This is a genomic window from uncultured Erythrobacter sp. (assembly GCF_947492365.1).
GTDB lineage: Bacteria > Pseudomonadota > Alphaproteobacteria > Sphingomonadales > Sphingomonadaceae > Erythrobacter.
Genome location: NZ_CANLMB010000001.1, coordinates 55,782 through 113,452, shown reverse-complemented (window position 1 = coordinate 113,452; position 57,671 = coordinate 55,782). Strand labels below are relative to the sequence as shown.

Below are 57,671 nucleotides of genomic sequence, written 5' to 3'. Positions count from 1 at the left end.
GTAGACGCTCTCGTCACTGTTCTGCGCTGCGGCCGCCGCGCTGAAAGTTAGCGACACCGAGGTCGCAATAATGATTGATGTGGCTCGTATCATCGCGCGATCATGCGACGGATGTCACCGATGCGCAAGCTTGCCCTGCCGACAAATCCCACCGCCAAAGTGCGCTGCCAACCAAAAAGGGCCCCGATCCTGCGATCGGGGCCCTCCTGATTTCCGTGTTCGTCAGTGATCAGAGACCGCCCGGTCCGCAATCATTGGCGAGGAAGTCGAGCACCTTGGTGTAAAGCTGCTGCTGGTGGTTGAACATGAGCGTGTTACCAAAGTGATCAGCGTCGACCATGGTCAGGAATTCGCCGGTCTTGCCAGCGTCTTCAAACGCCTTCTTGTAGTCGGTGAAGTGGTAGTAGAGCACGCGGCGATCGACATTGCCGTGCGCCATCAACAGCGGAATGTTGACCTTGTCGACTTCCTCAATCGGGTTGATGCCGATTGATCCGCGACGTTCCGACCAATCGATGATCGCCTTGGGCGCACTGGAACCGGCACGACCTCCGCCGAGGCGGAAACTCTTCGCCGGATCAGCCACCGCAGCGACCGCAACCGAACATTGGTAGAGCTGCTCTTCACGGCTCAGCGCCACAAGCGCAGCATAGCCGCCATAGGACCAACCGAAGAAAGCGACCCGGTCGGGGTCAACCAGACCCTGTTCGATCAGGTATTTGACGCCGTCATCCTTGTCGTCCTGCATCGCAAGCCCGTGCTCGCCATAGCCGGCGTCGAAGTGACGCTTACCCCAACCGGTCGAGATACGGTTTTGCGGGTAGAACACCATGTATCCGGCGCTCGCAAACATCTGACCCATTTCCGAATAGCCCTGAACCGCGTTAACGTGCGGTCCGCCATTGTGCTGGACGACCAGCGGGAACGGCCCCTCGCCCTGCGGAATGGTGATGTAGCCAGGCATCGGCAACCCATCGCGCGCCGTGTAACGGATGTACTGGACGTCAGCGAGCGCTGCCTGGTCGATCAGCGGATTGCGGCTGCCGAGTTTGGCGAGCTGGCCGTTCTGAACCAGCCAGAACGAGCCCGGATCGCGCGGTCCACTATTGGTCACCACCATCGAGCGCCCGTCATAGGAACGGCTCGAAATGCTCAGCTGGTGCGCATAAGGGATCTGCTGTCCGAGCGCTTCGTAAAGCGCCTGTTCTTCTTCGTCGAACCAGTGACGTTCGTATTTCGCGCCCGGATAGACCGCGAATGCGAGGGTGTCATTGCCGGGAATCGAGTGTGTACCAATGCCGAGAACATCCGAATCTTCGCTGGCAAACAGTTCACGAACATATTCGCCGGTCGAGAAGTTATATTCCCAAAGCGAACCCTTGTCCGCGCCATTACGGGCATCGATAAAATAGCCGATATTCGGGTCAGTGGCGTGAAGGCCAGCAAAGCCCCAGACACCGCCAACGAAACGATAGAGGTTTTCGTGATCGTCCTCGTCGTAGACTTCCCCGAACTGGGTCCAAGACCCTTCACCCGGCAGGCGGTAATATGTCTTTACCTTGTTGTCTGAATCGCGTCCTTCAGCATAGCGGGGGTTGCCCTCATTATCGAAAGAGATGCGCGCATATTTTCTCGAGCCGCGCAAAACGAGGCTCTTGGAACCGCTGCGCAGGTCAAGCTTGTAGTAACTGCGCGGACGGAAACGCTGGAACGGATCTACTCCGAGCGTACCATTAGGCTCTGCGGCCGCGACAAGAATCTTGTCCGGATCATTCGGAAGCCGGTTTATGATGTCGAGGTTTTCGTCGACCTTGCTGAACTTGTTGCGTTCCAGGTTGTAGAAATAGGTCGCGTAATTGCGCGTATCGTCTTCCTGGCTGCGCACGCGGCTGCGTTTCTGTTCCCAGGCGCCGCCGACGATGATGTTGTCGCTGACCCAGCTTGCAGAGGTAATCTCCATCGGATCAGCCGCGAGCGTGCGATAGGGCGTGGTCAAATCGCTGGTCTTATAGATCTGCAGCAGATTATCGCCTTCGCGGCTGGGATTGATCACAACAAGGAGGTGCTGGCCGTCAGGCGAAATTTGCACCTGGCTCACCACATCGCGCAGTGACCAGACATCGATCGGCACAGCCGATGTCGCCTGTGTTTCAGAGGGTGCTGAGACTGTAAGCCCCAGCGCTGCGACGCCGGCCATGGCTGCCATCATTGGCTTCTTCAAAAACTTCATGGCTAATATTCTTCCCGTTGGTGTTTCCAGTGGTCCCCCACACGCGTCTGCGTCACCTCCAAATCGGCAGACCCGCAATGGTGCACAGATAGACGAAAAAGCGGCCCCTCGGCAAGTGCCGGGGGGCCGCAATTTCTCACTCTATTGAGCAGTCGTTCGACCTAGAAGCGGTAAAGCAGCTGGCCGAAGAACTCGCGTCCGTCGAGGTTGTAGCCGTTACCGATCGCGACGTTCGAAATACCGAACACTTCGTTGGTGTCGATCAGCGGCGGTTCGTTGTTAAAGATATTGGTCACACCCACGATGACACGCAGATCGCCATTATCCCAGCGCACCGATGCAGTGTGCTCGAACCATTCATCGGCAAAGCCAACGTCACGGCAGGTCACGCCGTCACCGGTAACATTCGCAGAACCCGCACCGAGGCAGGTATCGCCGAAGAAGCCAGTGCCGAGGTTACCAAAGGCATCGTCAAGCGGGTCGATACCATCGGCCTGCTGTTCGACATCGCCAATATAACGAGTCTGCCAGGTGAAGCGGAAGTCCTTGTAATCGACCGCCAGCGTTGCACGACCAGTCCAGCTCGGGAAGCCGAACTCACCAGCATCATCGTCAAACTGGACCGAACCGTCATCATTGGTGAACAGGCTCGAACGTTCGATGAGGTGGTTGGCCCGCAGGTTCAGCGACACATCCAAGACTTCGCCGCCGATCGTCACGTCCTTACCAAAGGTCGCGTTGAGATCGATACCACGGACCGATTCTTGGTCGAGGTTCAGGAAGCCCTGGAAGATGTTGTTGATCAGCAGGCGGTTGGTGCCTTCGGTCGAGATACGATCACAGAACTGGCTGCGAACATCCTCTTCACGCGTGAAGCAGTCATTGATGATGAACTGCGCACTCGGCTCGATGATCGATTGCTTCAACTTGATGTCATAATAGTTGAAGTTGAGCGACATATCGAAACCGCTCGGGAAGTTTTCTTCGAAAGCAAACCCGGTCGTGATCGAACGCGAAGTTTCAGGATCGAGGTTCGATCCGCTGGCGATAACACCACCCGAAGCGATTTCCACACTCGGGCTCTGGAACGTGTTCAGGCCTTGATCGTCGATACCGACACGGGTCGGGTCGCGACCTTCACGCGTGCAGTTGTCGAGAACGAACTGGTCACGATCATCAGTCGCCGCGTTGTAGGCACCGTTGACAAACGCGTCATCGGGAACCGCACACGGGTCAAACAGCGTGAGGAAGCCCGTCTGGTTGTCGAGGAACAGCTCGCGCAGGTTCGGCGCACGGAACGATGTGCCGTAGCTGAACTTGAACAGCAGCGACGAAACCGGACGCCAACCACCCTTGATCGAGAAGGTACCATTGGTGCCGTAGAACTCGTCATCGGTGATACGACCCGAAACGTTGACCGTCAGCTCTTCAACAAGAGGCTCACCAGCCATGAGCGGGATGTCAAGCTCACCAAACGCTTCACGAACAGTGCGCGAACCGCTTGCGCCGCTATCCGCGAAGAACGCGAAGAACAGGCCGTTCGAGGCAATGTCGTTCGGAACCGAGTTGATTTCGTCTTTGCGCCACTCAGCACCCAAAACGACGCCAACCGGGCCAGCCGGAAGTTCGAACAGGTCACCGGTGACAAAGCCAGAAAGGATGATCTGCTCGTAGCTGGTGTCGAACGAACGAGTGTCGAACAGGTAGTCACGCTCCGCCTGCGAAGCGAAGTTACCGATTGCACCGGTCAGAACACTTGGCGCGAACAGGTTAACAGGAACACAGCCGTCGCTAAGACCCGGCGCAGCCAGGTCAGGGTTAGCAAGGCCGGCCGTATTACATTCACCGATGAACTGCGTGTCGCCAAAGGCACCGAACACGTCGAGGTTCGGATCGTAGTCATCAGCGATGCCGTCACCATTGTTGTCGATAACGCCGTCACCGTCGTAATCAGCCGTCGGATCTAGACCGAGTGCGAGCGCAAGACGATCTTCACGAACACCAAAGCGCGTCGACGAACCTTCAGAGCGCGAATAAACACCCGAGAAATCGAAGGTCCAGCTCGAACCGATAAAGGGCAGGTCACCGCGCACACCGAACACGCCGCGATACTGCTCTTGCGTAACGTCGACGTTGTTCCGATCACCCTCAATAGCGAAGATCGGCGAAATCGGCAGTGCAAAACCGGTCGAAAGCGGCGCAGGAGGGTTCGGCGATGTCGCGGCCTGCAGCGCGTTATCCGCAGCACGGCAGTCAACACCAGTTCCCGTTACAAAGTTACACGGGTTGAACTGGTTCAAGTCGGGAACCGACGGGAAAATCTGCGGGATGCCGGTATTCGGAAGACGGATTTCAGCACGGCTGTAATTCGCTTCGAAATAGGGCGTGATGTTCGCATCACCGGGCAAGGTGTACTCACCATAGGCGAAAACGTTGATCAGCTCTTGCTCAGAGATAAAGGTCTGATCGAGATTTGCCGCATTGGTGTTGACGTTCTGGAAGTCAACGTCGCGGACACCATCACCATCCGTATCGAGGTCGATACCGCTGGCATTGGTCGATTCACCAAAGCCCAGACCCGGAATGTTGGCGATGTTGCCATTGGCCGGGAAGTAGACCGAACCGACACGCGTGAACGGAATGAAGACACGGCCGGAAATGCCTGAGATCTTACATTCGCTTTCAGACAGCGTCACACCAGGCGTACGATCGCGCACAACAGCGTTGTCGCGCAGGCCGGTGGTCAGGATGTTACCGTCCTGGTCGATTTCGTAATGCGTGTTACAACCCGACAGGAAGTCACGGTCGCGCAGACGCACTTCGTCACGGTACGCATATTCCGCACCGATGCCGAAGAAGCCGCGGTCGAGGTTCAGGCCCCATGCCGCGCTGACAACATAATCGTCGCCGCCGCCCTGTTCGTTGAGGTTGCCGTTGGCCTGGATTTCAAGACCGTCAAAGTCCTTGCGCAGGATAAGGTTACCCACACCGGCAACAGCGTCCGAACCGTAAACCGAGGACGCACCGTCGAGCAGCAGGTCGTAGCGATCAACGAGAGTCGACGGGATCAGGTTGAGCGACGGGTTAACCGGCGCACCTTCCACACCCGACGGAGCCAGACGGCGACCGTTGAGGAGGAGCAGCGTACGGTCAGCACCAAGGCCGCGCAGGTTCAGCGTCTGCGAACCCGGGCCATTGTCGAGAACGAAGCCCTGGAAGGTCGCGTCGATCTGCGTACCGGCAGCGCTTTCCGAGCGCTGAAGAATTTGCGAGGGGTCAAACGCACCCACAGCCTGCTGGTTCTCGGTCGAGAGAACCTGAAGCGGCGAAATCGAGCTGTAGGTGTCGCGGACGATACGCGAACCGGTAACGGTGATGCCGCCCTGTGCCGATTGCTGCTGGCCCGAAGCGCCGGTCGTAACATCGACCTGCTCTTCTTCCTCTTCTTCTTCAGCCTGATCGTCGGCACCTTCATCCTGTGCGTTGACCGGGCCAGCCATCACGAATGCGATGGCCGATGCGGAGAAGGCAAGTGCCTTCATCGAATTGCTTTGAAACTTCTTCATGATCACTCCAGTTGTGACAACCAGAGCTTTGGTCGCTCCCGATCCACCCTCTGCTCCTTTGCGTCTAGGGACGCGCGGGGCAGAGAATCCCCTATCGAGGGCGCGACAAAGCCCCTGCGGTGTGCGCTGTCTGCAATAGGACAGGGGCCAATGTAAATGAGAGGTTCAGGTTGCGCGGGGGTTTCACCCCAGTTTCTGCCTATGTGTTGCGAGAATCCCACAAGGTTGCATCTGAAACCAAAGATACTTTTCCGAATATGTCGGATAGCCGCTTCTACGCGCAAGATTCTAAAACGAGGCGAGCCCGGTGTTAAAACTCACACGATTGTCATTTGCAGCTCGCCATCGCCTTCGTCGATCTTGAGAGTCGCGCCGTCGCTGACCTTGCCCTCGATCAGCATCTCGGCGAGCGGGTCTTGCAGGTAACGCTGAACCGCCCGCTTCAAGGGCCGTGCGCCGTAGACCGGATCATATCCGACCCGCCCGAGCCACCGCAAAGCGGCGTCCGTCAGGTCGAGAGTGATCTTGCGGTCATCGAGCAGTTTCTGCACGCGCTTGACCTGGATCTCCACGATCGGCGCCATGTGCTCCATCGCCAGACGGTGGAACAGGATGATCTCGTCCAGCCGGTTGAGGAATTCGGGGCGGAAATGCCCGCGCACGACGTCCATCACCTTGTCTTCGACTTCGGCAACCTTCTGGTCATCACCGAGATTCGCCAGATGCTGGCTGCCCAGATTGGACGTGAGGATGATGAGCGTGTTCGAGAAATCGACCTTGCGCCCCTGCCCGTCGGTCAGGTGCCCGTCATCGAGCACTTGCAACAGCACGTTGAAGACGTCGGTGTGCGCCTTCTCGACCTCGTCGAACAGCACCACCTGATAGGGGCGGCGGCGGACGGCTTCGGTCAGCACGCCGCCTTCATCATAGCCGACATAGCCCGGAGGCGCGCCGATCAGGCGGGCGACCGAGTGCTTCTCCATGAATTCGCTCATGTCAATCCGCACCATCGCCTGATCATCGTCGAACAGGAACCCGGCAAGCGCCTTGGTCAGCTCGGTCTTGCCGACGCCGGTCGGGCCGAGGAACAGGAAAGAGCCAAGCGGGCGGTTGGGGTCTTGCAGGCCAGCACGCGCGCGGCGCACCGCCTTTGACACCGCGACAATCGCCTGTTCCTGCCCGATCACACGCTTGCCGAGGATCGCTTCCATTTCGAGCAGCTTCTCGCGCTCGCCTTCCATCATCTTGTCGACGGGGATACCGGTCCAGCGCGATACGACGCCGGCAATGTCTTCCTCGGTCACTTCCTCGCGCAGCAGCGCGTTTTCGGTGAGACCTTCGGCAGCGGCGAGCTTCCTCTCAAGCTCCGGGATTGTACCGTAGGAAAGCTCGCCTGCGCGCGCGAGATTGCCCTCGCGCTGCGCCTGTTCGAGTTCGAGCCGCGCGTGGTCGAGCTCTTCCTTGATCTTGCCTTCTGCCTCGATCTTGTCGCGCTCGTTCTGCCAGCGGGTCGTGAGTTCCGACGATTCCTGCTCCAGCTCTGCCAGTTCCTTGCGCAGGTTTTCCAGCCGGTCTTTCGAGGCATTGTCGTTCTCTTTGGTGAGCGCCGATTCCTCGATCTTGAGCTGGATAATCCGCCGGTCGAGCGCTTCGATTTCTTCAGGCTTGGACTCCACCTCCATGCGGATGCGGCTTGCCGCCTCGTCCATCAGGTCGATGGCTTTGTCGGGCAGGAAGCGGTTCTGGATGTAGCGGTCGGAGAGCTTTGCAGCGGCGACAATCGAGCTGTCGGTGATCCGCACGCCGTGATGCAGCTCATACTTGTCCTTGATCCCGCGCAGGATGCTGATCGTGTCTTCGACCGTAGGCTCGTCGATATAGACCATCTGGAAACGCCGCTGGAGCGCGGGGTCTTTCTCGACATATTTCTGATATTCATCGAGCGTCGTCGCACCGATGCAATGCAGTTCGCCGCGGCTCAGCGCGGGCTTCAGCAAGTTAGAGGCATCCATCGAGCCTTCGCTCGCGCCCGCCCCGATCAGCGTGTGCATCTCGTCGATGAAAAGGATGATCTGGCCATCGGCGTTCTTCACTTCGTCGAGCACCGATTTGAGCCGCTCTTCGAACTCACCGCGATACTTCGCGCCCGCAATCAGCGCGCCCATATCGAGCGACATGAGCGTGCGGCCTTTGAGGCTGTCGGGCACGTCACCATTGGCGATGCGCAGCGCGAGACCTTCGGCAATCGCGGTCTTACCAGTGCCGGGTTCGCCGATCAGCGCGGGGTTGTTCTTGGTCCGGCGGGCGAGGATCTGGACCGTGCGCCGGATTTCCTCATCGCGTCCGATAACCGGATCAAGTTTGCCGTCGCGCGCCGCCTGAGTGAGGTCGCGGGCAAACTTCTCCATCGCGTCGTAATTCGCTTCGGCATTGGCGCTGTCGGCCTTCTTGCCGCCGCGCAGGTCTTCAATCGCCGAATTGAGCGCCTGCGCCGTAACGCTGGCCGCCTTCATCGCCTCTGCGGTGGATTCGGGAGCAATCGCCAATGCAGTGAGCAAACGCTCGACCGTGACATAGGCATCACCCGCCTTGTCCGCGAGCTGCTCCGCGCTGTCGAGCACGCGCACCGTGTCATTGTCGAGGCCCGGCGTGTCCTGCGCGCCGCCGCCGGTCACAGCCGGAATCTTCGAAAGCCCCAGATCGACCTTGCTCACCGCCAGCGAAGCCTCACCGCCCGCGCGCTGGATCAGCCCGGCAGCCATGCCCTCTTCATCCTCCAGCAGCGCCTTCAAAAGGTGCAGCGGAGTGATGCGCTGATGGTTCATACGGATCGCGACTGTCTGCGCGCTCTGCAAAAAGCCCTTGGCACGGTCGGTGAACTTGTCGAGATTCATCGGTGTATCATCCTCCTAGGACACCGATGTAATGCGCATCGCGCAACACTCAAGTCATGCTGATTTTTTTTGCAGCGATCACATGCCACCTATTTGCGCTTCTTGGGTGGCTTTTTCTTCAGGCGAAGTGATGCACCTCGTGGTGACGCTTCGCGGGGTGAGTCTTGACGTCTGAACTTTTGAAGAGGAGATTTACCCCGACCTTCTGGGCCGCCTGTGCCATCATCGGAATGGCGTTCTTCTGCCAGCAGACCAACTCTTTCAACCGAATGCCTCCTGGTTGGCGACCGTTCACGCTTTTTCGGTTTTTTCGAGGCTTTCAGCTGCGCTGGTGAGGATCTAGGAGCACGTCGGGGGCTGAAACCAGATTCGCTAGCCTCCTCTTCTTCGAGTTCACTGTATCCGTCTTGACGGCCCGCCCTTGGCTTCTTGATGAGCTTCCCCTTCTTGTTCTTAGGTTCTTCCGGCTGTGACTCTAAATCAAAATCGTGCCCGTCCCGAGCTTGCGGCGGCGCTGAAGGCGAGGATTGTTGAGCTGGTCTCTTCAAAGACAATTCTTGATCGATCGGTTGTGGTGAGGAAGAGCCACCTGCATCCGGAGACTGCTGCGCTTCGCCAGCGCCCAATCCCAGCATGATATTGCGGCCGTGCCGAGCAGACCGAGACGCTCGCCGTATAAAGGTCTTGGCTTCTTCGATATTCGACGGATCATATCCAAGCTCTGCAGCTTGCTTCATCAAACTATCATGCTGTGCGGCAGCAGTTTTCTTGTATTCCTCTCCCTCTACCGTTTTGCGATGGAACTGTGACTGTATTGATCCGCCATCGCTCCGAATATACAGCACTTTTTCGAGCAATTTTTCGTATATATCACCGCCATCTGCAGCGATTTCGCTAAGGGCAGCTCGCAAAGCGACCGGATTGATCGCAGAGCGGAAAAACTCGGATGTACTGGCTATCATCGCAAATTTGCGGACAAGCTTATTTTCGTTACCTTTGGCATCACCACCGTCGAGCACGGCCAAAAGATGCTGAGCCAATTGCTTGTCGTTCCGCTGGGTAGCTACCTTCATACGAGCCAACATGTCTTTGTATTTGTGAACGGGCGGACCACCGTAAAGCATGTTGCCGGGCCCTGTGACGGTGTAGGGCTCAGGGCCATCTTTGTGCTTGAATGGCTTGACCTTCGTCACTGCAATGCGCGGCCCATTCAGCTCGAATTGCTCTTCATCTGATGCTTCAGCGTTAAAGAGGGCCTGCCGCCTTACTTTCTCGGCTTGCTCCAGCGCAAGCGCAGGGGCCGGATCAATGCGCCCTGACCTCCGTCGTTCCACCTTAGATGTTAGTGGCGGTTCTGGTGGACGAGCCGCAGCCATGTCAGCACTCACTGCTCTTAGCGCTCGATCAAACAGCTTTTTATATGATCCTGGGTTCTTGTCGAACGGGTAATGCCCTTTGGACCATTCCATGATCTTATCGACCGCGGCCTCGCGCAACTTGGGGTGATTGCCCCACATTGTTCCCGTGGTCTTGTTTGCTTGCAGTTCCTTCTGCAGTTCATCGCGTGTTGATTTGAACCGGTTACGACCAAGCTTGAAGCCACTCTGGACCGCCAGCGAGGCCGAGCTTGACGCGGCTTCCAGGTCCAGCCCCCCTTTCTCCTCGACGTCCTCCTCTTCCTCGGCATCTTCGTCCTCGTCGAAGGCAGCGGCGAATGATCGTCTTCTGCTCAATGCACTTGCAGGAAACGAGTGGATCGGCGGCATTGACCGCGCAGCTGCCTCTTCTTCATCTTCGCTGCTGCTCGAGGATCCGCTCGAGCGCAATACTGATGACGAAATGCTCATACTCGAGGATGAGCGCGAGAATTCGCTGCCCAACGACTTGTCATATCTCGAAGCCATACCACCCCCGCAATCCGACCGGACACCCGCAACGATGCGGCAGCTGAGAGGTTAACACCAACAGGTATCGCCAACCTGCTCGATGACCACCTTGTCCGGAATTGGCACAGCACGCCTCCCCTTCCCCTTGCCCCGCACAACGGTTAGGTCGGTCAAAAGCACTTGGAGAGAGATTGCATGGCTTGGTTGAAACGCAGCGCTCTTGCGTTGGTAGTGGTGCTCGTTCTTGCCTTTGTGGCGCTGGCCAGTTGGGAGCCATACTTCGCGCATCAGAGCGAGGCTCCAGAATACCGTGAATTCTCGGCCGAGATTGTGCGCGATGAATTTGGTGTGCCGATGATCTATGGCGAGACTGACGCCGATGTCGCTTACGGTGTCGCCATCGCCCATGCCGAGGACGATTTCTCCACGCTGCAAGATGTCGCGGCGATGTCGCGCGGGCGCTATGGCGCGATTGCCGGTCAGGATGGCGCGACCTTTGACTATGTCTATCACCTGCTCGATGCGCGCGGCACGGCGATGCGCAAGTATTACGACCTGCCCGAAGACACGCGCGCCCTGTTCGAAGCCTATGCAACAGGCCTCAACCAGTTTGCCGATGAGCATCCCGGCGAGGTCAAGCTGGCCAATCTCTTCCCGCTCAACGGAGAGGATATCGCTGCCGGCTTCGTGCTACGCCAGCCGTTCTTTTACGGCCTCGGCAATGTGATCGGGCCGCTGGTTGCAGGCGATGAGCTGCGGCGCGAATTTGGCCCTGACATTCCGGGTTTCCCGCGTGACGGCTCTGCTCCGGACGCATCGGCTCCGGTCGATGAGGCGGAACCGGGCGGAACCGCTATTCATGGCCTCGTCCTGCCATGGGGCGAAGAAGCCGACCATCTTGGCTCCAATGCCTGGGCGGTGTCACCTGAGCGTTCAGGTGGGCCGACTACGCTGATTTCCAATTCGCACCAGCCCTTGCGCGGAGGGGTCGCTTGGTACGAACTGTCAGTGCATTCAGGCGAAGGCTGGCATTTTACCGGGGCGAACTTTCCCGGATCGCCCTTCCCCTTCCTCGGCCATAATGAGAATCTCGGCTGGACCAACACGGTCAACCGGCCCGACATGGCCGATATCTACCAGCTCGAAATGAATGACGATGGGACGCAATACCGGCTCGACGGCGAATGGGTCGATCTGGAGAGCACGACGGTCACTTTGCCGGTCAAGATGGGCCCCATCACGCTGCCGGTGCGCCGCACGGTGCTTCGCAGCGTCCACGGACCGGTGATCGAGAACGACAACGGCTTTTTCGCGGTCCGCTATGGCGGGATGGATTCGGTCGATCAACTCGACGCCTATTACCGCATCAACAAGGCGCAAAATCTGGAGGAGTGGCAGGCGCAGATGGCCCGCATGGCGATCCCCTCGACCAATTTCATTTATGCCGATCGTGAGGGCAATATCGCCTATGTCTATAACGCCGCGATCCCTGACCGGCCCGAACTGGACGAGGTGCAGGCCAATTGGCGCGGCGTGCTCGACGGGTCGCGCAGTGACCTGATCTGGGAGGGGACGGTTGACTATGCCGAGATCCCCAAGCTGATCAATCCGGCCAGCGGCTGGCTCTATAATTCCAATAACGAGCCCTACACTGCGGCAGGCGAAGGCAGCGATCTCAGCCCCGACGATTTCTCGCCGGTGCTTGGGATCGAGCGCAAGCAGACCAACCGATCATGGCGCGCATACCGGCTGCTTAGCGAGGTCGAGGGGCCTCTCGACCTCGCGGCGCTGGAGCGGATCAAATATGACACCGCCTATGAACGGCGCGGCTATGTCGCGGATATGTATGACCAGCTCGAAGCGCTCGATCCCGGCGACGATGCCGATCTTGCCGAAGCGCGCGATCTGATGCTGACATGGGATTTCACCGCCGACAATGAAGGCGCGGCGGACAGCCTCGCCCTGTTGATGATCCGCGACTTTATGAGCGCGGAGTATAACAACAAGAATGAAGGCGAGCTGCCCGATGTGGCGGAGTATCTGCTCGATAAACGTGCGCATCTGATGGAGCATTTCGGGCGCATCGACCCGCCGATGAGCGAGCTGCTGCGTCTGCGTCAGGGCGATGTCGATCTGCCGCTCGATGGCGGGTCGGACACTTTGCGCGCTTCGACCACCTGGGTTGTCGACGATGATGGCCGGTTAAGTCTGGTTCATGGCGACAGCTTTATCCAGTGGGTCGAATGGCCGAGAGATGGCGGCAGGGTGTTCTCACGTTCGATCCAGCCTTTCGGCGCTGCGACAACGCGGCCCGACAGCGAGCATTACACCGACCAGATGCAGCTGTTTGTCGACCATGAATTGAAACCGGTGCGTTTCTGGGAAGAGGACGTTCGCGCCGCTGCCCAAAGCACGCGCACGGTTACAAATGCGCGATAAACACACTATATCACGAGCTTAGAACAAAATTACCCTCAGGAGAGAGTCCCATGAAGCTACGTTTTGCAACTGCCAGCGTGACTGCGCTCGCCATTGCGACCGCCGCACCGTTCACGCCAGCCTTTGCCGATGCGCATATGGAAGCCGGCGCGACCGCCGAAGCGACCGACCTCGAAGCGCTCGTCGCGCAGGTCGCCATCCCCTATGAAGAATTTCAGCTCGAAAACGGCCTGACCGTAATCGTGCACGAAGACCGCAAGGCCCCCATCGTCGGCGTCGCTGTGTGGTACAATGTCGGCTCCAAGGACGAGCCAGAGGGCCAGACCGGCTTTGCCCACCTGTTCGAGCACCTGATGTTCAACGGGTCAGAAAACGCGCCCGCTGACTATTTCCAGTACCTCGCCGAAATGGGCGCGACCGACTACAACGGCACCACCAATTTCGACCGCACCAACTACTTCCAGACCGTGCCCCGCCCCGCGCTCGAACGCGCGCTGTGGCTCGAAAGCGACCGTATGGGCTATCTGCTCGGCGCGGTGACGCAGGAAAAGCTCGATAATCAGCGCGGCGTTGTCCAGAACGAAAAGCGGCAGGGCGACAACCAGCCTGGCGGTCTCGTCTTCTACGAAATCCTCGACCAGCTCTTCCCCGACGGCCACCCCTATGCGCATTCGGTGATCGGCTCGATGGCTGACCTTGATGCAGCCTCGATGGACACTGTGCAGACATGGTTCCGCGACCGTTACGGACCGAACAACGCGACGCTCGTGCTCGCCGGTGATATCAGCGCCGAAGAGGCCCGCCCGCTGGTAGAGCGCTGGTTCGGCCCGATCGCGCGCGGTCCGGTCAACACGCAGGCCGCCGCTGACATCCCCACGCTCGATGCTCCCGTGCGCACCGTGATGCGCGATCAAGTCGCAGCGACCTCGATCAACCTTTACTGGCCTGCGCCCGGCATCATGAGCGAGGATCTGGTCGCGCTCAATGTCGGAACAGCCGTGCTGGGCGGACTGCTCTCCAGCCGCCTCGACGAAGTGCTGGTGCGCGATGAACAGCTCGCCGTCAGCGTCAATGCCGGCAATTTCGACTTTCAGCGCGTCGGCGTCATCAATGTTGGCGCGACGCTGAAAGACGGGGTCGAAGCCGAAGTGCTCGAAGCGCGTCTCAACGAGTTGATCGCCGAATTTGTCGCCGAAGGGCCCAGCGAAGACGAAGTGCGCCGCGCGGCGACTTCCAACCTTGCAGGCACGATCCGCGGGCTTGAACAGGTCGGCGGATTTGGCGGCAAGGCCGTAGCTCTCGCACGCGGCGAAGTGCTGGCAGGCGATCCCGGCTTTGCGGTCGATCAGCTTGCTTTGCTCGCCTCGATCACACCCGAAGACGTGACCGCAGCGATGCAGCGCTGGATGACCCGTCCGGCCTTCACACTGGTCCTCGAACCGGGTGAGCGCGATGCCGAATATGAAGAGGCAGCCAGCGTCGCGGCAGAGGAAGAAGCCGCAGACGACAACGCCTCTGAGCGTGACCGCACCGCGGAAGAAATCACCGTTTCGGTCGAGCGCCCTGCCCCTCCGATTGACAGCGTTGCGCAGCTCGACTTCCCTGAGTTCCAGCGCACCACGCTCGCCAATGGCATGCAGCTGACATATGCTCAGCGCGATGCGGTTCCGGCGACTTACATTACCATGTCGTTCGACGCAGGCACCGCAGCCGATCCGGTCGATATGCGCGGGCTGGAAACGCTAACGCTCGGCCTGTTCGATGAAGGCACCGCCAACCTAACCTCGCAAGAGATCGCTGAAGCGCGCGAGCGTCTGGGCGTCAATATCTCGCTCGGCGGCGGCGATGATCGTTCGACCTTCACGCTTTCGGCGCTGTCGGCCAACTTGGCACCCTCGCTCGACCTGTTCCGTCAGGTCATCCGCGAGCCGGCCTTCAACGAAGACGATCTGGAACGCGTCAAAGCGCAGACCATCACCGGCATTCGCCAGCAGATGCGCTCACCCAGCGGGATCGCCCAGCGCGCTATCGGCGCTGAGCTGTTCGGCAATGATGCGCCCTATGGCGGCACCGAAACGATCGAGAGCGTCAGCGCGATCACCCGCGACGACCTGGTCGCCTTCAAGGACACCTGGATCCGTCCGGACAATGGCGAGGTCTTCGTGATCTCTTCGCTGTCGATGGACGAGGTGGTGAGCCAGCTCAACGGCGCGTTCGGCGACTGGACTGCTCCTGATATGGCGGTGGGCGAGAAGGACTTCTCCAACCTCGCCAGCGAGACGACTGACGGCGGGCGCATCGTCCTCATCAACCGTCCGAACTCGCCGCAGAGCTTCATCCTCGGGGCGCAGATCACCCCGCTGGATGCCAGCGATCCGGCTTATGTCGACTTCACCAACGCCAACAATTCGCTGGGCGGCAACTTCCTCGCGCGGCTCAATATGAACCTGCGCGAGACCAAGGGTTGGTCCTACGGCGTCCGCGGCGGAACGCAGGCGCGTCAGAACACAGTCGTCTATGCGATCTCGGGCGGTGTTCAGGCCGACCGAACGGGCGACTCGGTGTCGGAGTTGCTCCGCGAAGTGACCGAATTCCTGACCACCAACGGCGTCACCGAAGAAGAGCTGACGCGCAACGTTGCGAGCGAGATCGGCGAACTGCCGGGCCGGTTTGAAACGTCGGGCGCAGTGCTCGGCGCAATGCAGTCCATCGCGCTCTACAACCGTCCGGATGACTATTACGAAGGTCTGGTCGGCCAATACAGCGCACAGACCGCTGATAGCCTCGATGCAGCGGCGCGCGCAGCACTTGATGCTGACGACTTTGTCTGGGTCGTTGTCGGCGATGCAGAGGTCGTGATGGAGCAGCTCGAAACGCTCGGAATGCCGATCGAGGTTCGCGAGCTTGAAAGCACCGAATAATTGACCGAAAAACTCGCCGCAGCGCTGACGCTACGGCTTGCTTGAGATTGGGGCGGGAGCGGCAAATGCGCGGCTCCCGCCCCTCTCGCATCGGGGGCAATAGTGGTTGAACACCCCCGTGCGACGTGCAAGAACGCTGCCCAAGCGCGGGGCCGAAGGATCGGCAATGCGCACAAATTTAGAGATCAAAGGAGATCACATATGTCTGTTGCAGGAGCTTATACCACCACCGTCAAAAGCCCGATGGGCGACCAGAGCGGCACCTTCACGGTTGTCGACAATGGCGACGGCACTTTCTCGGGCAACATGGCCGGCGGCATGGGCTCGATGGATGTCGAAGAAGGCAAGATCGACGGCAACCAGCTGACCTGGAAGATGAACATGACCGTGCCGATGCCGATGACGCTCGAATGCGAAGCGACCATCGAAGGCGACACGCTGGCTGGCAACGTCAATGCAGGCGCTTTCGGCGCAATGCCGCTGACGGGCACTCGCGCCTAAGCGCGCAGCCACTGCGAAATTCAGGGCCGCCGGGAGCAATCCCGGCGGCCTTTTTCGTGCGCGCGTGATTTCTAGGCTGGAAACGGGATTGCCAGAGAACGAATAATATGTAATTAGGTAATTACATGATTACCGATTCGAACATGGACCAGATCTTTCACGCGCTCGCTCACGCTACGCGGCGGACGATTCTCGATCACTTGCGTGACGCGCCGGGTCTGACGGTTGGTAAACTGGCGAGCCATTTCGATGTCAGCCGGATCGCGATCATGGCGCATCTTGACGTGCTGGAGCGGGCCGGATTGCTGGTCAGTGAAAAGGCCGGGCGGACGCGCAAGCTCTATCTCAATCTCGTGCCGATCCAGATGGTCTATGATCGCTGGACCGACGAATATAGCAGCCACTTCGCTTCTCGCCTGACGTCAATCAAATACGCCGCAGAGCAAGCGGCAAAGCAGGAGGGAAAGAAGAAATGACGGACACCGGTCCAACGGCTGACAAGGCCGTCTACAAGGTCTTTATCGAAGCGCCGATCGAGGCGGTCTGGCGTGGACTGGTCAAGACCGATGAAGTCCTGCCCTTCTTCTTCGGCTCGGTGTGCAAGACCACTGGCGAGCTGACCGTGGGCGCGCCGATTGCGATGGAGACCACCAACGGCAAGTATCGCAGCGTCGTGGGCAAGGTGATCGAGTTTGACCCGCCAAACCGCTATTCGCACACCTTCAAATTCACCGGCTATGACGATCCGCCCTGCACCGTCACTTATGAGCTGGAAGCGGTCGCTGGCGGGACCGAGTTCTCTCTGGTCACCACCAATGTTCCGGCTGGCACCAAGACAGAAAAGGGCATGGCGCAGGGCGGCAAGATGATTGTCGACACGCTCAAGTCGGTGGTGGAAACAGGCAAGCCGGCCTTGGGAACACGGATGCTGCTTGGCGTCATGGGGCTGATGCAGCCCTTCACGCCCAAAGCCTGCCGCTCGGACAATTGGTCATTCGACCGCATCGAAAAGCTATAAGCGAAGGGAACCGGACAATGGCTTCACCCGAAGAACAACTCGCCAGCATGATGGCGAACCTGCCGGAAAAGACCGGCAAGACCCTCGATCAATGGCTCGATCTGGTCCGCAAGAGCGGCCTCGAAAAGCACGGCGAGATCATGAAGCTGCTCAAGGGCGAGCACGGCGTCACTCACGGCTTTGCCAATCTGATCGCGGCCAAGGCGCGCGAAACCGGCGAAGAGATTGATCTCGTCGCGGCGCAATATGCCGGACCAAAGGCTGGCCTGATGCCGCTTTACGAAGAGATCGTCCGCTATGCGGCAGCGCTGGGCAGCGACATCGAAGTCGCGCCCAAGAAAGCGAGCGTGAGTCTGAGGCGCAAGAAGCAGTTTGCGCTCATCACGCCTGCGACAAAGACGCGGATCGACCTAGGACTGGCGCTCAAGGGCGACGAGCCGGCGGGGCGTCTGGAAGCCTATAGCGCGATGTGCAGCCACCGCGTGCGGCTGGAATCGTCAGATGACTTCGACGCCGAAGTCAAAGCCTGGATCGACGAAGCCTATTCGCGCGCTGGCTAGGATCAGCCCAACCGGTCCTTCAGGATCTGGTTCACCACCGCCGGGTTCGCCTTGCCCTGCATCGCCTTCATCGTCTGACCGACGAAGAAGCCGAACAGCTTGTCCTTGCCGCCCTTGTACTGCTCCACCTTGTCCTCGTTATTGGCGAGGATGTCGTCGATAGCCGCTTCGATGGCGCCGGTGTCGGAGACTTGCTTGAGGCCTTCACTGTCAGCGATTTCGTCGGGTTCGCGGCCGGTTTTGAGGACGATCTCGTAGATCTCTTTGGCCTGTCCGCCGCTGATTTCGCCCTTGTCCTGCATCGCAAGGATAGCAGCCTGCCGCTCGGCAGTGGCGTGAGCCAGATCGGCTTCGTCGCCGACCGACTTGATGACACCCGGAGCCACCGATAGCGCCCAGTTGGCGACCTGTGTCGCGACCTTGGTTTCAGGCTTGCCGATAGCGCTCGCCGCGGCGCCCAGCAGCGTTTCAAAGCGCGCGAAAGTTTCCACTTCGGCGGTCAGTTCGCGGGCATTGTAGGGGGTGAGGCCCAGCTCGGTTTCATAGCGCGTGCGCTTGGCATCGGGCAGTTCGGGCAGGCTCGCGCGGCATTCGGCGAGGAAGTCATCCTCCAGCACCAGCGGCAGCAGGTCGGGATCGGGGAAGTAGCGGTAATCATGCGCGTCTTCCTTTGACCGCATCGTGCGCGTCGTGCCGGTCGCAACATCGAACAGGCGCGTTTCCTGATCGACGCTGCCGCCGCTTTCGAGCACGTCGACCTGACGGTTCGCTTCGTATTCGATGACCTGCATGACAAAGCGCACCGAGTTCACATTCTTGGTCTCGGTCCGCGTGCCCAGCTCATCGCCGACCTTGCGCACCGAGACATTGACGTCCGCGCGCATCGAGCCTTCTTCCATATTGCCGTCGCACGATCCGACATAGCGCAGGATCGAGCGCAGCTTGCGCACATAGGCACCGGCCTCGGCGGGCGAGCGCATGTCGGGGCGCGAGACGATTTCCATCAGCGCAACGCCGCTGCGATTGAGGTCGACATAGGACATGGTCGGGTGCTGATCGTGCATCAGCTTGCCCGCATCCTGCTCGACATGAATCCGCTCGATCCCGATCACCTTGTCTTCGGGAATGCCGTGCTTCTCATCCGCCTCGATCAGCAGCGATCCCTCGCCCACCAGCGGGTGGTAGAGCTGGCTGATCTGATAGCCCTGCGGCAGATCGGCGTAGAAGTAGTTCTTGCGGTCAAAGCGCGACCAGGCATTTATCTCAGCCTCGATCGCCATGCCGGTGCGCACCGCTTGCCGGATGCATTCGCGGTTGGGCACAGGCAGCATGCCCGGCATCGCGGCATCGACGAGGCTGACCTGCGAGTTCGGCTCCGCGCCAAATTCGGTGTTGGCGCCCGAGAACAGCTTGGACTTCGACGTCACCTGCGCGTGAACTTCAAGCCCGATCACGACCTCCCAGTCGCCGGTCTGTCCCTGAATGCGGTATGTGCTCATTGTCTTCACCTTCGTGATCTCCTGCGAAAGCAGGAGTCCAATTCATCATTGCGCCGCTGGGCTCCTGCTTTCGTAGGAGCGCATATGGGCATTAATCCTTGTCGTCCTTCAGCACCTTGCCATCCGGCCCGAACCGCGCCTCACCATGATCGACATTCTTGCGCACCCAATTGGCGAACATGAAGGTCAATGGGATGGCGAGAACAATCCCGATCCCGGCGATGGTGAGGGCGGTTTGGTCAGTCACAAGCACACCTGCGACCTGTCCAGTTCACCGCCCGTGCCCATTTCGCTGTCATATTCGACTAGCGATCCATCGGTGTCGATGCGTTGGGTGACACGGTAACGCAAGGTCCCAAGACCCCTTGGTACCGAGACCTCGAATACATCACCCTCGCGCTCGACCCTTGCATCTTCATCAAGCTCGGTCGCGAGACATTGTGCAACCGTTTGCGCAGGCTTGTCGCTAGTCGCACTAAAGGTGGCCGCAAGCGGACCTGCGTTGAATGTCCCAAGGTTGGAATCGGCACAGCCGGTAAGCGTTGCCGCCGCAATCAAAAGCGCAGGCAAAACGTTTCTCACCACCACTTCTCCGGCTGCGCCGTAAATCCGGCACGCTCCTGAATCGCCAGACCGGCGTCGAGCACGCTCTGCTCGTCAAACGGCTTGCCGACCAGTTGCAGGCCGAGCGGGAGGCCGTCGGGGTTAAGGCCCGCGGGGACGCTCATGGCCGGAAGGCCAGCCAGCGAGGCGGGCACTGCGAAGACGTCGTTCAGATACATCGTCAGCGGGTCTTCGTTGAGGCTGCCCAGCGGGAAGCTCGCGGTCGGCGTCGTCGGCGCGAGGATCAGGTCGCATGTCCCGAACGCCTGCTCAAAGTCGCGGCTCACCAGCGCGCGAACCTTTTGCGCCTGGTTGTAATAGGCGTCGTAGAAGCCAGCTGAGAGCACATAGGTGCCGATCAGGATGCGGCGCTTGACCTCGTCACCGAAACCGGCGGCGCGTGTCTCGGCATACATGTCCTGCAAGCCCGCTCCATCTGGCAAGTCGCGCAGGCCGTACCGCACGCCGTCATAGCGCGCGAGGTTGGACGAAGCTTCGGCAGGCGCGATGATATAGTAAGCGGGCAGCGCGTATTTGGTGTGGGGCAGCGAGATGTCGACCACTTCCGCACCCGCATCGCGCAGCCATTCCTTGCCCTGCTCCCACGAAGCGAGGATCGCATCGTCGGTGCCGTCCATGCGGTATTCCTTGGGAATGCCGACCTTTTTGCCTTTGAGGTCGCTCGACAAAGCGGCGTCCCAATCGGGTACGTCCATCTTCAGGCTGGTCGCGTCCTTGGCGTCGAAACCCGCCATCGCGCCAAGCATGATCGCGCAATCCTCCACCGAGCGCGCCATCGGGCCTGCCTGATCGAGCGAGCTTGCGAAGGCGACTACGCCCCAGCGCGAGCAACGCCCGTATGTGGGCTTGATACCGCAAATGCCGGTGAAGGCAGCGGGCTGACGGATCGAGCCGCCGGTGTCGGTGCCGGTCGCAGCGGGCGCAATGCGTGCGGCCACGGCGCTGGACGAGCCACCCGAGGAACCCCCGGGCGACATTGCCGCATTGGTGCCTTCCTTGCGCCAAGGCGAAGAGACATTGCCGAAGAAAGAGGTCTCGTTCGACGAACCCATCGCGAACTGGTCGAGATTGAGCTTACCCAGCATGCCCGCACCCGCATTCCAGAGGTTCTGGCTGACGGTGCTTTCATATTCGGGCTTGAAGCCTTCGAGGATGTGGCTCGCGGCGGTGGTCTGCACGCCCTTGGTGGCGAACAGGTCCTTCATGCCGATCGGCACGCCGCCCATCGCTCCCAGTGCCTCGCCCTTAGCGCGCTTTGCGTCAGTCGCATCGGCTGCGGCGAGCGCGTGGTCGGGAGTGGTGACAATGAAGGCGTTGAGTTCAGCCGCCGAAGCGACGGCCGCGTTGAAGCTCTCCGCCACTTCGCGCGCGGTGAAGTCTCCGCCGGCCACGCCGTCGCGGATGGCTTTGACGCCAAAAGAAGTGAAATCGGTCATTATTCGATCACCTTGGGCACGCCGAAAAAGCCATGTTCGGCAGCGGGTGCATTGGCGAGCACTGCGTCGCGCTTTCCGCCGCCGGTTTGCGGATCGGCATCGACCACGTCATCGCGCAGGCGAAGCGTGTTGGGGATCACCGCCGACATCGGCTCGACCCCGCTCACATCGACCTCGCCCAGCTGCTCGACCCAATCGAGGATCCCGTTCAGCTCGGGCACAAGGCTTTCGAGTTCTGCATCGCCCATTTTGATGCGGGCGAGCCCGGCAATCTTGGCGACTGTTTCTTTGTTGACTGACATAGGCGCGCGTTAGCGCCCGCCGCGGCGCCCTTCAAGCGCGAGTTGCGTGTGAAAGGCCTCTAATTGAAGGGCTCACCCGCCGGTTCGCCATCGATGTAGAGCTGCTGGCCTTCAAAGGGGCGCAATTCGACCTCGCCTTCATAGGCAGGGCGTTCGATTCCGCCTGAATTCTGGCCTTCCAGCTGTCCGCGATTGATCCGCTGCGGGACGGCCTTTGCGCTGCCAGGTTCGACATTGAGCAGGATGAAGCGGGCACCCCATTCATTGTCGCTTAGCAGGGCAATCAACTGACCCTCATCATCCTCTCGCAGCAACACCGCGCGACAGGCTTCGCGGCAAAGGCGGATTTCATCGCGCAAATAAGCGCGGATCGCCTCAGCGGTCGGCTCGTCAAAGCCGCTAAGGTCAGCCTGTTCGGCAATCTCGCGCCGCTCTGCAATGCGCAGGCCATAGGGGCGGTGTTCGAGCATCGCGGCTTCGGAAGCCAGCCGCGCGATTTCTGCATCCTCGCTTGCCTCCAGCTCAGCGAGAGCCTCGCGACCGGCATCGCCGAAATCAAACTTGAGCGCGGCATAGTCAAAGTCTTCGACGCTCACCGCACCCGATTCAAGCCGCGCAAGCTGGTTGCTCGCCGAAATACTGCCGAAATTGAAGATCGGCAAAGCGAGAATGAGCGCAATCGCGCAGGTCAGCACCGCCAGATGCAGGTTCGACTGGCGCAAATATCCGCGCCAGCCTTCCTTGCGCCCGCGAATGGCAGAGGCGAAATAGGCGACGCCGTAAGCCACAGCAACCGCAATCGCGACCAACGCCCACAGCCGCTCCGGGCTAAGCCCGTGCTGGCCGATCCGCGTGCCCATCGACAGGGCCGCCATCGCTGCCAGCGGTAGAATGCCCAGCGCGAGCACGAAGCCAGCGATCCTGAGCACCCGCGAGTTGCTCGCGGTTTCATCATCGTCGCGCACCACAGCATTGGTGAGCACGAAACAGCCCACCGCAATTGCCAGCAGCAGCGGCGTTGCGCTTTGGGTGGCCTCCCACAGCACATCAAGCCCCGACAAAATCACCGCGAGCAGGAACAGCACCAGCGCAATCGCCAGCGGAACCGCGAGGATCGACAGGACAAGCAGCACCACATTCTGCAAAGTGCCGATGATCTTGAGTTGGTTGCGCAAGACGCCCAATGCCGCACCAAAGGCAGCACCCGAAAAGACCCAGCCGAACCATTCCTGATCGATCAGGTCATGGAGCAGGTCGATCTGTATCGCGCGGAACAGTTCTGACAGGAGGTATATCAGTGCCCAGCTGAGCCCGACAAAGGCAAACGCGCCTGCACCGGTGATGGCGTCGGTCCAGACATGGAAATGGGTGTCTTTGTAGCTGGTGCTCCAGCGCAGCCGGTGGAAGTCCGCCTGGAACAGAGGCAGCGCCAATGTGACTGCAAGCATGCCGGAAAAGACCCAGAAGCCCTCATCAGCATAGTGATCGCCCGCGCTCGTCGCGCGCCAGGCAATGCCCGCCATGACGAGCGCGACAAGACCTGCAAACAACGCGGAAGACTTCCAGCGTTCGGGTGACAGGGTGAAAGCCGCTGCGCCCGATCCGAACACCAGCGCCGCAGTCAACGCCATGCGCCACGGCACATCTTCGCCGCCATCACTGGCAAAGTGGATCAGCAATCCGGCAAGCGCCAGCATCGCGGCAAGCGCCCATGGGCGCAGGTTCCACCCGTTCAGACTGCTATCAAGACCGGCATCATCCGCTGGCAAGGCTGCATTATCGCTCATCGACCTCTCCCGAATTCAAGAGACGAGTCTAGCGCGAAGCGAGCGCAGCCAAAAGGGGACAGGTTTTCCAAGAAGCGGAAATGCCCGGCACAGAACCGGACAAAACCGCATTCGGGCGCTTTTGCCGGGTGCAGGAGCTACTCGGCTACTGGCGGACCTTCACCCTCAGGAGCGCCCAAACCGCCCTGCATCGCTTGTTGCAGGATCATCAGATTGCGGTCGAAGGTTTCGCGGCTCATGAAATCGACCACTTCGATTTCAAAGATGAGATCGGCGTTGGGCGGGATAGGAGCGCCGGGAGGCGGCTCTGCGCCATAGGCTAGCTCGGACGGGATATAGAGTTCGTAAGTGCCGCCCTTCTGCATCAGTTGCAGGCCCTGATAAAAACCGTCGATAGTGGCATCGGGTTCAATCGGGAACGGGCTGCCTTCGGGGAAGACTCCTTCAATCGGGAGCGGGATGTCCTGCGATTCGTCAAACACTTCACGATTGGAAGCGAGCATGCCTTTGTATTTCACAAAGACCATGTCGCCTTCCTGCGGGTTCGGGCCGGTTCCTTCGACCAGCGTATCGACGCTCAATCCCTTGGGCACTGCCGCCCAGGCAAGGCCGCCGCCGAGCAGAATCGCGACAAGTACGCCCAGCCAGATTTTGACGAGCGAGCCCTTGGCGACGGGCTGGATCGGAACGCGGGTAATTTCGGTCATGGATTATCCCTGATGCATTTGCGCCCATCCCATAAGCAAAAGGGCGCGGAAACTCTTCCGCGCCCTGATGGCTTATCATTTGTGCTGATTCAAGCACTCTCGAAGAGAGAAGCACCCGAATTCGGCGCCCCGGCCTACTTGATGCCGTCGCGTTCCATACGCTTACGCTCAAGCTTGCGAGCACGGCGAACGGCAGCAGCCTTTTCACGGGCGCGCTTTTCGCTGGGCTTTTCGTAGTGGCGACGCAGCTTCATTTCGCGATAAACACCTTCGCGCTGCAGCTTCTTCTTGAGCGCGCGGAGGGCCTGATCGACATTGTTATCGCGAACCATGATTTGCATAAACGGCTACTACCTTGTCTTTCTAATACAGCACGTTAGCCCGCAAGAACAACGCGGGAAGACGCGTAAATTTGACGCTGGAACCGGCGCGAATCCCGCAGGAATCACGCTCGAACTGGGGCGCTCTTAACCCCGCCCGGCAAAAATGGCAAGATCGCAATGGGTTGAAGATGCGCTGCTCGACGCAATTTCAGCCATGCACGCAAAGCTAGGCAGAAGCCGCCGCCATGTCTAAAGGCCCTTTGCAATGACTTCATTAGCTCTCTCCCCCCTTGTCGGATCGCTCTATGTCGCGCTTGGCGGCGCGGTCGGTGCGGTTGCACGCTACCAGCTTGGCCGCGCGGTGACGCATATTGCGGGACCAAACACCGGCTTTCCCTGGGCGACGCTCAGCGCGAACATCATCGGCAGCCTCGCGATGGGCCTGCTGGCCGGGTGGCTTGCGCGCCACACATCGGGCGGCGAAAGCTCGGAGGCCTTGCGGCTTCTGATCGGCGTCGGGTTGCTGGGGGGCTTCACCACATTCAGCGCCTTCAGCCTTGAGATGATGCTGCTGATCGAGCGCGGATCGAGTGCCCTCGCCTTTTCCTATGCGCTGGTGTCCGTCGTGGCAGGCCTCGCCGCGCTCTATATCGGGCTTGTCGCGATGCGGGGTGCAGCATGAGTTCCGAATCTTCCAATCCAGAACCATCCAAAGAAGTCCGCCAGTTCACCGTCACTGAAGACGATGACGGCATCCGGCTCGACCGTTGGTTCAAGCGCAATCTGCCGGTGATCGGCTTTGCCACGATCTCGCGCTGGGCGCGCACGGGTCAGGTGCGTGTCGATGGCGGGCGGGTGAAGCCCGAAGATCGCCTCGCCGCAGGTCAGGTCCTCCGCGTGCCGCCGGGCGGTGAAGCCCCGCACAAGGCACCCAAGCAGCGCCGGGAGTTGACGGCGGAGGAAATCTCCGAAGCGCGCGACATGGTGATCCGTGAAACGCCCAGCGCAATCGTGCTGAACAAGCCGCCGGGTCTGGCGACGCAGGGCGGCAGCAAGACCACCAAACACGTCGACGGCCTGCTCGATGCATTCGTTGAAGGCGAAGACACACCCCGCCCGCGCCTTGTCCACCGGCTCGACAAGGACACCTCCGGCGTCCTGCTGATCGCTCGCACTCCGGGCAGCGCAGCGGCATATTCGAGGCGCTTCGCAGGGCGCAGCGCGCGCAAGGTCTATTGGGCGCTGGTCGTCGGCGTTCCCGAAGTGCGCGAAGGCACAATCGACGCTCCCCTCGCCAAACAGCCGGGCACCGGCGGCGAGAAGATGCATGTCGATGAAGAAGGCGGAGCGCTGGCCAAGACCCGCTACCGCGTCGTCGAACGCGCCGGCAGCCGCGCCTCGTGGGTCGAGTTGGAGCCGCTGACCGGACGCACCCACCAGCTGCGCGTCCATATGGCGGCGATCGGCCACCCGATCGTCGGAGACGGCAAATATGGCGGGCAGGACGCTTTCCTGACCGGCGCGATCAGCCGCAAGATGCACCTTCATGCGCGGCGCCTGATTATCTCCACGCCCGATTCCAAAGGGACCGGCGGCAAGCTCGACGTGACGGCTGAACTGCCCGAACACTTTGCCGCTACGATGGAGGCCATGGGCTTTGACCTCAGCCTGAGCGATGCCTCGCCGGTGCGCGACGAAGCGCCCGAGCGCACGCCTGCGGAGAAGAAACAGGCCGCGCGCCGCCACGCCAAGCAATACCGCAAGGACCGCCGAGGCGAACGCAAATCGCGCGCAACTTCGAAAGTGTCGGCCCAGAAGAAAGCGAAGAAAGCGGCGAAGGCCAAGAGCAAGCCCAAGGGCACCCGCAAGTGAGCGGCAAACTCGCGGTCTTCGATTGCGACGGGACGCTGGTCGATGGGCAGGCCGATATTTGCGACACGATGGAGCACGCCTTCACCCGCGCAAGGCTCGACCCGCCCAGCCGCCACGAAGTGCGCCGAATTGTGGGGCTGAGCCTGCCGGTGGCAATCCGCCAGCTCGCACCTGATCTCGAAGATGAGCGGGTCGGCCATGTGGTCGAATTCTACAGGAGCTTCTACTTCGAGCGCCGCCAGCAGGGCCTGCTGCATGAGCCTATGTTCGACGGAATCGCCGAACTTCTACGCGACCTGCACGAGCGCGGCTGGCAATTGGCGGTCGCAACGGGCAAATCGGATCGCGGGCTCAATGCCTGCCTCGACGGGCACGGCCTGAAAGACCTGTTCGTCTCGCTCCAGACCGCCGACCGCCACCCGTCCAAGCCGCATCCGGCCATGCTGGAAGCCGCTTTGTTCGAGGCAGGTGTGCAGCCGGTCGATGCGGTGATGATCGGTGATACCTCGTTTGATATGGTCATGGCCGAAGCCGCGCGCGTGCGCCCGCTCGGGGTCGCGTGGGGCTATCACGACGCGCAGGAACTGACCGAAAGCGGCGCGGCGATGGTTGCCGAAGATGTTGCCGGACTGCGCGCTGAACTGGAGCGATTGTGATGAGCCAGCTACCGAAAGACAATGAGGCCGATGCGACCCGCGCGGCGTGGCGGTACCAGATCATGAGCGGTATCCGCCTCGCCGCGATCCTCGGCGTTGTTGCAGGGATTTCCATCGCGCAAGGTGTTGTCGCGGCCCCCTATCCGATCGGCGTGGCGCTGGCGGTTATCGGGGTGGTCGCGTTTTTCTTTGCCCCGCCCATGCTCGCCAAGAAATGGAAAGCGCAAGATAGGGCCAACGACGCGGGCGAATGATGAAGCGGTTTTACGATGAAGTCGGCACGCGCGAAGTTGCGGGCGGGTGGCAGGTGACACTCGACGGGCGCGGGCTGAAGACAGTCAAAGGCACGCCGCAAGTGGTGCGAGCCGAGGCGCTTGCGGCTGAACTCGCAAAAGAGTGGTCAGCGCAAGGTGAAGAGCTTGATCCCAAGAGCTTCCCCCTGCGCGACGCGGTGGATTACGCCATCGACGTCATCACTCCCGATCCGGCGAGCATTGTGGACACAATCACCAAATATGGAGACACCGATACGCTGCTTTACCGCGCCGATCCTGACGAGCATCTCTATGCCCGCCAGATCGAAGTGTGGGAGCCAGTCGTCACCGCATTCGAGACGCGCGAAGGGATCAAGCTGACACGTGTCAGCGGGATCATCCACCGCGATCAGGACGAGGCCGCGCAGGCGGCTTTGCGCGCGCGGCTGATGCGGCTCGACCCGCTTGCTCTGGCGGGCGTCGAGGTGATGACCAATCTCGCCGCCTCGCTCATTGTCGGGCTTTCCGCCTATGAGACCGATGATCCGGCCGAAGCGCTCGCCTTGTGGCGCGCGGCGTGTCTCGAAGAGGAATGGCAGGCCGATCTGTGGGGCCGCGATTATGAGGCGGAGGAAAGGCGCGCCAAGCGGCAGGCCGATTTCCTTTCAGCGCATCAGCTTACATTGCTCGCCAGAGCGAACTAGTCGCCGTTCACAACCCAATCGGCGACTTCGCCCGCAACCTGATTGGCCACGCGGTTGAGCGCCGGTCCAACCAATGACGCTTCGGGTGCAAGCCCGCTTTCGCTCGCTTCGAAACGGCGCGACGTGACGCTGCCATCTTCACCCGTCCGCAGCGCGTCAAAGCGCACTACGACCGAAGATGTCGGCACGTCATAGGTCATCTCGATCAGCGTCCCGCGCACAGTCTGGCTTGCAATGGTCGGCGTGTCGTCGCTGTCCAGCACCAATGCCGCACCGCGCGTGCGCAGGGTTTCGCCTAGCAGGCGGCGGAACAAACGCGCAGGCTTCTCGATCCAGACCGCATCTTGCAGATAGGCGACTTCGGTATCGGTCACATTGACCGGCACGCGCAACACATCGAGCTTTGCTGGCACTTCAGGTGTCAGCACAGCAATCGCGCCTTCGCTTCCCTCGGTCCCCGTCACCGCGCCCGATCCGGCAGGAGCGGTCGCAGTCGATGACAGCGTCAACAAGCTCTCAGGCGGTTCCGCCGCGCCTAGGCTGATACAGCCGGAAAGCGTCAGACTTGCCGCCGCGAGCACCGCGAAAGTGCGGAACTGGTTCATGTCTCGTGTCCCTATCATGGCTCGTAATCCGGCAGTGACTGTCCGCCGATCAGCGATCCTGCACCCTGATTTTCGAGCCGTTCGGTAATCGCGCGCAGGCTCCGGCTGGTGGTGCGCAGATCCTGCAAGGTTGCCTCGGCTGCGGGCAAGGTCGTCTCGCGCAGCGCCCGCGCGGCTGGCCGCGTATCCTCCAGCGTCGCCGCGAGCGATGCCGCCGCCTCGTTCGCCGAGGCGAGCGTGCCGCGCAATTCGGCCGCGAGCAATGGCCCTTCCTGATTGAGCAATTGGTCGGTCGTCAGCGTCGCTTGCTCGAAAGCATCGAGCGCCTCGCCCGCTTCGCGCAAGGTCACTTCCATCTCGGCCAGCGTGGTCGCCATCTGCGGTGCAGCATCGGCCAACTCGTTGGTCAGCCGGTTCGAATTGGCGAGAATGCCCGATAGTTGCTGCTGGTTTTCAGGGCCGAGCAGGATGTTGAGATTTTCGGTCAGTGTCGCCAGCCGTTCCAGCAGCAACGGGGCGGAATTGAGCAGCGCGTTGATCCCGCCATCGCGCGGCGGGATGACCGGGCGCCCTTCGGGGCAGGCCGTTGTCTCGCATGTGATCGCAGGCGCATCCTTGCGCGCGCCGTCAAGCAGGATGGTCGAAACGCCGGTAAAGCTCGACTGGATTGTCGCGGTCGTCCCGACCAGGATTGGCACCTCGTCGCGCACCTTGACGCGGACACGCACGAATTCCGGATCGTCTTCGGAAAGGGCAATGCTGGTGACCTGACCAACCGGCACGCCAGCATAGGAAACCTGACTGCCATTCGCGAGGCCCGAAACGGCCTGTGAGTAGAAGATGTCGAATTCGTTTTGCGAGCCTTGCCCCAGCCGCGCGATCCACACGATCGCCGCCGCAAGCGCGAGCAACAATACTAGGACCACGGTCCCGACCCAGAGATGATTGGCTCTCGTCTCCATCACCCGCTCCTATGAACGCCTAAGCGCCGATATGTCCATGATTTGCTATTCATAAGTCTAACACCGCGCCTGCGCTGCCTGCGCGCCGCGTCCGCGCGGGCCGTTGAAATATTCCTCGATCCACGGATGGCCGATTTTCATCAGCTCGGGAATCGTGCCCACCGCGATAACCTTTTTGTCCGCCAGCACAGCCACGCGGTCGCAAATCTCGTAAAGCGTATCGAGATCGTGGGTGATGAGGAAAACGGTGAGGCCCAGCGTCTCTTTAAGCTCGCGCGTCTGCCGGTCGAACTTGGCCGCGCCGATAGGGTCGAGACCAGCAGTCGGCTCGTCCAGAAACAGCAGTTCAGGGTCAAGCGCGAGCGCCCGGGCGAGGCCTGCACGCTTCTTCATCCCGCCCGATAGCTCGCTGGGATATTTGGCAATGGCTTCTTCGGGAAGGCCCGACAGCAGCACCTTGTAGCGCGCGATTTCGCGGCGCAGCTCGTCGTCAATTTCTGGAAAGAACTTCTTGAGCGGCACTTCGACATTCTCGCCCACGGTCAGCGTGGAGAACAAGGCACCGCCCTGAAACAGCACGCCCCAGCGGCAGCGCACGCCGAAATCCTGATCGGGATCGACCCCGGTGATGGTCGCGCCCAGCACGTCGATCCGGCCCTCATCTGGCTCCTGCAAGCCGATGATCGAGCGCATCAGTACCGATTTGCCAGTGCCGGAACCGCCGACCACGCCCAGAATCTCGCCGCGGCGGACCTCCAGATCAAGCCCGTCATGCACGGTGAAATCGCCGAATTTGTTGACCAGCCCCTCGATCACAATCGGCGGATCGGGGCTGAAGCGTTCGTGGGAGGCGGTTCTGTTATCGGACATCGCTCAACCCCAACCGATCTCGGTAAAGAACACCGCGAAAAAGGCATCGAGCACGATCACCGCAAAGATCGCCGAGACGACCGCCATCGTGGTGCGCAGGCCGACCTCTTCCGAATTTCCCTGCACACGCATGCCGTGATAGCAGCCCGCCAGCGCAACAATCAGCCCGAAGACCGGCGCTTTGACCAAGCCCACCCACACATCGTGCAGCGGCACAACCTCCTGAATTCGCTCAAGGAAGGTGAAGAACGGTATGCCCAGCGCGACCTGCCCGATCACCGCGCCGCCGATGATCCCGACGACCGAGGCGTAAAAGCCCAGCAGCACCATCATCACAGTGCAGGCGATGATGCGCGGGATCACCAGCACCTCTATCGGCGAGATACCGATGGTGCGCATCGCATCGACCTCTTCGGTCAGTTTCATCGTCCCGATCTGCGCAGCAAAGGCGCTGCCTGACCGGCCTGCGACCATGATTGCGGTCATCAGAACGCCCAGTTCGCGCAGAGTGATCCGCCCGACCAGATTGACCGTCAGCGTCTCGGCACCGAATTGCGACAACTGCACCGCGCCCTGCTGCGCAATTACGATGCCGATGAGAAAGCTCATCAAGCCGATGATCGGCAGCGCGGCGACGCCGACCAGCTCCATCTGCCGAACGACCGACCGCATAGGAAAACGCGAAGGGTGCCGCGCAAGGCTCGCCGCAGCGATCAGGATCTGGCCGAAAAAGCCGACCACACCGATGATACCGGCCTGCGCGTTGAAGACCTGCTCGCCCATCGCCTCCGGCACGCGCTTCCACACCGGCACACGCGGGGGGAGCATCTCGGCATCATTGCCAGCGCTCTCCACCGCTTCGAGCAATCGCTGCGCCTGATTGGAGGCTCCGGTGACGCTGGCTGAATGCGCGCGTGACAAGCGGCAGGTGATCCACGCGCCGACCGTATCGATCTCGCTCACACCCGACAGGTCGATCGCGCTCAGAGGCTCGCTTACTGCCTGAAGATCATTCTCTATCCGGCCGATTGTCGAAACCAATAAGGGTCCGGAAAGCAGGAGCTTTTGCCCGCCCGCCCCGTCATCTTCGAGAGAAAAGTGCGCATCAGCGTCCATAACCGGCAAGCTATGCGGTGTTTTTGTTGCAGGCTCAAGTGGGCATGCACATGCGAGAATTGTTGCACTGCACCCAATGGCTTGGCATGGCATTTTTAACTTGGGTGCCATGCCACCCGCTCCCTCCGCCCTTCCACCCGGATCGTAACCCGGTGTGATAATCCGGGTGGAAGGGCGGAGGGAGCGGGTGGCCCCGGCCCGAAACAAACTCAGAAACAAACAACGCGCGTTAGCGAGCCAGGCAACATGACTCAGACAATCGACACAACGTTCGACCCCGTCGCAATCGAGGCGCGATGGTATTCCCATTGGGAGCAGACCGGCGGATTCCGCCCCGAGCGCCCTGACGCCGAGCCCTACACCATCGTCAACCCGCCGCCTAATGTGACCGGCTCGCTTCATATCGGCCACGCGCTCGACAACACGTTGCAGGACATCGTGATCCGTTACGAGCGCCTGCGCGGCAAGGACGCGTTGTGGGTGGTTGGCACCGACCATGCGGGCATTGCGACTCAAATGGTGGTCGAGCGCCAGCTTGAAGAACGCCAGGACAAGCGCACCAATTACACCCGCAAGGAATTCGTCGACAAGGTGTGGGAATGGAAGGCCGAAAGCGGCGGAACCATCACCAACCAGCTTCGCCGTCTGGGCTGTTCGATGGACTGGTCGCGCGAGCAGTTCACGATGGACGAGCACTTTACCAAGGCCGTGCTTAAGACCTTTGTCGACCTCTACAATGACGGTTTGATCTACCGCGACAAGCGTCTGGTGAACTGGGATCCCAAGCTCAAGACCGCGATCAGCGATCTCGAGGTCGAAACGCAGACCATCCCGGGCAGTTTCTGGCATTTCCGCTATCCGCTGGAGGATGGCGTGACGCTGAGCGACGGGCGCGACTACATCGAGGTCGCGACCACGCGGCCCGAGACGATGCTCGCCGATATGGCGGTTGCGGTCCACCCCGATGATGAGCGCTACAAGAGCGTCGTGGGCAAACATGTGGTGCTGCCGATCACCGGCCGCCGCGTGCCGATCGTGGCTGACGAACACGCCGATCCCGAGCTTGGCTCGGGCGCGGTGAAGATCACGCCGGGCCACGACTTCAACGATTTCGACGTGGGCAAACGCGCCGGGTTTGCTGCGGGCGAGATGCTCAACATGCTCGATGGCGATGCCAATGTCTGCCAGACTTCGGACGGGCTGGTGCCGGAGGAATATCTCGGCCTTCACCGTTTCAAACGCGACGGCAAAGACGGCGCGCGCGAGCTGGTTGTGCAGCGCCTGAAGGAACAGGGCTACCTGATCCCGCACGTCTCCAAGACCAAGAAGGGCGAGGAAGTCGAACACGACGCCGAACCGCGCCAGATCGCAACCCCCTTCGGCGACCGCGGCGGCGTGGTGATCGAGCCGTGGCTGACCGACCAATGGTATGTCGATGCCGAAAAGCTCGCCGCAAAACCCATTCAGGACGTGCGCGACGGCACTATCGAAATTGTCCCGAAGTCGTGGGAGAAGACCTTCTTCAACTGGATGGAGAACATCCAGCCTTGGTGTGTCTCGCGCCAGCTATGGTGGGGGCACCGTATTCCGGCTTGGTTCGATGCAGACGGCAATGTCTTCGTCGCGGAAAGCGAAGAGGCCGCGAAGGCTCAGGCCGGTGAAGACACCGAGCTGACCCGCGACTCCGACGTCCTCGACACATGGTTCTCCTCCGCCCTCTGGCCTTTCGCAACGCTTGGCTGGCCGGAAGAAGGGCAGCCGCTGCTCGAAAAGCACTTCCCCAACAACCTGCTCATCTCCGGCTTTGACATCCTGTTCTTCTGGGATGCGCGGATGATGATGATGGGGCAGTACAATATGGGGCAGGCGCCCTGGCCCAAGCTCTATCTGCACGGCCTTGTGCGCGCAGCCGATGGCGCGAAAATGTCGAAGTCGAAGGGCAATGTCGTCGATCCGCTCGGCCTGATCGACCAGTATGGCGCCGATGCGCTGCGCTTCTTCATGGCGGCGATGGAAAGCCAGGGCCGCGACATCAAGATGGATGAGAAGCGGGTCGAGGGATACCGCAACTTCGCCACCAAGCTGTGGAACGCGACGCGCTTTTGCCAGTCCAACGGGATCGGAAAGAGCTCGACGATCAAGGCGTCGACCGCGCGTCTTGCCGCCAACCAGTGGATCATCGGCGAAGTGCAGAATGTCTGCGCTGAAATCGAGGCCGCAATGGCCGATCTGCGCTTCGATGCGGCGGCGAACGCGATTTACCAGTTCACATGGAGCCGGTTCTGCGACTGGTATCTGGAACTGATCAAACCGGTCTTTGCAGAGGGCGCAAGCGAGGCTGCCGCCAGCGAAACCCGCGAGGTCGCCGGGTGGGCGCTCGACCAGATTCTGGTCATGCTCCACCCCTTCATGCCATTCATCACCGAAGAGCTGTGGCACGCCCAGGCCAAGTTTCAGGGGGGGACACGCAAATACGACCTCATAACTGCCGCATGGCCCAGCCCGCGCGCCGAAGTCTCCAAGGAAGCGACCGACGCGATTGATTGGGTTATCGACCTCACCTCCAATGTCCGCTCGGCCAAGAACGAGCTGGGCATTTCGCCGGGCGCAAAGCTGGCGGCGTTCCTGCCGAGCGCTTCGAGCCTCGCGACCTCGACCATCGAGCGCTCAAGCGCAGCCATAGAGCGGCTTGCGCGCCTGACGCCGGTCACTATCGGCGAGGCTCCCGCAGGACCGGCGATGCAGGTGACCGCAGGAAGCGATGTGTTCGTGATCCCGCTCGAAGGGATCATCGACATCGCAGAAGAGAAAGCCCGCCTCGAAAAGGCGCTCGCCGTCTCGCAGAAGGAAGCGAAGAGCCTCGAAGGACGGCTTTCCAACGCCAATTTCGTCGAGCGTGCGAAGCCTGAAGCGGTCGAAAAGGCCAAAGCCGACTTCGCACACCACGCCGCCGAGGCCGAACGGCTCGAAGGCGCGCTGGCGCGGTTGGGCTAGTTTCCTACTTGCACCCAGTGTGCGACAAGGGCGCAATGAGCATTGCAGCGCAACTTTTTGGCCCGTTGGCAGCGCGAATCCGCGCGCTGTGCGCAATGCCGCAGGTTTTTCCTTCTAGACCGTGTAACATGCGGTCCATGTCTCGGGTAAGGCTCTGTAATCAAAGGATGTTGGAATGGCGCTGATTCTCGCCACCGACGACCATGGGGAGCCCGAGATCTTCGCCGCGCTGCAAGGCGAAGGCGCAAGCACCGGCAAGCCTGTCGCCTTCATCCGCACCTCGCGCTGCAACCTCGCCTGCACTTGGTGCGACACGCCCTACACATGGCACTTCGACGATGACGAGCGCCCGCATCGGGGCGGCGTGACCTACGCGCGCAAGGCCAACCAGGTCTCGCTCGAAGTGTGGGACGCGGCAAGCCGGATCGCGGAGCTGGGTCAAGAGCGCCTCGTCATCACCGGCGGGGAGCCGATGTTGCAGGCGGGTGCGCTAAGCGAGATGCTCGAGCATCTGTCAGACATCAGTCCGGGCATGAATATCGAGATCGAAACCAACGGGACGGTGAAGCCGCCCGCGCGGCTTGACATACGGATCGACCAGTTCAACGTCAGCCCCAAACTTGCGCATTCGGGCAATGCCGCCGAACTGGCGCTGATTCCTGACCGACTCGACCACTTCGCCGCCGATCCGCGCGCATACTTCAAGTTCGTGATCGCCGCGCGCGAGGATGTCGGTGAAGTGCTAGACCTGATCGCCACATACCGGCTTAACAAGGAACGGGTCTTCCTGATGGCGGAGGGCACATCGAGCGAGATTCTGCGCGATCGTCAGCAATGGCTCGCGCCTGTGTGTCTCGAAAATGGACTGCGTATGTCTGATAGATTGCACATTCATCTTTACGGAGACATGCGCGCGACATAGTGTTCATCCGGGGGCAAGGTATGGATATCTTCATTAGCTACTCACGGTCAGACCGTGAGCGCGTAAATCATATAGCCAAAGGGCTTGAGGCTGAGGGCTACTCGGTCTGGTGGGACCGCGACATTCGCGCAGGCGAAGAGTTCGATCACGTCATCGACAAGGCGATCAAGAAATCGAAGGCCATTATCGTGGTCTGGTCGAAGCATTCGATCGACAGCCGCTGGGTCAAGGAAGAGGCAGAGGACGGCGTCGAGGCGGATACGCTGGTGCCGATCACAATCGATCCGGTGACGATCCCGCGCGGTTTCCGCCGGATCCAAGCGGCCGAATTGCAGGATGGCGGCGACAACCCCACCAACAGCATCAATTGGCCCGAGTTTCTCGACAGTGTGCGCAAACAAGCGGGCGAAGGCGAAGGCACGCCCTCTCCTGATGATCCGCTGGCGCAGGCCCTGTCGCGTGCGGCGACTGCAACTGCGGCTCCCTCGCCTACGCCCGCGCCCGCCGCGGAGAGCAAATCCGCACCGCCCGTGTGGAAGCGCTACTGGCCTGCTGCGGCGAGCATCTTCGGGCTTCTGGTCGCCGGTGTGCTTGCACTCCAGCTGTTCGGCGGCGGCTCGATCACCGCACCCGATGATCCTGAAGACATGACGCCGGTTGTGCTCGGCATCTATCCTAATGAGAGCTTCGGACTCGATCAGGCGCGCGGTCTCGACGCGGCCTTCAACGACATGCCGCAGGTGATGGTGGTAGAGCTTTCGGCTTCACTCGATGCGATGAAGGCGCGCGAGGCCCCCGAACTGATTGAGCGGCTCAAGACCTATCTGGCCGAACGCAATGTGGTTGCCATTGTCGGTCCCTCGATCACAGAGTTTACCCCGCAAGTTCTCGAAGTGGTCGAGAATAGCGGGCGCAATCCGGCCATCGTGCTGACCACCGCCGCATCGCGCCAGGATATTGGCTGGGACGATAGCAACTTGCCGCTGTTCCGCGTCGGATCGGGCGTGGATGAGCGCGCAGAGCAATTCGCGCGGCTCGCCCAGAACACCGTCGCAAGCGGGGTCGAACTGGTGCTCGCCTATGAGAAGAACACCGACCCGAATGAAACCACCTACGGCCAGCTGTTCTTCCGCCGCATTACCGAGCGCCTGCCGCAATGGCGCGAATGGTCGGACCAGAACCGCGTGCGCAGCATCTCCTATACGCGCGGCTCGATCATGGACTCGTTCTCCAGTCCGCAGCGCAGCGGCCTGTTCGACCAGAACAAGATGGTGGTCGTTGTTGGGCTGAGCAGCGATTACAAGGATCTGGTCGAGAACTTCTATGGTGCCGGACAGCCGCGTAGAGCCGCTCTGCTCGGCGGATGGAACACCAGTAAGGCAGTGCGCGATATCAGCGCAGAATTGCCGGTCCAGCACACCCGCCTGTTCGATATGACCGACGTCTATCGCAGCCCCGCTGACACCCGCGCCCTTCCCGATTCGCGCCGGTTCCAGCAAGAGTTCGGCGTGCTGACGCCTGCACTCAGACAAGAGGCAGTTGCCTATGATAGCGGCCTCGTCGTCAAGCAGGCAATCACCCAGATCGAAGGCGAAGTGCGTGCAGAAGAGCTTGTTGCGATCCTGCGCGGTCAACGCTTCAACGGGGTGACGGGAGAGATCACCTTCCCCGGCGATGGCGAGAATTGGGGCCAGAACAGCGGCACTGCCGGCGGGATGCGCCCGCTCTACAATCTCAGCTACGATCCCGGCGCGACCAATTGGACCGAGATCGAGAGCTTTGACGCGCTGCTGGGACGCGAAATCGCACGCAACTAACAATAAGAGCTCGGGTCGAAATCTATGGGTTTTCTGAAACAGCAGCATGCCAGCGGTATGGTCGGCATGGTCATAATCACGCTTGTCGTATCGCTGGTGGTGCGAGCCTGGTGGGCTGGCGGGTTCGACAACCTTCTCATTCCCGGCAAGGCGGTGGAGAACGAAGTCGTCGCCCAGATGGAGGCCTATCCCGGCAATGAAGTGTTGCTTGAGCAGCTCCAGACCGATTTCCCTCGCGCCTATGACGATCTGACCGAGACATTGGGCAGAGCCGCGCGCGGTCCGGGCGGTGAGAACAGAGTGCTGATCGCGGCCAATCTGTGGGCGCTTAACTTCTTCGCCAGCCACGACCGCGACTTTGCCGCCGCCCCGATCGAAAGCCTCGATCACGTGATGGCGCTGCAACAGACCTTCTTGGAAGAGCTGCGGGCGCATGACGAATATGCCTGCGCGGCCTATGCCAAGGGCGAAGCGCAGGAAGAGCCTTTGCCCGAGAGCTTCGACATCGCCGGTGGTGAGATTGTCGCAGCGCGCTTTGCCGCGATCAAGGCAGGCCGCACGAACCAGCAATTGCGGCTGGGACTAACCCCGGCGCATTGGCAGGCCTTGGTCGCAACGATGCGCGAGAAGGGACTCAACGAAGAACAGATCGCGGTGGCTTTCGGCGAGGCTGACCCAGCGAGTATCGGCGCACCGCTCGCCTGCGAAATGGCAATCGAACTGGTCAGCGCGATCCGCGCGCAGCCTCAGGAAGAGCCGCGCGCGCTGTTGACCGGCGCCTATATTAGCGGAGCGGAATAGCGGGCTGAATCAACCCTGCGAACGCCAGCGCAGCACAACGCGATCGACGATCTCTTCTTCGCCGCCGCCTTGCTGCCACAGATCGGCAAAGCTCGGATCTTCGGAGGCCGGGCGCTTGTGCTCTTCGAGATTGTCAAAGTTCACGCGGATAGGGATTGCGACACCTTCGCCGCAGATGATCACCTCGCGGTTGCGCAAGGCCGGGATGGAATCGAGGAAGCCGCGCGCGCCCTCGGGCATGGCGGCCTTCACGAATGCCTGATCTCGGTCATTGTTGAGGCGCATCGACAGGATCGTGCCGCATTGCGACAGCACGCCTTCGGCAAGGTCGGACGGACGCTGGGTAATCAGGCCGAGCGAGATGCCGTATTTACGGCCCTCCTTGGCAATCCGGCTGAGGATCTTTGCAACCGAAGAACCGTCCGAGTTCTTCTCGTTGGGAACGTAACGGTGCGCCTCTTCGCACACGAGCAGGATCGGACGGGTGCGTTCCTCGCGGCCCCAGATCGCAAAATCGAACACCAGCCGTGAAAGCACCGCGACCACCGTCGAGGTGATGTCGGACGGCACGCCCGAAACGTCGATGATCGAGATCGGCTTGCCATTGCCGGGCATGCGGAAAACCTTGGAGATGAAGTCGGCCATCGTATCGCCGACCAGCATGCCGGAGAACATGAACTGGTAGCGCGGATCGGCCTTGATCTCTTCGAGCTTGCCCTTGATCCGCATATAGGGCGCTGACGAGGTCGCCTTGTCGAGCTTGCCCATCTCGTCCTGAATCTTGGTCGAAAGGTCGGAGAGCAGATAGGGGATTGGCGAGTCCACCGTGATCTTGCCCATCTTCTCGGCCAGTCGGTTTTTCGAACGGGCATGCAGCAGACACTTGGCAAGAATATCGGCATCAACCTGACGCTCATTGCCATCGCTGGTGAGCAGCACCTCGCAATGTTCCTCGAAATTCATCAGCCAATAGGGCATCTGGAGGTTCGACACGTCGAGGATATGGCCCGTTTGGCGAAACGCGGCCGAATACTCGCCGTGAGGGTCAATCATCACGATGTGGCCTTCGGGTGCGGCCTGACAGATGCGGTGAAGGATCAGCGCAGCACTGGTCGATTTACCCGTACCGGTCGACCCCAGCAGCGCAAAGTGCTTGCCCAGCATTGCATCGATATAAAGGCCCGCGCGGATATCCTTGGTCGGGAAAACCGTGCCTATCGTGATATTGGCGCGGCCATCGCTGGCGTAGATTTGTTCAAGGTCTTTGGTGGTTGCGGGATAGACCATCGCGCCGGGCACCGGATAGCGGGTCACACCGCGCTTAAACCCGTGGATGCGGCCAGTGAGCTTTTCTTCCGAGCCCTCGCCGAGAAAGTCGATATGCGCGATGATGCCGTTTTCGCTGCGCCTATCCTTGCGCTGATCGCGGACATTGGCGAGCAGCCACGCATTGCCAACACGGATCTTGATCTGGCTGCCAACCTGTCCGGCCAGCATGATCGAGGGATCGGTGTCCCCCATACATTCGTTGAGTCGCTGGATGTCGAGCGCGATTTGCGAGCCCGCACCCGACACTTCGAGCACGATACCAATCGGCTGGCGGGCATTGTCGGCAGCTTTTTCTGCCTGAGGAGCACCCTGTGAACCGCCGCGTGAACCGGGCGCGTTTTCAGCCCCTTCGGCGGCGGGGAAATTGTGATTGCCCATATCGGTCATGTGAGTCTTCCTTAACCCCTATCGAGTGCCCGCCGGGTTCTCGCGCGACCCGGTCGGTGTTTGACACCCCGGCTTTTGCGGGATTGAGGTTAAGATCGCGTCAACAATGTTGATCGCACATTTGAGCGAAATCGCTAAAAATCAGGACCTTGCGAAGAATCGTCCGGCCATCCAACCCATCGAAACCGACAAGAGGATCGCTCCGAGCCCGTAAAACAGCGCAAAACGGTTGGCGAAATAGACCACCGATCCTTCGAGTCCGACCTTCACGACCTCGATATCGGCGGTCGCACTGGCGAGAACGCGGCCATTGGCGATGGCAAAGGTTTCGGCGGTGTATTCGCCGGTGGTCACGTTTGAGGGAAGCGCGATGCGCGCCTGATAAAGCACCCCTTCACTGATCCGCACGCCGCCCGCTTCCTCTTTATACAGGCCTGCGCGTTCGCGGGTTTCAACCAGCCCGCGGGCGTAACGCGACTGCTCTTCCGGCTCGATCTGGCCGGTTGGGCTGAGCTGGATAAACTCGGTGCCAAGCTCGTAAATCGCGGCGGTGCGCGGGTCGACGATCTCCTCAATCGGGCTGGAGGAGGCGACCGCGAAGAAGGAAGGCGCAGAGCGGAAATCGGTCGATCCTGCATTCATCCAGATACCCGCAATCCGGTCCTTCTCACGCAGACGGATCGGCTCGGTCGGGCCTTTCAGCACAACGACAATGTCGTATTGCGTGTTGCTTGCCGCCCCAGCCGGATCGATCACCGCGCCGTAAAGCAGCAGATTTGCGCCGGTGAAGCCCTGCCGCACTTCGACGCGATCCTGACTGACTTCAGGCACCAATATCGGCTCACGCTGGCCCATCAAGACAGGCGCTACGGCAAGCAGTGCGAGCGGAGCCAGCCAGCGCCTCACAGCGGACTGACCGTATAAATCTCGTCAGGCTGAACGCCCAATCCGTACAGCATCCTGAGCGCCACCAGAATGACGATGGCTGCAAGCACCAGCCGCAAAACCTCGGGCCGCGCCTTCATCGCGATCTGCGTGCCGAATTGCGCGCCCAGCACCGAGCCGAGCAGCAACAGACCGGCAAGCACGATGTCGACCGCCTTGGTCGTCAACGCGTGGGTCATCGTCGTCACCATAGTCACGAACAGGATCTGGAACAGCGAGGTGCCGACAACGACCTTGCCGCTCATACCCAGCAGATAGAGCATCGCAGGGACCAGAATGAAGCCGCCGCCAACTCCCATCAGCATGGTCAGAATGCCGACAATCACGCCCAGTATCAGCGGCGCGAGGGGGGAGATATAGAGGCCCGATGCGTAAAAGCGCGTGCGGAACGGCAAGCCTGCAATAAGCGGATGATGACGGCGTTTGCGCGGACGAACGTCCCCCTGTACCGTCCCCGGTGACATCGCTTCGAGCGCTTCGCGCATCATCAACGTGCCAATCGTGCCAAGCATGACCACATAAAGCACACCGATCACGACATCGATCTGCCCCCATGATTGCAGCAGCCGGAACAGAACGGCCCCCAACAGCGCGCCGACAACGCCGCCGCCGACCATGACCAATCCCATCCGGTAATCGACGCCCTTACGCTTGCCATGCGCGATCACGCCCGAAACGCTTGCGCCGGTCACCTGCGTCGCGGCCGAAGCAGCGGCAACGGTGGGAGGGATGCCGTAAAAGATCAGCAGAGGTGTAGTCAGAAACCCGCCGCCAACGCCGAAAAGCCCCGATAGGATACCCGTCAACCCGCCCAGCAGGACGATGAACAGCCCGTTCACCGAGAGATTCGCAATGGGCAGGTAAACATCCATGCCAATGCGATTAGCCTAGCCGCGCCAGTGTTGGAAGGCACACAAAGCGCCGATCCCCGCATCTAGAAGGGCCAAGTGCCTCAAGAACGGATCAGAAGCGGGTCGAGAGGGTTGCCGCCACGCCCGAAGCCGGCGCTGCATCACCGGCCACCTGCTCGCGCCAATCGACCGAAAGCCGCGCGGGCACTTGGCCGACGGACAGATCAACGCGCATGGTCGGGCCGACATCCACGCGGCTCGCATCTTCCTGCGCGCCGCCCCATGCGCCGCCGCCCAGGCTGAAGCGAATGGGTTGCGCCCCTGGTCCGTTAAAGCGCACCAGTTCGCGGGTCAGCGCAACCTGTCCGTCGGCAAACGGGGTCGCGCCTCGTCCTCCGACATAGCCAGCGCTGCCATAGGCTTCGATCCGGAAATCAAGCGGCAGGACTACCGGCGCAATCTCTGTAACCGCATAGGCAGCAGGACGTCGCACGACACCAAAAACATTATCGGTCACACGCATCTCGGCTGCGAGCCGCACGGGTATTGCTGGCACAGGCCGCGCCGAGAAACCGGCGGCAATCTCGCTCTCACCGCCTGTCACAAGCGCGCGATAGGCCCGCAGATAGGCGCGCGGATCATGCCCTGATCGCGGGGCGATGCGATATTGCAGATTGGCGCTCACCTGACTCGCTCCGTAAAGCGGAGCGCGTCCTTGCGAAATCAGCGAGGAATTGGACCCTTGCCGGTAGTAAGCAAACATATCGAGCGACCAACGATCAAGCTCGGGCCCGCCTTCGACGAAGGGCGGCGAGAACGGGAGCGGCGCTGCATCGACAGAGGCGCGCCGGGAAGGTGCGTAGGCCAATCCGGAAGAGCGAGAGCCCGGAACTGGCGCCATCGCCGCCTCGACCGCCCAATCCACTCGAAACGCCGCAGCCATCAGCAATTGATGGCCGCCTGCCACCGTGCTGTTCATTGGCCGATCTGATGGAATGAAAGCATTGTCACTTGCGCGCGGAGCCGCTTGATTCGAAAACGGGGCCAATTGCCACCCGGATGCAATTCGGCCGGGTTGGACAGGCAAAGTCAGCGGCGCATCACTAGCAATCCCGTAGGCTGGCAATGCTACTAATTCTGCGCCTTCATCAACTGCCTGTCGCTGGTCGGGCACATTGTGGCTGGCACTGCTCTCAGCCAGCAATAATTCGGCGCCGGGCAGGTCCATTGGCTCGATCGGGAAAGGGCTTTCCCATAGAACCACACGCCCCATGATCCACACCGCGAACAACACGCCGAGCATAGCCAAAGGACCGCCGCGGCGGCTTCGCGGCGGGTTCACTGCGGCATCGCTGTTCATAGCTGCAATGCCTCGACACTTGAGGTCGATACCAGCTGCCTGCCGCGCACATTTTCAAACCGCACCGGATGGCGGCTATGCGGGGTTTTGTCCCAGATGATCCCGCCGCCAAACAGGGTCGAAAGATAAGCGCTCACCGCGCGCCGTCCGGCCATAATCGCAATCACGTTGGTGACCGGAATGCGCAGCACTGCAAATATTCCTTCGACCACGCCATAATTGCGCGCGGTAAAGGCAAAGCGCCATGCGACGCGCCAAACGAAGAAAGCGAGGTTGGCGATCAGCAGCACTTTGAGCATCGGCGACATGGCAATCGGCTGGGTCCAGCCGAAGTTCGCTGCAACCACCATCAAGAGCGTAAGCGCGATCAGAATATAGCCCACGAGCAGCACCAGAGCCGTAAGCGGTCCGCGCCGGTCGCGGGCGCGCATCCATCTTTCCATTACGCCGCCGCCCCAGCCGATCCTGTCCCATCCCTGAAGCGCGATCCCGTGAACCCAGCGTGTCTTTTGCCGGACAATATGATCGAGCCGAGCAGGGAAGAAGGCGCGCGTTGCGATCAGCAGATCATCCTCTCCGCGCGCGCGAACAAACCGGCAAGTTCCGCCATTTCCGGCGACCATCAGACCCAGCTCGTAATCCTCGGTCAGCGATTCAGGCTCGAACGGTCCATCTTTGCTGCGCGCCTTTGCCAGCTGGTCAAGCGCATCGCGCGCTACCGCGCAGCCCACGCCCGCTGCTGGCAAGGCAGCTCCCACTGCATCACGCACGACCATCGCCTTGCCATGCGCTTCGGCAAATTCCTCGCAATAATGGCTGCCGAGCCATTGGCGCGAGCTTTGCGGGAGCGGCTCGACAGGCAATTGGGCAAAGTCCGCGCCAGAGGCAATCACACTGTCGAGGAGACCCAGCGCAGCCGGATCGACCATGTCTTCGGCATCGTGGAAGATCACCGACTTGAAGGTCTGGCCCATGCGCCGCTCATCATCGCACAGCGCATTATAGAGCCGGTTGAGGCAATCCGCCTTGGTGCTTGGCCCGTTGCGGTCATGGATGACCAGCCGAAGCCGCGCATCGCCGGGCGCGCTGCGCATCGCGGCTTCCAGCGTCTGAGGATCATTGCGGTATATGCCGACATAAAGGCGCAAATGCTCTTGCGGCCAGGCAGCGAGCAAATGCGCGATCGTTTCGCGGATGACCTCTGATTCCTGCCAAGCAGGGATGAACACCGCCGCCCCGCCATGCAGTTCCCGCTGCTGAAGCTCGTTGCGATTGACCTGCGGAGTCTGACCGCGTCCAATCACCCTTAGCCACAGATATGTCAGATCAACCGCCAGATCATCCAGCGCACCGATCAGAAAGAATATGCCCGCAAACAGAAGCAGCTCGTGCTGGAACACGGCAAGCCACTGCCACAGATCCCAAGTCCAAATAGCCAAGGCGACCCCTCTCCCTGCTAGAAAAACAGCCTAACGCGCTCGGATTAACCTTGCAACCATGATGACTTTTCGGGAAAGGAGCGCACGATATGTCCGATACATCTTCCAATGCTCCGAAGCCGCTGCTGCGGATTTTTGCGCCGGTCCGTGCACTCTTCGTAAGCGATGCGTCCGCAGGTGTGCTGCTGATCCTGGTCGCGGCCGCTGCAATGTTGGCAGCCAATTCCGTCTTCGCGCAGGAATATGACACGCTAATCAACGGCAAGTTTGATTGGTACCCGCATGCAAAGCTGAGCTCGCTGCACTACATCGTGAATGACGGGCTGATGGCGGTGTTCTTCTTTGTTGTGGGCCTTGAGGTCAAACGAGAACTGATCGTCGGGCAATTGGCGGATGCGAAGTCGCGGCGCTTGCCCCTTGTCGCGGCGCTCGCGGGCATGGTCGTGCCAGCCTTGGTCTTTATGGCAGTGTCAGGCGGCGGTGAGTATTCCCGCGGCTGGGCGATCCCGGCAGCGACCGACATTGCCTTTGCCATGGGCGTGCTAGGCATCCTCGGCAATCGCGTGCCCGGATCCTTGCGGATATTCCTGCTCACGGTTGCGATCGTAGATGACATAGGCGCCGTCCTTGTGATCGCGTTCTTCTATACCACTGTCGGCGATGCCTTTCTGTTCTGGCTTGCTGCATCGGCAGCGGTTTTCGCGCTCATGGTCATGCTCAACCGGATGCATGTCAGTCAGTTCTGGCCCTATATCTTGCTCGCATTGCTGCTATGGTGGTGCGTCCTGAATACCGGTGTCCATGCGACGATCGCAGGTGTGCTTGCCGCGCTGACGATCCCGATGCATCGCAAAGACGGCAATTCCATGCTCGAACGTCTTGAGCACGGCCTTGCACCGTGGAGCGCCTATCTGGTGGTGCCAGTCTTCGGCTTTGCCAATGCAGGCGTCTCGTTCACTGGGATGACGATCAACAATCTGCTTGATCCGCTGCCCGTCGCGATCGCTGCCGGTCTGGTTATCGGCAAGCAACTCGGCATCTTCTCCGCGATATTCGTCGCCGAAAAAACCGGCTTTGCCGCGCGCCCCGCTCATGCCAGTTGGCAGGAAATCTGGGGCATAACCATACTGTGCGGGATCGGCTTTACGATGTCGCTGTTCATCGGCCTGCTCGCCTTTGAGGGCAATCAGTTCCTGATTGACGAGGCCAAGATCGGCATTCTGACCGGATCGGCAATTTCCGCGGTGATGGGGTATCTAGTGCTGCGGTTCTCAACCGAGCATTCTGAGGAAACGGCTCAACTGGACAACAAAGACGATTGAGCCCGGCATTGCGAAGCGGAGCCGATCAACGCGGCTCCGCTTGCTTTGCCTGCCGTCGGCAACATGCTGCAGCGATTGCCGCCCTTACCAACTGCCTGTGTTTTCCATGCTGGCCCACGGCTCTTGCGGTTCGAGATTGCCGTCCTGAAGCAGCTCGACAGAGATGCCGTCGGGTGATTTCACGAAGGCCATATGCCCGTCGCGAGGCGGGCGATGGATTGTGTGGCCTGCATCGGCGAGCCGCTGGCAGGTCTCGTAAATATTCTCAACCCGGTATGCGAGATGGCCGAAATTGCGTCCGCCATCATACTCCTCCGGCGCGCTTCCGTCTTCGGGCGGCCAGTTATACGTGAGCTCTACCTCGGCCAACCCCTCCTGCCCGGGCGCGGCGAGGAATATGAGCGTGAAGCGCCCAGCCTCGACTTCGAACCGGCGCACTTCCTCCAGCCCGATCAACTTGAAGAAATCGACCGTCGCCTGCGGGTCGGTGATGCGGATCATCGAGTGGAGGTATTTGACCATGGAGAAATCCTTTCGCGGCCAAGACCTAAGGCTCGCATCCCGCGCCCGCAACAATGACGCAACAAAAAGGAGCGGAAACCCGGTAGGCTCCCGCTCCTTTGTCCTCCCGCTTGATCACGGGCTGTTCGGACTCTCGCCTTAGAAACTAGCCGATACGGTCAGGACGATAGCATCATCGGTGAAGACCTTGCCCGGATCGATCAGAGCGTCGCCCTCGACCCCGATATAGGCAGCCGACAAAGTCACCGGGCCAGCCGCGACATCCGCTGAAACCGACCAGTCGATCGCTTCGCCGTCATTGGTGAAGGTGAGGAAACCGTCCGTATAGCCGACATGCGCGTTGAGCGTGATCGGCGTCGAGGGAAGGCCGACCGACACGTCGCTGTAGAGATAGAGATTGTCTGTTCCGCCAAGCGAGTCCTGATCAGGCGCATAGGCGACGCCGCCGGTCACAGATGCGGGTCCGACTTCTGCGCTGAGCGAGCCGTAGAATTCGATGTAGTCGAAATCGCCCGGACCTGCATCGGGATAGAGATAGCCGATCACACCGACATCGGCGGAAAGAACTCCGCCCAGATCGCCGCTCCAGCCGCCATAGATGTCGAGTTCGGTCGAGCCGTAGCCGACAGTGTCTTCATCGAGGTTCGACGCCCATGTGCCGACATAGAAGCCGGACGAATGAGCGACGTCGAAGCCGCCCTGCACGGCGAAGTCACCGCCCGACAGATCGACACCGCGGAAACGGTATTCGGTGGTGAAGGCGACATTGCCGGAGAATGTCAGGCCGCTTTCGCCGCCCATTTCGCTGGCAGATGCCAGTTCAACCGGTTCGTTTACGCGCGAAGTGTTGGTGGAAAGTACGGCTTCATGCGCCGCGTTTTCCTCGCTGACAGGATCGTCAGCAAGCGAAACGGTGGGCGGATTTTCCGAAGCGAATACGGGAGCTGCCGTAAGAAAAAGACCGGCAGTAAGAGTTGCGGCGGTAAGGCCGCGGATGGACGTGAGCATGACAATTTCCTTGTCTAGGTTTGATGCTTCGTCCCACCTGCACATCCAGCGGCTGCGAATCTTATTGATGCAATCTCGACCAGATGTGAAACAAACCTGCACAATTATGCTGCAATGCACAAGACAAATTGCGCAATGCAACCCAACAGGCCGGGCATGCGGCCGCGATTGTTGGAAATTTGCATCACAATGCAGACGCGCCGCGCGCCCTGCTCAGTTGCCGTTCAGCCACTATCGGACTAAAGCCAGCGCTTCTCCGGCGCGGTGGGCCGGAATTGTTAGAGGCCGGCCCGATTTAGGCCACAAATGTTGGAGCCACGCCGCCTTCAACATGTAAAGTCAGGCAGTTCGCAAAGTCCGTCCATGTTCAAGGCTCTGAACAAACTCTTTCGCCCCCGCCCCCAGCCTCGCCTAGCCGCGGTGCCGGATGGCACGCGCTATTATGTGATCGGGGATATCCACGGACGGCTTGACCTTTATGATGCGATGATCGCCGCAATCGACGAGGATGACCGAGCGCGTCCGCAAGTCGATACGCAGGTAATCCTGCTGGGCGATCTAGTCGATCGTGGTCCCGACAGCGCCGGAGTGGTCGCGCGCACCCGCGCCTGGCAGGCGCAGCGCAAGGTCCGCATCCTGGCGGGCAATCACGAAGAAATGTTCCTCAACGCCTTTTCCAAGCCGGAAGTGCTGCGCCACTTCCTCAAACATGGTGGCCGCGAGACGATCCTTTCCTATGGCCTGTCAAAGAAGCAGTTCAACGCGATGAACCTCGAAGAGCTTTTTGCACTAATGCCAACGCTCATTCCGCAATCGGACCGCGATTATATCACCGATTTCGAGGAGATGATCATCGCGGGCGATTATGTTTTCGTGCATGCAGGGGTCGATCCTGCGGTGCCGCTATCCGAACAGAAACGCAGTGACCTTCTCTGGATCCGCGACCGGTTCCTCAGTCATGAGGGGCCGCTGGATAAGGTTGTGGTCCATGGTCATACGATCTTCAACAAGGTGATGGATTGCGGCAACCGGATCGGGATTGACACTGGCGCTTTTCGCTCAGGTGTGCTTACCGCGCTCGTGCTCGAAGCCGACCAGCGGCGGATCCTTCAGGCCAGCCAAACCGATGGCGGCCCGATAGAGGTCTTCCACGGCGAACGGGCCTAAACCGGTTGTAAATGGCCGCTGCTCTAAGGGGCGCGGCGACAACAGAAATTCATAAGGGCAAGACGCCATGAAAATTGCAATGGTGGGTTCGGGCTATGTAGGCCTCGTATCAGGCGCATGTTTCGCTGATTTCGGCCATGACGTTGTGTGCATCGACAAGGATCAGAGCAAGATCGACCGCCTTCATGAAGGTGTGATGCCGATTTACGAGCCCGGCCTTGACGCGCTGGTTGAGAACAACGTGAAAGCAGGCCGCTTGTCCTTCACCACTTCGCTGGCCGAGGGGGTCAAGGATGCAGCTGCGATCTTCATCGCGGTTGGCACGCCGAGCCGACGCGGCGATGGCCATGCTGACCTCTCCTTTGTTTACGCAGTGGCAAAGGAAGTGGGCGAGAACCTTGCAAATGACGCGGTGGTCGTGACCAAATCGACCGTGCCCGTGGGCACTGGCGACGAGGTCGAGCGGATTATTGCTGGCACCGGCACGGCGCAAAAGTTCGCAGTCGTTTCCAACCCCGAATTCTTGCGTGAAGGCGCGGCAATCGGCGACTTCAAGCGCCCCGACCGGATCGTGATCGGCGCCGAGGACGAATTTGGCGAAGCCGTCATGCGCGAGGTTTATCGCCCGCTCTTCCTCAATGAATCGCCGATCCTGTTCACCTCGCGCCGCACCAGTGAGCTGATCAAGTACGCCGCCAACGCCTTTCTCGCTACCAAGATCACCTTCATCAATGAAATGGCCGATCTGTGCGAGAAAGTCGGCGCAGATGTGCAGGATGTCAGCCGAGGGATCGGCATGGACAACCGGATCGGCTCCAAATTCCTCCATGCTGGCCCAGGCTATGGCGGATCGTGCTTCCCCAAGGACACGCTCGCACTGCTTAAGACGGCAGAGGATTATGACAGCCCCACCCGCATCGTCGAAGCGGTCGTCAATGTGAATGACAGCCGCAAACGCGCGATGGGCCGCAAGGTTCTCGACGCGATTGGCGGGGCAGAAGACGCACGCGGCAAGAAGGTCGCGCTGCTTGGTCTGACCTTCAAGCCCAACACCGATGATATGCGCGACTCCCCGGCAATAGCGGTGGCGCAGACGCTAACCGATGCAGGCGTCAGTGTGGCCGCCTATGATCCGGAAGGCATGGAGCTTGCCGCACCGATGATGCCGCAAGTGGCCATGTGCGATGATCCCTACACCGCCATCGAGAACGCCGATGCGATTGCGATCGTAACCGAGTGGGATGCATTCCGTGCACTCGACCTTGACCGGGTCAAGGAACTGGCCAAGGCGCCGGTGATGGTGGACCTCAGAAACATCTATAATCCTGCGGATATGCGGGCCGCAGGCTTCACCTATGCGAGCATAGGCCGCGCCTGACACGCGCACGAAGTTACAAGTATTGGCGGTGCCTGGCGACACATTCGCCAAGCACCGCTTTTCCATCAGGACTCGCGCCTGAAGCACCTAGATTGCAACGCGTGCAAGTGACTGTCCCAATTTAAGAAAATCCGTCCAAGCCCTCTTGGATTCGCCGCACGAATGTTTAGCCTCCCGACTCGTGCAATTTCGCAAACGGGGGCAATCATGAGCAAACTTACATTCCTTTCCGGCGTCGGCCTTGTCGCGCTTTCCGGAGCACTTGCGGCAGCGCCTGCACAGGCCAGAGAGCGCAGCGTTGTCGGAGAAACCTTTGGTCCGGTTGAGACGCGCGATTTGGAACCGATTGTAAGCGATCGCCTGACGACACCGCCGAAGAATGGCGAACGGGCGGCAGTGAATGATCTGGTTGTTCTTGATGACACCTATGTCTATCGCGTCGACAAGGCCCCTACGGTGTTGGACACATTCGACGGGATCAATTCGGAGGGCTACGTCGCCGCGTTCGAAGGCTCGATGGACCTCGCCCTGCCGCGCTTCACCGGCGATATTGTCGCCACAGTCACGCGGCCCGATCCTGAGATCCTTTCACGCGATGATGTCGGTGTCGAAGGTTCGGTCGATATCAACAACACTCAGCCATCGGTCGTCCAGCTGTTTCGTCAGAACAACATTACCGGCGGCATCTTCTTCAATTGCACCGGGTCGGTCATCAACCCACGCACGATCCTGACAGCAGCGCATTGCGTCAATGGCAGTTCATCGGAAAGCTACGGCCTGCCCGGCGCGGCGCCGCAAGCAATCCTTGTCTCAACCGGAGTCGACAGTTCGGACCGTTTCTTCACCTATCTTGGCGGAGCGAGCTATTCCGAAGGCGGGGTTGCGACCTCCACCGATGTCATCATCCACCCCTCATCCAATCAGGATAATGGCGGACTCACATTTCCATGGGCCGACATCGCGCTGATCGCGGTTGACGAGCCGATCACAGACGTACCTGCTCTCCCGCTCCTGCTCACTCCGCTGACCGAGCTGACGCATGTTGTGCAAGTCGGTTACGGCACATTCGGCACGGCCAATGGAGACGCAGGTGGCGGTGCTGTCGGCCTCGGTTTCCTGCGCCGCGTCGGCGAGAATATGCTGGGTGCAATCGCCTCGCCAGCAGATCTGGGCGACTCGGTCTTCCCAGCCTTCGCGCCGACCAGCAATTTCGGTTTCGAGACGCAGAACTACTACTTTACCGATTTCGACAACCCTGACCGGACTCAGGCCGAGATCGACGGCTGCACATTCAATCCGGGCGGGATCAACTGCAACAGTCTCGCAGCTGTGCGCGCGATCGACTATTTCGACGATGACGCGCTGCCGAACGAAGTCGCGACCGCAGGCGGCGACAGCGGCTCTCCGCTGATCGTTGACCAGCTTTACGACTTCCCGATCATCACAGCGGTGCTTTCGGGCGGGTTCGATTTCTTCGGCGTGCCCGAAGGTTATGGCGATATCAGCTTCTACAACCCGCTCTATCCGTTCTTCCAATTCCTGACCGAGAACACGCCTTACAAGTACGTTTCGGCTGTCGAAGGTGATGGCGTGTGGTCCGATCCGACACGTTGGACGCAGGAACTCGATCCGGGCTTCTTCATTGATGACGGCACCGGCACGCTGGTAAATGGTATCCCGACCGGAGAAGAGGAAGGTGTCTTTGCCACCGGCCCCAATCTCGGCACGATTCTGGGCATCGACATAACCGGATTTCCAGATGACCAGTCACCGAACCTGCCGCCAGAAGGCACGCCCAATTTCGGCGGCAATCTGCCCGAAAGCTCCGTGCTGCTCGGCCCGGGTTCAACCGGGTTTGTGCCGCAGAACACCGATGGCACACCCGGCACCGCGTTCGAAAATCCGGCGCAGTATTTCGAGGTTTTCCTCAACCGCTCGGGCACCACGACGGTTGATCTGGATGTCGAGATTGACCGCCTGATCCTCGACAATGACGAAGCTGGCTTCATCGTGGGAGCTGATTGGGAGTTCTCGAGCCTTATCGGCGTCGAGCAACTGGCCGGTTACGCGCAGATCGACGGCTTGCTCAACACACCGATCTACACGCTCGGCACGGGCGAGCTGGCAGGTGAAGGCACACTTGACGTCGATGCACTCTTCAACCTCAACGGACTGCTCAGCGCGGGCGGGGTCGAAGGTTTCGGCACGCTTACCATTGATGGTGATTACGTCCAGACCAGCGGCGGTGCTTTGTGGGTCGATTTCTCGGTTGGGCGCAGGCGTTCGGTCACCAATGACTTCTACAACATTTCAGGCGCTGCCGTACTCGATGGCGCGCTGGTGATTGCCACCACGAACCGCCGCGTGCGCTTCGGAAGCGAGTTCACGATCCTGTCTGCCGACGTGATCGATGGCGATTTCAGCACGGTGACAGTGCTCAGCCGTTCACCGATCCTCAACGCGGTCCACCGGATCGAGGGCAATGATATTGTCGTCGAGATCACCGCACGCAGTATTCGCGATCTTGTTGGCCGTAACAGCTCGCTCGGTTCGCTGGGGGCCGCGCTCGACGCGCTGCGCACCTCGAACTTCGCCGGCTTCACAGATATGTTCGACGTGGTCGATGGCGCGACAGTCGATACGCTGGGGGCAACGCTTGTTTCGCTGACGCCGACCAGCGCGTTCAGCCAAACCTTCACCGCCAACAGCTTCTCGCAGCGTTTCACCGGCCAAATCGGACAACGCACATTGGCGCTGCGCGGCGGCAACCGGGCAGCGGGGACATTCTCCGCAGCTGGCAATGCGAGCTACGCGATCGCTGGCACGGCTCCGGCTGAAACCGGCAGGATTGGCGTGTTTGGAAGCGCATCGGGAGTTTATCTCAATGGCGGCCAGACTTCGGGCCTGTTGGGAAGCGGCAGCGTCAACCTGTCGGGCCAGACCAGCAATGGTGTTGGCGGGGTGCAAGTGGGTGCGAATGCCCTCGAACAGGCAGCGATCACCCAAGCTGGCGAAGTCACGATCGGCGCCGATATGCGCGTGACGGATGGCTTCAGCTTCGGCGTTGCGGTGTCCAACATCCGCAACTCGCAGCAATCCACCGGCACCTTGCAAGCGCAGGCGGACACGAGCCAGTCGGTTGCGATCTACATGACCTACACCGACGGCGGCATGTTCGCCGATGGCTATGCCGGAACGGCGGACTTGCAGTTCGGCGTTGAGCGTGCCTCGCAAGGCGATTTCCGCAGCTCCTATGCCAACGCCATCGGTCAGGCTGATGGCAGCCAGACATTCGGCGGTATGCGGCTCGGCTACGCGTTCGATCTCGCACGCGGGCTCGAAGCCGGACCGGTAGTAAGCATGGACTATGTCCGCAACGAAATCGGCGGATATGATGAAGTCGGCGCTGGCTCCTTCGGTCTGTCAATTGCTGACCGCAGCTTCACCTCGCTGGGTGCAAAACTTGGCGCGATGGCGAGCCTCGACATCCGCACGGGTCAGTCGGGCGTGATCCGGGTCTTTGGCTCAGCCGCTTATGCGCGCGAGCTGGCAGACACAGCCGATGTCGTAACGGCGCGCTTCTTCGGTGTAGAGGATACGCCCTTCACCATCGCCAACGCGCTCGATACGCAATGGATATCGGTCAATGCAGGCGCAGAAATGAACGTGGGCACGAACCTCACCGCCTCTGTATCCTTCACCTCGGATATGGGCCGCGGCGCGCTTTCCAACGATCAAGGCCGCGTGACATTGGGCTGGCGCTTCTAACGCCCACTGCAGCACTCTAATGCCGTACAAAAATGCCGGGCCTTGCAAGATCCGCAAGGTCCGGCAGTTTTGCATTGGGAGCCAAGCTGAGTGTAACCCGCAATGGGTGTGCGAGCGAATAGCAAGCGAGTGACAATTCGGGAGGAACCAATGATGACCGCCATTCTGGACGGCCTGACGACACTTTTCATCTTTGTGGTGGGTCTGATTGTCCTTGCGCTAATCGTGCTGTTCGTGATCGACCGCTACCAGACCGCTGACACTGTGCGCCGCAACTATCCGGTGATCGGGCGGATGCGCTATATCCTGTCCGATCTTGGCGAGTTTTTCCGCCAGTATTTCTTTGCGATGGACCGCGAGGAGATGCCCTTCAACCGCGCCCAGCGCGAATGGGTGAACGAAGCAGCCAAGGGTCAATCTACCAATGTCGCGTTCGGCTCGACCCGCAATCTGGAACCAGTTGGCACGCCGATTTTCGTCAATTGCCCTTGGCCCATGCTGGAGCGCGATGCTGTGGAATCGCGCCCGATGGTGATCGGCGAAGGTGCGGCGCGCATTCCTTACAAGGCCAAGTCCTTCTTCAACATATCGGGTATGAGCTACGGCGCGCTTTCCACGCCAGCCGTGCGCGCTTTGTCGAACGGTGCGGCCAAGGCGGGGTGCTGGATGAACACCGGCGAAGGCGGGCTGTCACCCTACCATCTCGAAGGAGGCTGCGACATCGTCTTCCAGATCGGCACCGCCAAATATGGCGTGCGTGACGAAGCTGGAAACCTGTCCGACGAGAAACTGCGCGAAGTCGCAGCGCATGAACAGGTCCGCATGTTCGAGCTCAAGCTGTCGCAAGGCGCAAAGCCGGGCAAAGGCGGCATCCTTCCGGCCGCCAAGGTGAGCGAAGAGATTGCAGCGATCCGCGGCATTCCGGCTGGTGAGGCCTCGATCTCCCCCAACCGCCACCCCGATATCGGCAATATCGGCGAACTGCTCGATATGATCGCTCATATTCGCGAAGTTACCGGCAAGCCGGTCGGCTTCAAGACGGTGATCGGTGCCTATGGCTGGCTCGATGAGCTGTTTGCCGAGATCAACAGGCGCGGGCCGGAAAGTGCTCCCGATTTCATCACTGTCGATAGCGGTGATGGCGGAACCGGCGCCGCCCCACTGGCGCTGATCGACAATGTCGGACTGACTTTGCGCGAGGCGCTCCCGATGCTCACCGATCTGCGCGACAAGGCCGGACTAAAGAGCCGTATCCGCATTGTTGCCAGCGGCAAGCTGGTAACCCCGAGCGAGGTCGCATGGGCGCTGTGCGCAGGCGCGGACTTCACCATTTCAGCGCGCGGTTTCATGTTTGCGCTTGGCTGTATCCAGGCGATGAAGTGCAACAAGAACACCTGCCCCACCGGCATCACCACGCACGACAAGAAGCTCCAGCGCGGCCTCGACCCGACCAACAAGGCAGAGCGTGTGGCTAGCTTCGTCAAGGCGATGCGCAAGGAAGTGGGCGTAATCGCCCACAGCGTGGGTGTTCGCGGACCGCGCCAGATGAAGCGCTTCCATGTCCGCCTGGTCTGCTCCGATGGCCGCTCACGCCCGCTGGACGAGCTGTACCCGCCGGTAGGAAGCGAGGCGGAACTTCAATTAACAACAACTTTTACTTGAAATGGCCAAAATCGCACCTAAATTTAGCATAGATTTGCAAAGATTTAGTCTAAACTTTTTGACTAGATAAGCTGCATTGGAATCTTGAGCAGTTTAGGAGGATTACTTGGCGGACGAAAACGACATAGCGCTGGGGGTGATGCGAATTGCATCAGTGCAACCAAATGGCATAGCAACCTATCACCGCGCAAAAAGGGAAGTTCCTCAGCTAGTTACATTAGACAATGCAAATCTTGCGCCCTCGGTAACACGACCAGGCGAGCCGATGTGGCACCAACTCCTGAGAAACATCAAATCGCATGACCAAGTTGATGGGAATTTCATTGCCCTAGGCTACTTGAGCCACGTACCTCGTGTTGGATTTGCGATCACTCAATCCGGCCGAAATCGACTTGTTGCAATGGGACTCTAAGAAAATCGGGCTTTATAACCGGTCGGCAGCCAGCATAGCTCCGTTCGGTTGGCCGAGTCCTTGTCCCAGACAAACCAAGCATATGCCGTGGTACCTGATCCTTTCCGTTTAGCTCCTGACGGATAGAAAGTAATACGTTCACTGAACACCCAGACTCTAGACGGTGGCGCTTTCGTGAAGATTGTATGCTGCCGATTTTTCCCCTCCAAGAATGCTAATCGCAAAAGTAGGGCAAATTTCTTATCGACGGTCTGCAAGCCACGTTGAACAAAACCTTCCGCTGAATTGTACGGTGGGTTCGTAATTATGTTGGTCGCCTTCCGTTCGCTTTTAAGAAAGTCAATTCCAGTTTCACCATAGCCCCGATCATAGAGATCCGAGCTAACCACCTGGCATTCACTCTCTTTGAGCACTTCTGACATAGCCCCATCGCCACATGCACATTCCCAAATGTCTCCATGGAACGGTTCGTTGTCGATTAAAGCATGCGTTGCCCAAGCAGGCGTCGGAAAGAAATCCGGCCCAGAAATATCGGCAAAGCGTTTGGTGGCTGGCTTAAAACCACCGTCAAGATTGTATGTCGCATCCATACTGAAAATCTATCAGAATCAGCTAGTTAGTCAATGCCAGCTAAGTGACTCAAATGACTCGCTTTTAGCCAAAAACGATTTGAACCGCCTCGATCCTGTTGGTGTCAGGGGGCATCATAAGCCGGGTTCTGTAGCCGCGCGCGGTATCTGCCCCAAATGATATGGGGCAGACCTGCCACGCGGTGGCAGCCATTCATCTGCTCCGCCTGTTGCCAGACGGCTCTAGCAGCCAACCCGGACCTCTCGGAGCGAAACGCTCCTGCCTCCGTAAAGGAAGCGCGAGGCCCCTATTTGGCCTTGCTCCGGGTGGGGTTTGCCATGCGGGCTCTGTTACCAGCGCCCCGGTGCGCTTTTACCGCACCCTTTCACCCTTGCCTGTGAGGTCTCCCTCCATCGGCGGTATACTCTCTGTGGCACTTTCCCTGAGTTTTAGCCCTGAGCTTGCGCCCGAAAGCCTCACCCGGCGGGCGTTACCCGCCACCCTTGTTTCGTGGAGCCCGGACTTTCCTCGCAGTCGAAACCACGCGGCTGCCTCAGCCCCCTGACAAGGGGCCGCATACACAAAGGGCCGGCTGTAGGAAAGCCGGCCCTTCGATTGTGATTGTGGCGGAGAGCTTAGTCTTCCTGTCCGCCAATGTTTTCGAGGCTTTCATCAGGCGAGAGCAGATAGCTCCAGATCAACGCTCCGATAGCCGCCCCGATCAGCGGCGCAACCCAGAACAACCACAGCTGCGGCACGGCGGCGGTGTCAGCGTAAAACGCTACGCTGGTCGAGCGTGCCGGATTGACCGAGGTGTTGGTGACCGGAATCGAGATCAGGTGGATCAGCGTGAGCGCAAGGCCAATCGCAATGGGTGCGAAGCCAGCGGGTGCCTTGGCCGAAGTCGAACCCAGAATGACGATCAGGAACACCGCTGTGAGCACGATCTCGATCAGCAGAGCAGCCTGCATCGAGTAGCCACCCGGCGACAGTTCGCCAAAGCCGTTCGAGGCAAAGCCGCCTGCGCTGAAGTCCGGACCACCGCTTGCGATCACATAGAGCGTGCCAGCCGCGACAAAGGACCCAAGGAGCTGCGCGGCCCAATAAGGCAGCAATTCGCCCCAGCTAAACCGCTTGCCCAGAGCAAGCCCGAGCGAAACGGCGGGATTGAAGTGCCCGCCCGATATGCCTCCGACGGCATAAGCCATCGTCAGGACCGTCAGACCAAAGGCGAGGCTGACACCGACAAAGCCGATCCCCAATTCCGGAAATGCCGCAGCGAGCA

At 60.2% G+C, this 57,671-nt stretch carries 46 protein-coding genes and 1 other RNA gene (2 of these 47 cut by a window edge); 20 read left to right on the top strand and 27 right to left on the bottom strand.

What is annotated here, in order from left to right; translation table 11 throughout:
- The 5 genes from Q0887_RS00515 to Q0887_RS00495 all read right to left on the bottom strand — a co-directional run.
- Positions 1-57, bottom strand: the 5' end (the start) of a protein-coding gene (locus Q0887_RS00515; protein ID WP_299191411.1) for a hypothetical protein. The gene continues 420 nt to the left of window position 1, outside the view; the window shows 57 of its 477 coding nt (coding positions 1-57); the start codon lies at positions 55-57; the stop codon falls past the left edge of the window.
- A gap of 172 nt (positions 58-229) precedes the next feature.
- Positions 230-2,230, bottom strand: coding sequence for a prolyl oligopeptidase family serine peptidase (locus Q0887_RS00510; RefSeq protein ID WP_299191409.1), 2,001 nt, complete (start codon positions 2,228-2,230; stop codon positions 230-232).
- A gap of 161 nt (positions 2,231-2,391) precedes the next feature.
- Positions 2,392-5,796 carry a TonB-dependent receptor gene (locus Q0887_RS00505; RefSeq protein ID WP_299191407.1) on the bottom strand — a complete coding sequence of 1,135 codons (3,405 nt, stop codon included), beginning with the start codon at positions 5,794-5,796 and terminating at the stop codon, positions 2,392-2,394.
- Positions 5,797-6,113: 317 nt separating this feature from the next.
- Positions 6,114-8,690, bottom strand: coding sequence for an ATP-dependent chaperone ClpB (gene clpB / locus Q0887_RS00500; RefSeq protein WP_299191405.1), 2,577 nt, complete (start codon positions 8,688-8,690; stop codon positions 6,114-6,116).
- A gap of 89 nt (positions 8,691-8,779) precedes the next feature.
- Complete coding sequence (locus Q0887_RS00495; protein ID WP_299191403.1) at positions 8,780-10,456, bottom strand: hypothetical protein; 1,677 nt, start codon at positions 10,454-10,456, stop codon at positions 8,780-8,782.
- Positions 10,457-10,771: 315 nt separating this feature from the next.
- Between Q0887_RS00495 and Q0887_RS00490 the strand changes: the two genes are divergently transcribed.
- From Q0887_RS00490 to Q0887_RS00465, 6 genes are all read left to right on the top strand, one after another.
- Complete coding sequence (locus Q0887_RS00490; RefSeq protein ID WP_299191402.1) at positions 10,772-13,015, top strand: acylase; 2,244 nt, start codon at positions 10,772-10,774, stop codon at positions 13,013-13,015.
- Between the two features lie 50 nt (positions 13,016-13,065).
- Positions 13,066-15,936 carry a pitrilysin family protein gene (locus Q0887_RS00485; RefSeq protein ID WP_299191400.1) on the top strand — a complete coding sequence of 957 codons (2,871 nt, stop codon included), beginning with the start codon at positions 13,066-13,068 and terminating at the stop codon, positions 15,934-15,936.
- A 201-nt stretch (positions 15,937-16,137) separates the two neighbouring features.
- Positions 16,138-16,437: a hypothetical protein gene (locus tag Q0887_RS00480; protein ID WP_299191398.1), complete on the top strand. Its 300-nt coding sequence runs from the start codon at positions 16,138-16,140 to the stop codon at positions 16,435-16,437.
- Between the two features lie 125 nt (positions 16,438-16,562).
- Positions 16,563-16,913, top strand: coding sequence for a metalloregulator ArsR/SmtB family transcription factor (locus Q0887_RS00475; protein ID WP_299191396.1), 351 nt, complete (start codon positions 16,563-16,565; stop codon positions 16,911-16,913).
- Positions 16,910-17,455 (top strand): SRPBCC domain-containing protein, encoded by a 546-nt coding sequence (locus Q0887_RS00470; protein WP_299191394.1) that lies wholly within the window; start codon positions 16,910-16,912, stop codon positions 17,453-17,455. Before Q0887_RS00475 ends, Q0887_RS00470 begins: the two co-directional genes overlap by 4 nt.
- Positions 17,456-17,472: 17 nt before the next feature.
- Entirely contained in the window at positions 17,473-18,015 is a 543-nt protein-coding gene (locus Q0887_RS00465) for a DUF4287 domain-containing protein (protein WP_299191392.1), read from the top strand.
- Between the two features lie 2 nt (positions 18,016-18,017).
- Here Q0887_RS00465 and gatB read toward each other — a convergent pair whose 3' ends face one another.
- From gatB to rpsU, 8 genes are all read right to left on the bottom strand, one after another.
- Entirely contained in the window at positions 18,018-19,514 is a 1,497-nt protein-coding gene (gene gatB / locus Q0887_RS00460) for an Asp-tRNA(Asn)/Glu-tRNA(Gln) amidotransferase subunit GatB (protein WP_299191390.1), read from the bottom strand.
- Between the two features lie 91 nt (positions 19,515-19,605).
- Positions 19,606-19,761 carry a glutamyl-tRNA amidotransferase gene (locus tag Q0887_RS00455; protein ID WP_299191389.1) on the bottom strand — a complete coding sequence of 52 codons (156 nt, stop codon included), beginning with the start codon at positions 19,759-19,761 and terminating at the stop codon, positions 19,606-19,608.
- Complete coding sequence (locus Q0887_RS00450) at positions 19,758-20,096, bottom strand: hypothetical protein (protein WP_299191387.1); 339 nt, start codon at positions 20,094-20,096, stop codon at positions 19,758-19,760. Before Q0887_RS00450 ends, Q0887_RS00455 begins: the two co-directional genes overlap by 4 nt.
- Positions 20,093-21,574, bottom strand: coding sequence for an Asp-tRNA(Asn)/Glu-tRNA(Gln) amidotransferase subunit GatA (gene gatA, locus Q0887_RS00445; RefSeq protein WP_299191385.1), 1,482 nt, complete (start codon positions 21,572-21,574; stop codon positions 20,093-20,095). The genes Q0887_RS00450 and gatA overlap by 4 nt, the downstream gene beginning before the upstream one ends.
- A complete protein-coding gene (gatC, locus tag Q0887_RS00440; RefSeq protein WP_299191383.1) occupies positions 21,574-21,876 on the bottom strand; it encodes an Asp-tRNA(Asn)/Glu-tRNA(Gln) amidotransferase subunit GatC in 303 nt (100 codons plus the stop codon). Before gatC ends, gatA begins: the two co-directional genes overlap by 1 nt.
- A gap of 59 nt (positions 21,877-21,935) precedes the next feature.
- The gene (locus Q0887_RS00435; protein WP_299191382.1) at positions 21,936-23,663 is read right to left on the bottom strand and encodes a DUF4153 domain-containing protein; all 1,728 of its coding nucleotides are present in this window, start codon (positions 23,661-23,663) and stop codon (positions 21,936-21,938) included.
- A 137-nt stretch (positions 23,664-23,800) separates the two neighbouring features.
- Positions 23,801-24,370, bottom strand: a complete 570-nt coding sequence (locus Q0887_RS00430; protein ID WP_299191381.1) for an FKBP-type peptidyl-prolyl cis-trans isomerase — start codon at positions 24,368-24,370, stop codon at positions 23,801-23,803.
- A gap of 134 nt (positions 24,371-24,504) precedes the next feature.
- On the bottom strand, positions 24,505-24,711 hold the full coding sequence (gene rpsU, locus Q0887_RS00425; RefSeq protein ID WP_006834591.1) for a 30S ribosomal protein S21: 207 nt from the start codon (positions 24,709-24,711) through the stop codon (positions 24,505-24,507).
- Positions 24,712-24,958: 247 nt separating this feature from the next.
- Here rpsU and crcB point away from each other — a divergent pair, with 247 nt between their 5' ends.
- The 5 genes from crcB to Q0887_RS00400 are packed head-to-tail and all read left to right on the top strand — an operon-like array spanning position 24,959 to position 28,179.
- The gene (gene crcB, locus Q0887_RS00420; RefSeq protein WP_299191380.1) at positions 24,959-25,375 is read left to right on the top strand and encodes a fluoride efflux transporter CrcB; all 417 of its coding nucleotides are present in this window, start codon (positions 24,959-24,961) and stop codon (positions 25,373-25,375) included.
- Positions 25,372-26,565 (top strand): RluA family pseudouridine synthase, encoded by a 1,194-nt coding sequence (locus tag Q0887_RS00415; protein ID WP_299191379.1) that lies wholly within the window; start codon positions 25,372-25,374, stop codon positions 26,563-26,565. Before crcB ends, Q0887_RS00415 begins: the two co-directional genes overlap by 4 nt.
- On the top strand, positions 26,562-27,221 hold the full coding sequence (locus Q0887_RS00410) for an HAD-IA family hydrolase (RefSeq protein WP_299191378.1): 660 nt from the start codon (positions 26,562-26,564) through the stop codon (positions 27,219-27,221). The genes Q0887_RS00415 and Q0887_RS00410 overlap by 4 nt, the downstream gene beginning before the upstream one ends.
- Positions 27,221-27,475: a hypothetical protein gene (locus Q0887_RS00405; protein WP_299191377.1), complete on the top strand. Its 255-nt coding sequence runs from the start codon at positions 27,221-27,223 to the stop codon at positions 27,473-27,475. The genes Q0887_RS00410 and Q0887_RS00405 overlap by 1 nt, the downstream gene beginning before the upstream one ends.
- Positions 27,472-28,179 (top strand): ATP12 family protein, encoded by a 708-nt coding sequence (locus Q0887_RS00400; RefSeq protein ID WP_363317632.1) that lies wholly within the window; start codon positions 27,472-27,474, stop codon positions 28,177-28,179. The genes Q0887_RS00405 and Q0887_RS00400 overlap by 4 nt, the downstream gene beginning before the upstream one ends.
- Here the strand turns inward: Q0887_RS00400 and Q0887_RS00395 are convergent.
- Genes Q0887_RS00395 through Q0887_RS00380 form a run of 4 tightly spaced genes read right to left on the bottom strand, consistent with a single transcriptional unit; the run spans position 28,176 to position 31,732 of the window.
- The gene (locus Q0887_RS00395) at positions 28,176-28,784 is read right to left on the bottom strand and encodes an ABC-type transport auxiliary lipoprotein family protein (protein ID WP_299191376.1); all 609 of its coding nucleotides are present in this window, start codon (positions 28,782-28,784) and stop codon (positions 28,176-28,178) included. The genes Q0887_RS00400 and Q0887_RS00395 overlap by 4 nt on opposite strands.
- Positions 28,785-28,798: 14 nt before the next feature.
- A complete protein-coding gene (locus Q0887_RS00390) occupies positions 28,799-29,746 on the bottom strand; it encodes an MlaD family protein (RefSeq protein ID WP_299191375.1) in 948 nt (315 codons plus the stop codon).
- Positions 29,747-29,803: 57 nt separating this feature from the next.
- Positions 29,804-30,616 carry an ATP-binding cassette domain-containing protein gene (locus Q0887_RS00385; RefSeq protein ID WP_299191374.1) on the bottom strand — a complete coding sequence of 271 codons (813 nt, stop codon included), beginning with the start codon at positions 30,614-30,616 and terminating at the stop codon, positions 29,804-29,806.
- 3 nt (positions 30,617-30,619) lie between these two features.
- Positions 30,620-31,732, bottom strand: coding sequence for an ABC transporter permease (locus Q0887_RS00380; RefSeq protein ID WP_299191373.1), 1,113 nt, complete (start codon positions 31,730-31,732; stop codon positions 30,620-30,622).
- Between the two features lie 246 nt (positions 31,733-31,978).
- On the opposite strand from Q0887_RS00380, the gene Q0887_RS00375 reads away from it, so the two are divergent.
- From Q0887_RS00375 to Q0887_RS00360, 4 genes are all read left to right on the top strand, one after another.
- Positions 31,979-34,726 (top strand): valine--tRNA ligase, encoded by a 2,748-nt coding sequence (locus tag Q0887_RS00375; protein WP_299191372.1) that lies wholly within the window; start codon positions 31,979-31,981, stop codon positions 34,724-34,726.
- 175 nt (positions 34,727-34,901) lie between these two features.
- Positions 34,902-35,648, top strand: coding sequence for a 7-carboxy-7-deazaguanine synthase QueE (locus Q0887_RS00370; protein ID WP_299191371.1), 747 nt, complete (start codon positions 34,902-34,904; stop codon positions 35,646-35,648).
- Between the two features lie 20 nt (positions 35,649-35,668).
- Positions 35,669-37,465, top strand: a complete 1,797-nt coding sequence (locus Q0887_RS00365) for a TIR domain-containing protein (protein ID WP_299191370.1) — start codon at positions 35,669-35,671, stop codon at positions 37,463-37,465.
- Between the two features lie 24 nt (positions 37,466-37,489).
- Positions 37,490-38,266, top strand: a complete 777-nt coding sequence (locus tag Q0887_RS00360; protein ID WP_299191369.1) for a hypothetical protein — start codon at positions 37,490-37,492, stop codon at positions 38,264-38,266.
- A gap of 9 nt (positions 38,267-38,275) precedes the next feature.
- Here Q0887_RS00360 and Q0887_RS00355 read toward each other — a convergent pair whose 3' ends face one another.
- The 5 genes from Q0887_RS00355 to Q0887_RS00335 all read right to left on the bottom strand — a co-directional run bounded on the left by Q0887_RS00355 (position 38,276) and on the right by Q0887_RS00335 (position 44,577).
- On the bottom strand, positions 38,276-39,982 hold the full coding sequence (locus tag Q0887_RS00355; RefSeq protein ID WP_299191368.1) for a DUF87 domain-containing protein: 1,707 nt from the start codon (positions 39,980-39,982) through the stop codon (positions 38,276-38,278).
- Positions 39,983-40,123: 141 nt separating this feature from the next.
- Positions 40,124-40,837 (bottom strand): TIGR02186 family protein, encoded by a 714-nt coding sequence (locus Q0887_RS00350; protein ID WP_299195137.1) that lies wholly within the window; start codon positions 40,835-40,837, stop codon positions 40,124-40,126.
- A gap of 47 nt (positions 40,838-40,884) precedes the next feature.
- A complete protein-coding gene (locus Q0887_RS00345; RefSeq protein WP_299191367.1) occupies positions 40,885-41,799 on the bottom strand; it encodes a sulfite exporter TauE/SafE family protein in 915 nt (304 codons plus the stop codon).
- A 91-nt stretch (positions 41,800-41,890) separates the two neighbouring features.
- Entirely contained in the window at positions 41,891-43,138 is a 1,248-nt protein-coding gene (locus Q0887_RS00340; protein WP_299191366.1) for a hypothetical protein, read from the bottom strand.
- Positions 43,135-44,577, bottom strand: a complete 1,443-nt coding sequence (locus tag Q0887_RS00335; protein WP_299191365.1) for a glycosyl transferase family protein — start codon at positions 44,575-44,577, stop codon at positions 43,135-43,137. Before Q0887_RS00335 ends, Q0887_RS00340 begins: the two co-directional genes overlap by 4 nt.
- Positions 44,578-44,666: 89 nt before the next feature.
- Here Q0887_RS00335 and nhaA point away from each other — a divergent pair, with 89 nt between their 5' ends.
- Positions 44,667-45,899 carry a Na+/H+ antiporter NhaA gene (gene nhaA / locus Q0887_RS00330; protein ID WP_299191364.1) on the top strand — a complete coding sequence of 411 codons (1,233 nt, stop codon included), beginning with the start codon at positions 44,667-44,669 and terminating at the stop codon, positions 45,897-45,899.
- Positions 45,900-45,983: 84 nt separating this feature from the next.
- Here nhaA and Q0887_RS00325 read toward each other — a convergent pair whose 3' ends face one another.
- Both Q0887_RS00325 and Q0887_RS00320 read right to left on the bottom strand, forming a co-directional pair.
- A complete protein-coding gene (locus Q0887_RS00325; RefSeq protein ID WP_299191363.1) occupies positions 45,984-46,421 on the bottom strand; it encodes a VOC family protein in 438 nt (145 codons plus the stop codon).
- Positions 46,422-46,559: 138 nt separating this feature from the next.
- Positions 46,560-47,429, bottom strand: coding sequence for a TorF family putative porin (locus tag Q0887_RS00320; protein ID WP_299191362.1), 870 nt, complete (start codon positions 47,427-47,429; stop codon positions 46,560-46,562).
- Positions 47,430-47,792: 363 nt separating this feature from the next.
- Here Q0887_RS00320 and Q0887_RS00315 point away from each other — a divergent pair, with 363 nt between their 5' ends.
- The 4 genes from Q0887_RS00315 to Q0887_RS00300 all read left to right on the top strand — a co-directional run bounded on the left by Q0887_RS00315 (position 47,793) and on the right by Q0887_RS00300 (position 55,404).
- On the top strand, positions 47,793-48,596 hold the full coding sequence (locus tag Q0887_RS00315) for a metallophosphoesterase family protein (RefSeq protein ID WP_299191361.1): 804 nt from the start codon (positions 47,793-47,795) through the stop codon (positions 48,594-48,596).
- Between the two features lie 67 nt (positions 48,597-48,663).
- Positions 48,664-49,974 (top strand): UDP-glucose/GDP-mannose dehydrogenase family protein, encoded by a 1,311-nt coding sequence (locus tag Q0887_RS00310; protein WP_299191360.1) that lies wholly within the window; start codon positions 48,664-48,666, stop codon positions 49,972-49,974.
- 207 nt (positions 49,975-50,181) lie between these two features.
- Positions 50,182-53,742, top strand: coding sequence for an autotransporter domain-containing protein (locus Q0887_RS00305; RefSeq protein ID WP_299191359.1), 3,561 nt, complete (start codon positions 50,182-50,184; stop codon positions 53,740-53,742).
- Positions 53,743-53,895: 153 nt separating this feature from the next.
- Positions 53,896-55,404: an FMN-binding glutamate synthase family protein gene (locus Q0887_RS00300; RefSeq protein ID WP_299191358.1), complete on the top strand. Its 1,509-nt coding sequence runs from the start codon at positions 53,896-53,898 to the stop codon at positions 55,402-55,404.
- 408 nt (positions 55,405-55,812) lie between these two features.
- Here the strand turns inward: Q0887_RS00300 and Q0887_RS00295 are convergent, their stop codons facing one another.
- The 3 genes from Q0887_RS00295 to aqpZ form a co-directional block, all read right to left on the bottom strand.
- Positions 55,813-56,406, bottom strand: coding sequence for a hypothetical protein (locus Q0887_RS00295; protein ID WP_299191357.1), 594 nt, complete (start codon positions 56,404-56,406; stop codon positions 55,813-55,815).
- Positions 56,407-56,507: 101 nt separating this feature from the next.
- An RNA gene (gene rnpB, locus Q0887_RS00290) (RNase P RNA component class A) lies at positions 56,508-56,950 on the bottom strand.
- Between the two features lie 71 nt (positions 56,951-57,021).
- On the bottom strand, positions 57,022-57,671 hold the 3' portion of the coding sequence (gene aqpZ, locus Q0887_RS00285; RefSeq protein ID WP_299191355.1) for an aquaporin Z. It continues 70 nt past the right edge of the window; only the last 650 of its 720 coding nucleotides appear in the window; its start codon lies beyond the right edge, outside the window; the stop codon is at positions 57,022-57,024.

Excerpts from the sequence above, each read along its gene's own strand:
- Q0887_RS00510 (WP_299191409.1), bottom strand. The coding sequence starts at position 2,230 with ATGAAGTTTTTGAAGAAGCCAATGATGGCAGCCATGGCCGGCGTCGCA.
- Q0887_RS00505 (WP_299191407.1), bottom strand. The coding sequence starts at position 5,796 with ATGAAGAAGTTTCAAAGCAATTCGATGAAGGCACTTGCCTTCTCCGCA.
- clpB (WP_299191405.1), bottom strand. The coding sequence starts at position 8,690 with ATGAATCTCGACAAGTTCACCGACCGTGCCAAGGGCTTTTTGCAGAGC.
- Q0887_RS00495 (WP_299191403.1), bottom strand. The coding sequence starts at position 10,456 with ATGCCGCCGATCCACTCGTTTCCTGCAAGTGCATTGAGCAGAAGACGA.
- Q0887_RS00490 (WP_299191402.1), top strand. The coding sequence starts at position 10,772 with ATGGCTTGGTTGAAACGCAGCGCTCTTGCGTTGGTAGTGGTGCTCGTT.
- Q0887_RS00485 (WP_299191400.1), top strand. The coding sequence starts at position 13,066 with ATGAAGCTACGTTTTGCAACTGCCAGCGTGACTGCGCTCGCCATTGCG.
- Q0887_RS00480 (WP_299191398.1), top strand. The coding sequence starts at position 16,138 with ATGTCTGTTGCAGGAGCTTATACCACCACCGTCAAAAGCCCGATGGGC.
- Q0887_RS00475 (WP_299191396.1), top strand. The coding sequence starts at position 16,563 with ATGATTACCGATTCGAACATGGACCAGATCTTTCACGCGCTCGCTCAC.
- Q0887_RS00470 (WP_299191394.1), top strand. The coding sequence starts at position 16,910 with ATGACGGACACCGGTCCAACGGCTGACAAGGCCGTCTACAAGGTCTTT.
- Q0887_RS00465 (WP_299191392.1), top strand. The coding sequence starts at position 17,473 with ATGGCTTCACCCGAAGAACAACTCGCCAGCATGATGGCGAACCTGCCG.
- gatB (WP_299191390.1), bottom strand. The coding sequence starts at position 19,514 with ATGAGCACATACCGCATTCAGGGACAGACCGGCGACTGGGAGGTCGTG.
- gatA (WP_299191385.1), bottom strand. The coding sequence starts at position 21,574 with ATGACCGATTTCACTTCTTTTGGCGTCAAAGCCATCCGCGACGGCGTG.
- gatC (WP_299191383.1), bottom strand. The coding sequence starts at position 21,876 with ATGTCAGTCAACAAAGAAACAGTCGCCAAGATTGCCGGGCTCGCCCGC.
- Q0887_RS00435 (WP_299191382.1), bottom strand. The coding sequence starts at position 23,663 with ATGAGCGATAATGCAGCCTTGCCAGCGGATGATGCCGGTCTTGATAGC.
- Q0887_RS00430 (WP_299191381.1), bottom strand. The coding sequence starts at position 24,370 with ATGACCGAAATTACCCGCGTTCCGATCCAGCCCGTCGCCAAGGGCTCG.
- rpsU (WP_006834591.1), bottom strand. The coding sequence starts at position 24,711 with ATGCAAATCATGGTTCGCGATAACAATGTCGATCAGGCCCTCCGCGCG.
- crcB (WP_299191380.1), top strand. The coding sequence starts at position 24,959 with ATGACTTCATTAGCTCTCTCCCCCCTTGTCGGATCGCTCTATGTCGCG.
- Q0887_RS00415 (WP_299191379.1), top strand. The coding sequence starts at position 25,372 with ATGAGTTCCGAATCTTCCAATCCAGAACCATCCAAAGAAGTCCGCCAG.
- Q0887_RS00405 (WP_299191377.1), top strand. The coding sequence starts at position 27,221 with ATGAGCCAGCTACCGAAAGACAATGAGGCCGATGCGACCCGCGCGGCG.
- Q0887_RS00400 (WP_363317632.1), top strand. The coding sequence starts at position 27,472 with ATGATGAAGCGGTTTTACGATGAAGTCGGCACGCGCGAAGTTGCGGGC.
- Q0887_RS00395 (WP_299191376.1), bottom strand. The coding sequence starts at position 28,784 with ATGAACCAGTTCCGCACTTTCGCGGTGCTCGCGGCGGCAAGTCTGACG.
- Q0887_RS00390 (WP_299191375.1), bottom strand. The coding sequence starts at position 29,746 with ATGGAGACGAGAGCCAATCATCTCTGGGTCGGGACCGTGGTCCTAGTA.
- Q0887_RS00385 (WP_299191374.1), bottom strand. The coding sequence starts at position 30,616 with ATGTCCGATAACAGAACCGCCTCCCACGAACGCTTCAGCCCCGATCCG.
- Q0887_RS00380 (WP_299191373.1), bottom strand. The coding sequence starts at position 31,732 with ATGGACGCTGATGCGCACTTTTCTCTCGAAGATGACGGGGCGGGCGGG.
- Q0887_RS00375 (WP_299191372.1), top strand. The coding sequence starts at position 31,979 with ATGACTCAGACAATCGACACAACGTTCGACCCCGTCGCAATCGAGGCG.
- Q0887_RS00370 (WP_299191371.1), top strand. The coding sequence starts at position 34,902 with ATGGCGCTGATTCTCGCCACCGACGACCATGGGGAGCCCGAGATCTTC.
- Q0887_RS00365 (WP_299191370.1), top strand. The coding sequence starts at position 35,669 with ATGGATATCTTCATTAGCTACTCACGGTCAGACCGTGAGCGCGTAAAT.
- Q0887_RS00360 (WP_299191369.1), top strand. The coding sequence starts at position 37,490 with ATGGGTTTTCTGAAACAGCAGCATGCCAGCGGTATGGTCGGCATGGTC.
- Q0887_RS00355 (WP_299191368.1), bottom strand. The coding sequence starts at position 39,982 with ATGACCGATATGGGCAATCACAATTTCCCCGCCGCCGAAGGGGCTGAA.
- Q0887_RS00350 (WP_299195137.1), bottom strand. The coding sequence starts at position 40,837 with ATGGGCCAGCGTGAGCCGATATTGGTGCCTGAAGTCAGTCAGGATCGC.
- Q0887_RS00345 (WP_299191367.1), bottom strand. The coding sequence starts at position 41,799 with ATGGATGTTTACCTGCCCATTGCGAATCTCTCGGTGAACGGGCTGTTC.
- Q0887_RS00340 (WP_299191366.1), bottom strand. The coding sequence starts at position 43,138 with ATGAACAGCGATGCCGCAGTGAACCCGCCGCGAAGCCGCCGCGGCGGT.
- nhaA (WP_299191364.1), top strand. The coding sequence starts at position 44,667 with ATGTCCGATACATCTTCCAATGCTCCGAAGCCGCTGCTGCGGATTTTT.
- Q0887_RS00325 (WP_299191363.1), bottom strand. The coding sequence starts at position 46,421 with ATGGTCAAATACCTCCACTCGATGATCCGCATCACCGACCCGCAGGCG.
- Q0887_RS00320 (WP_299191362.1), bottom strand. The coding sequence starts at position 47,429 with ATGCTCACGTCCATCCGCGGCCTTACCGCCGCAACTCTTACTGCCGGT.
- Q0887_RS00315 (WP_299191361.1), top strand. The coding sequence starts at position 47,793 with ATGTTCAAGGCTCTGAACAAACTCTTTCGCCCCCGCCCCCAGCCTCGC.
- Q0887_RS00310 (WP_299191360.1), top strand. The coding sequence starts at position 48,664 with ATGAAAATTGCAATGGTGGGTTCGGGCTATGTAGGCCTCGTATCAGGC.
- Q0887_RS00305 (WP_299191359.1), top strand. The coding sequence starts at position 50,182 with ATGAGCAAACTTACATTCCTTTCCGGCGTCGGCCTTGTCGCGCTTTCC.
- Q0887_RS00300 (WP_299191358.1), top strand. The coding sequence starts at position 53,896 with ATGACCGCCATTCTGGACGGCCTGACGACACTTTTCATCTTTGTGGTG.
- Q0887_RS00295 (WP_299191357.1), bottom strand. The coding sequence starts at position 56,406 with ATGGATGCGACATACAATCTTGACGGTGGTTTTAAGCCAGCCACCAAA.